46 protein-coding genes and 2 pseudogenes are annotated in these 54,425 nt (G+C 35.5%); 9 read left to right on the forward strand and 39 right to left on the reverse strand.

Features of this window, described 5'->3' with window-relative positions:
- Positions 1-184 precede the first annotated feature (184 nt).
- The 10 genes from arsC to JOD29_RS16335 form a co-directional block, all read right to left on the reverse strand.
- Positions 185-586: an arsenate reductase (thioredoxin) gene (gene arsC / locus JOD29_RS16290; protein WP_124766577.1), complete on the reverse strand. Its 402-nt coding sequence runs from the start codon at positions 584-586 to the stop codon at positions 185-187.
- Between the two features lie 13 nt (positions 587-599).
- Positions 600-1,895, reverse strand: coding sequence for an arsenic transporter (locus JOD29_RS16295; RefSeq protein WP_124766578.1), 1,296 nt, complete (start codon positions 1,893-1,895; stop codon positions 600-602).
- A gap of 37 nt (positions 1,896-1,932) precedes the next feature.
- Positions 1,933-2,370, reverse strand: a complete 438-nt coding sequence (locus tag JOD29_RS16300) for an ArsI/CadI family heavy metal resistance metalloenzyme (RefSeq protein WP_124766579.1) — start codon at positions 2,368-2,370, stop codon at positions 1,933-1,935.
- Between the two features lie 62 nt (positions 2,371-2,432).
- Complete coding sequence (gene arsR, locus JOD29_RS16305) at positions 2,433-2,738, reverse strand: arsenical resistance operon transcriptional regulator ArsR (RefSeq protein WP_124766617.1); 306 nt, start codon at positions 2,736-2,738, stop codon at positions 2,433-2,435.
- Between the two features lie 462 nt (positions 2,739-3,200).
- The gene (gene hutI, locus JOD29_RS16310; protein WP_124766580.1) at positions 3,201-4,427 is read right to left on the reverse strand and encodes an imidazolonepropionase; all 1,227 of its coding nucleotides are present in this window, start codon (positions 4,425-4,427) and stop codon (positions 3,201-3,203) included.
- 2 nt (positions 4,428-4,429) lie between these two features.
- Entirely contained in the window at positions 4,430-5,593 is a 1,164-nt protein-coding gene (locus JOD29_RS16315; protein ID WP_124766581.1) for a M20/M25/M40 family metallo-hydrolase, read from the reverse strand.
- Positions 5,571-6,134, reverse strand: a complete 564-nt coding sequence (locus JOD29_RS16320; protein WP_124766582.1) for an FAD synthetase family protein — start codon at positions 6,132-6,134, stop codon at positions 5,571-5,573. The genes JOD29_RS16315 and JOD29_RS16320 overlap by 23 nt, the downstream gene beginning before the upstream one ends.
- Positions 6,135-6,204: 70 nt before the next feature.
- Positions 6,205-7,665, reverse strand: coding sequence for a 4-hydroxyphenylacetate 3-hydroxylase family protein (locus tag JOD29_RS16325; RefSeq protein WP_124766583.1), 1,461 nt, complete (start codon positions 7,663-7,665; stop codon positions 6,205-6,207).
- Positions 7,666-7,678: 13 nt separating this feature from the next.
- A complete protein-coding gene (locus JOD29_RS16330; protein WP_124766584.1) occupies positions 7,679-8,194 on the reverse strand; it encodes a flavin reductase family protein in 516 nt (171 codons plus the stop codon).
- Between the two features lie 44 nt (positions 8,195-8,238).
- Positions 8,239-9,741: a sodium:solute symporter family protein gene (locus JOD29_RS16335; protein ID WP_124766585.1), complete on the reverse strand. Its 1,503-nt coding sequence runs from the start codon at positions 9,739-9,741 to the stop codon at positions 8,239-8,241.
- A 187-nt stretch (positions 9,742-9,928) separates the two neighbouring features.
- On the opposite strand from JOD29_RS16335, the gene JOD29_RS16340 reads away from it, so the two are divergent.
- The gene (locus tag JOD29_RS16340; RefSeq protein WP_124766586.1) at positions 9,929-11,587 is read left to right on the forward strand and encodes a sigma-54 interaction domain-containing protein; all 1,659 of its coding nucleotides are present in this window, start codon (positions 9,929-9,931) and stop codon (positions 11,585-11,587) included.
- A 187-nt stretch (positions 11,588-11,774) separates the two neighbouring features.
- Here JOD29_RS16340 and JOD29_RS16345 read toward each other — a convergent pair whose 3' ends face one another.
- The 10 genes from JOD29_RS16345 to JOD29_RS16390 form a co-directional block, all read right to left on the reverse strand.
- The gene (locus tag JOD29_RS16345; RefSeq protein ID WP_124766587.1) at positions 11,775-12,029 is read right to left on the reverse strand and encodes a PepSY domain-containing protein; all 255 of its coding nucleotides are present in this window, start codon (positions 12,027-12,029) and stop codon (positions 11,775-11,777) included.
- 387 nt (positions 12,030-12,416) lie between these two features.
- Positions 12,417-13,049 (reverse strand): PepSY domain-containing protein, encoded by a 633-nt coding sequence (locus JOD29_RS16350; protein WP_124766588.1) that lies wholly within the window; start codon positions 13,047-13,049, stop codon positions 12,417-12,419.
- Between the two features lie 360 nt (positions 13,050-13,409).
- Entirely contained in the window at positions 13,410-13,676 is a 267-nt protein-coding gene (locus JOD29_RS16355) for a hypothetical protein (protein WP_124766589.1), read from the reverse strand.
- A gap of 117 nt (positions 13,677-13,793) precedes the next feature.
- Complete coding sequence (locus JOD29_RS16360; protein ID WP_124766590.1) at positions 13,794-14,165, reverse strand: hypothetical protein; 372 nt, start codon at positions 14,163-14,165, stop codon at positions 13,794-13,796.
- Between the two features lie 220 nt (positions 14,166-14,385).
- Positions 14,386-15,135, reverse strand: a complete 750-nt coding sequence (locus JOD29_RS16365; RefSeq protein WP_124766591.1) for a LytR/AlgR family response regulator transcription factor — start codon at positions 15,133-15,135, stop codon at positions 14,386-14,388.
- Positions 15,135-16,430 (reverse strand): sensor histidine kinase, encoded by a 1,296-nt coding sequence (locus JOD29_RS16370; RefSeq protein WP_124766592.1) that lies wholly within the window; start codon positions 16,428-16,430, stop codon positions 15,135-15,137. Before JOD29_RS16370 ends, JOD29_RS16365 begins: the two co-directional genes overlap by 1 nt.
- 15 nt (positions 16,431-16,445) lie before the next feature.
- Complete coding sequence (locus JOD29_RS16375; RefSeq protein WP_158610600.1) at positions 16,446-16,625, reverse strand: AgrD family cyclic lactone autoinducer peptide; 180 nt, start codon at positions 16,623-16,625, stop codon at positions 16,446-16,448.
- Positions 16,618-17,199: an accessory gene regulator ArgB-like protein gene (locus JOD29_RS16380; RefSeq protein ID WP_158610601.1), complete on the reverse strand. Its 582-nt coding sequence runs from the start codon at positions 17,197-17,199 to the stop codon at positions 16,618-16,620. The genes JOD29_RS16375 and JOD29_RS16380 overlap by 8 nt, the downstream gene beginning before the upstream one ends.
- 470 nt (positions 17,200-17,669) lie before the next feature.
- Complete coding sequence (locus JOD29_RS16385; RefSeq protein ID WP_124766595.1) at positions 17,670-17,981, reverse strand: DUF3221 domain-containing protein; 312 nt, start codon at positions 17,979-17,981, stop codon at positions 17,670-17,672.
- 214 nt (positions 17,982-18,195) lie between these two features.
- Positions 18,196-18,831, reverse strand: a complete 636-nt coding sequence (locus JOD29_RS16390; protein ID WP_124766596.1) for a YdcF family protein — start codon at positions 18,829-18,831, stop codon at positions 18,196-18,198.
- Positions 18,832-19,159: 328 nt separating this feature from the next.
- Between JOD29_RS16390 and JOD29_RS16395 the strand changes: the two genes are divergently transcribed.
- From JOD29_RS16395 to JOD29_RS16415, 5 genes are all read left to right on the forward strand, one after another.
- Positions 19,160-20,407 (forward strand): flavin-dependent oxidoreductase, encoded by a 1,248-nt coding sequence (locus JOD29_RS16395; RefSeq protein WP_124766597.1) that lies wholly within the window; start codon positions 19,160-19,162, stop codon positions 20,405-20,407.
- A 68-nt stretch (positions 20,408-20,475) separates the two neighbouring features.
- On the forward strand, positions 20,476-20,769 hold the full coding sequence (locus tag JOD29_RS16400) for a Dabb family protein (protein WP_124766598.1): 294 nt from the start codon (positions 20,476-20,478) through the stop codon (positions 20,767-20,769).
- Positions 20,770-21,085: 316 nt separating this feature from the next.
- Positions 21,086-22,462, forward strand: coding sequence for an MFS transporter (locus JOD29_RS16405; protein WP_124766599.1), 1,377 nt, complete (start codon positions 21,086-21,088; stop codon positions 22,460-22,462).
- A 358-nt stretch (positions 22,463-22,820) separates the two neighbouring features.
- The gene (locus JOD29_RS16410) at positions 22,821-23,345 is read left to right on the forward strand and encodes a hypothetical protein (RefSeq protein ID WP_124766600.1); all 525 of its coding nucleotides are present in this window, start codon (positions 22,821-22,823) and stop codon (positions 23,343-23,345) included.
- A gap of 69 nt (positions 23,346-23,414) precedes the next feature.
- Positions 23,415-24,041 carry a hypothetical protein gene (locus JOD29_RS16415; RefSeq protein WP_205101715.1) on the forward strand — a complete coding sequence of 209 codons (627 nt, stop codon included), beginning with the start codon at positions 23,415-23,417 and terminating at the stop codon, positions 24,039-24,041.
- Between the two features lie 186 nt (positions 24,042-24,227).
- Here the strand turns inward: JOD29_RS16415 and JOD29_RS16420 are convergent, their stop codons facing one another.
- From JOD29_RS16420 to JOD29_RS16480, 13 genes are all read right to left on the reverse strand, one after another.
- On the reverse strand, positions 24,228-24,953 hold the full coding sequence (locus JOD29_RS16420) for a GDSL-type esterase/lipase family protein (protein ID WP_124766602.1): 726 nt from the start codon (positions 24,951-24,953) through the stop codon (positions 24,228-24,230).
- 176 nt (positions 24,954-25,129) lie between these two features.
- Positions 25,130-25,888, reverse strand: coding sequence for a transposase (locus JOD29_RS16425; RefSeq protein WP_124766603.1), 759 nt, complete (start codon positions 25,886-25,888; stop codon positions 25,130-25,132).
- A 352-nt stretch (positions 25,889-26,240) separates the two neighbouring features.
- A complete protein-coding gene (locus JOD29_RS16430) occupies positions 26,241-29,678 on the reverse strand; it encodes a right-handed parallel beta-helix repeat-containing protein (RefSeq protein ID WP_124766604.1) in 3,438 nt (1,145 codons plus the stop codon).
- Between the two features lie 151 nt (positions 29,679-29,829).
- Positions 29,830-31,221: an MDR family MFS transporter gene (locus JOD29_RS16435; protein WP_124766605.1), complete on the reverse strand. Its 1,392-nt coding sequence runs from the start codon at positions 31,219-31,221 to the stop codon at positions 29,830-29,832.
- Positions 31,222-31,489: 268 nt separating this feature from the next.
- Positions 31,490-32,962 (reverse strand): alpha-ketoglutaric semialdehyde dehydrogenase GucD, encoded by a 1,473-nt coding sequence (gene gucD / locus JOD29_RS16440; RefSeq protein WP_124766606.1) that lies wholly within the window; start codon positions 32,960-32,962, stop codon positions 31,490-31,492.
- Between the two features lie 91 nt (positions 32,963-33,053).
- The gene (locus tag JOD29_RS16445; protein WP_124766607.1) at positions 33,054-35,228 is read right to left on the reverse strand and encodes a dihydroxy-acid dehydratase domain-containing protein; all 2,175 of its coding nucleotides are present in this window, start codon (positions 35,226-35,228) and stop codon (positions 33,054-33,056) included.
- A 76-nt stretch (positions 35,229-35,304) separates the two neighbouring features.
- Positions 35,305-36,264 carry a 2-hydroxyacid dehydrogenase gene (locus JOD29_RS16450; protein ID WP_124766608.1) on the reverse strand — a complete coding sequence of 320 codons (960 nt, stop codon included), beginning with the start codon at positions 36,262-36,264 and terminating at the stop codon, positions 35,305-35,307.
- 84 nt (positions 36,265-36,348) lie between these two features.
- Entirely contained in the window at positions 36,349-37,218 is an 870-nt protein-coding gene (locus JOD29_RS16455) for a fumarylacetoacetate hydrolase family protein (RefSeq protein ID WP_192894259.1), read from the reverse strand.
- A 27-nt stretch (positions 37,219-37,245) separates the two neighbouring features.
- Positions 37,246-38,517 carry a TRAP transporter large permease gene (locus tag JOD29_RS16460; RefSeq protein WP_205101716.1) on the reverse strand — a complete coding sequence of 424 codons (1,272 nt, stop codon included), beginning with the start codon at positions 38,515-38,517 and terminating at the stop codon, positions 37,246-37,248.
- Positions 38,514-39,029 (reverse strand): TRAP transporter small permease, encoded by a 516-nt coding sequence (locus tag JOD29_RS16465; protein ID WP_158610603.1) that lies wholly within the window; start codon positions 39,027-39,029, stop codon positions 38,514-38,516. The genes JOD29_RS16460 and JOD29_RS16465 overlap by 4 nt, the downstream gene beginning before the upstream one ends.
- Before the next feature lie 52 nt (positions 39,030-39,081).
- Positions 39,082-40,107, reverse strand: coding sequence for a TRAP transporter substrate-binding protein (locus JOD29_RS16470; protein WP_205101718.1), 1,026 nt, complete (start codon positions 40,105-40,107; stop codon positions 39,082-39,084).
- Between the two features lie 20 nt (positions 40,108-40,127).
- Complete coding sequence (gene allD / locus JOD29_RS16475; protein ID WP_239585765.1) at positions 40,128-41,153, reverse strand: ureidoglycolate dehydrogenase; 1,026 nt, start codon at positions 41,151-41,153, stop codon at positions 40,128-40,130.
- A 20-nt stretch (positions 41,154-41,173) separates the two neighbouring features.
- On the reverse strand, positions 41,174-41,941 hold the full coding sequence (locus JOD29_RS16480) for an IclR family transcriptional regulator (protein WP_124766610.1): 768 nt from the start codon (positions 41,939-41,941) through the stop codon (positions 41,174-41,176).
- A 772-nt stretch (positions 41,942-42,713) separates the two neighbouring features.
- Here JOD29_RS16480 and JOD29_RS16485 point away from each other — a divergent pair.
- Positions 42,714-43,940: an iron-containing alcohol dehydrogenase gene (locus tag JOD29_RS16485; RefSeq protein WP_124766611.1), complete on the forward strand. Its 1,227-nt coding sequence runs from the start codon at positions 42,714-42,716 to the stop codon at positions 43,938-43,940.
- Between the two features lie 187 nt (positions 43,941-44,127).
- On the opposite strand, the gene JOD29_RS16490 is transcribed toward JOD29_RS16485, so the two are convergent.
- A complete protein-coding gene (locus JOD29_RS16490) occupies positions 44,128-45,396 on the reverse strand; it encodes an amidase (protein ID WP_124766612.1) in 1,269 nt (422 codons plus the stop codon).
- Positions 45,397-45,886: 490 nt separating this feature from the next.
- Here JOD29_RS16490 and JOD29_RS16495 point away from each other — a divergent pair, with 490 nt between their 5' ends.
- Positions 45,887-46,468, forward strand: coding sequence for a hypothetical protein (locus JOD29_RS16495; RefSeq protein WP_124766613.1), 582 nt, complete (start codon positions 45,887-45,889; stop codon positions 46,466-46,468).
- 151 nt (positions 46,469-46,619) lie between these two features.
- Here JOD29_RS16495 and JOD29_RS16500 read toward each other — a convergent pair whose 3' ends face one another.
- A complete protein-coding gene (locus JOD29_RS16500; protein WP_158610604.1) occupies positions 46,620-46,793 on the reverse strand; it encodes a hypothetical protein in 174 nt (57 codons plus the stop codon).
- Positions 46,794-47,226: 433 nt separating this feature from the next.
- On the opposite strand from JOD29_RS16500, the gene JOD29_RS16505 reads away from it, so the two are divergent.
- A complete protein-coding gene (locus JOD29_RS16505) occupies positions 47,227-48,183 on the forward strand; it encodes a 2-hydroxyacid dehydrogenase (RefSeq protein WP_124766614.1) in 957 nt (318 codons plus the stop codon).
- A 394-nt stretch (positions 48,184-48,577) separates the two neighbouring features.
- Here the strand turns inward: JOD29_RS16505 and JOD29_RS16510 are convergent, their stop codons facing one another.
- From JOD29_RS16510 to JOD29_RS16520, 4 genes and pseudogenes are all read right to left on the reverse strand, one after another.
- Positions 48,578-49,066 (reverse strand): hypothetical protein, encoded by a 489-nt coding sequence (locus tag JOD29_RS16510; RefSeq protein WP_124766615.1) that lies wholly within the window; start codon positions 49,064-49,066, stop codon positions 48,578-48,580.
- A 650-nt stretch (positions 49,067-49,716) separates the two neighbouring features.
- Positions 49,717-50,844, reverse strand: a pseudogene (locus JOD29_RS16515) (ATP-binding protein); the annotation flags it as partial.
- Between the two features lie 72 nt (positions 50,845-50,916).
- Positions 50,917-51,261 (reverse strand): annotated as a pseudogene (locus JOD29_RS20480) (response regulator); the annotation flags it as partial.
- The gene (locus JOD29_RS16520; RefSeq protein WP_124766616.1) at positions 51,248-54,001 is read right to left on the reverse strand and encodes an ATP-binding protein; all 2,754 of its coding nucleotides are present in this window, start codon (positions 53,999-54,001) and stop codon (positions 51,248-51,250) included. The gene JOD29_RS16520 and the pseudogene JOD29_RS20480, both read right to left, overlap by 14 nt.
- Between the last annotated feature and the right edge of the window lie 424 nt (positions 54,002-54,425).

The following is a 54,425-nucleotide window of genomic DNA, read 5'->3' on the forward strand; positions in this document are numbered from 1 at the left end:
AACAAAAATTGGCCGGCATGAGTCCAGTAAATTACCGAAAACATGCCAGCCAATTAGCTGCATAATAAAAACTCTAACTTTAAGGGGTCACTACCGAAATGCGCCCGATTATTGAAAAGCGAAATGGGTAATATTAAATAATTTCAGGAGATTTTCGTCTGTATTTATTTATACAAAGTTCTTCTTATTTCCCTGTTACACTAAATTGCTTAATTCGTTCACCAATTTCGTCACGAACACGCTGAAATTCGGACCAATCTTTTCCGGCTGGATCATCAAATCCCCAATGTTCACGTTTAACATGTGGTGGTGTGATTGGACATTTATCAGCAGCATCTCCACATAATGTAACTACCAAATCAGCATTATTTAAAGTTTCTAGATTAATAATATCTGATGTTTGACCGGAAATATCAATATCGGCTTCTTTCATGGCCTTTACAGCATTTGGGTTTAATCCATGTGCTTCTATACCAGCACTGTATACACTCCACTCATCACCTAGATATTTCTTTGCCCAACCTTCTGCCATTTGGCTTCTGCAAGAGTTTCCTGTACATAAGAAGTAAATTGATTGTTTTGACATAACATAATTCTCCTTAGTTATTTAATAATGATAGATATAATCCCAATAACGTAATAAATAAAATTGGGATTGTTAAAACAATACCTGTTTTGAAATATGTTCCCCATGAAATCTTAACTCCTTTTAAAGATAAGACATGAAGCCACACTAAAGTTGCTAACGAACCGATTGGTGTAATTTTCGGACCTAAATCAGAACCAATAACGTTAGCGTAAATAAGAGCCTCTCTTACTGTTCCAGAAGTATTTGTTTCTGCAATTGCTAATGCGTCTATCATTACAGTTGGCATATTATTCATCAAAGACGATAAGAAAGCTGCTATAAAGCCCATGCCTACTGTTGCAACAAATAAACCTTGTTCAGCAGTTGCTTGAATGACACTAGCTAATGATTCCGTTAGCCAAGCATTCCCTAAACCGTATACAACCACATACATACCAATCGAGAAAAATACAATATTCCACGGTGCACCTTTTACAACTACTTTTGTATTCACAACACTACTTCTTCTAGCCATGATTAAAAAGAAGATAGCGATGATTCCGGCTACAATAGATACTGGTGTGTTAATAAACTCACTCGTAAAGTAACCGATTAATAATAAGCCAAGCACATACCAAGAAAGATGGAACATTTTTAAATCCTTAATCGCTTCGTGTGGTTTTCTTAATTTGGATAACTCGTACTCTCTAGGAATACTTTTTCTAAAATAAACTAATAAGACCGTAATTGTTGCTACTAAAGAAAAAATATTTGGAAGAATCATTCTTGAGGCATACTCAACAAATCCGATATTAAAGAAATCTGCCGATACAATGTTAACTAAGTTACTTACTACAAAAGGTAGAGATGTCGTATCTGCAATAAATCCACTCGCCATTATGAATGGAAAAATCGTCTTTTCTTTAAATTCCAAGTTACGAACCATTGCTAAAACAATTGGTGTCAAAATTAAAGCTGCACCATCATTTGCGAATAGTGCTGCAACAATTGCACCTAAAATACTTACAAGGACAAACATTTTAATCCCATTACCATTTGCAACTCTTGCCATATGTAAAGCTGCCCACTCAAATAACCCTATTTCATCTAAAATTAATGAGATAAGAATAATTGCCACAAATGATAGTGTTGCATTCCAAGCAATGCCGATTACTTCATTCACATCGTTAAAATCGACTACCCCTAATAGTAAAGCTACAATAGCACCGCCACTTGCACTCCATCCTATATTTAATCCCTTTGGCTGCCAGATAACGAGAATAAGTGTTGCTAAAAAAATTATTGTTGCTAAAATTGTTGTAATCACAAAACTTAACCTCCATCACAAATACACTTTCTTTTTACTAGCAACAAGAACTACTTGTATTTCCATTAGGAACTACACAACAAGAAGTAGATTCAATTTTATGAATATCACTATCAGCCTTAGTAAAGAAAAACTCCCACTCATTACCGTCTGGATCTGTCACCCAAAATTTATCTTGTACGGCATAACAACATGTTGTATCCATCTCATCACGTGCAAAGAACCCTTCTTTTTCGAGTCTTTCCCTATGAACAGTAATTTCTTCGCTTGTTTCAACTTGAAAACCAAAATGATTTACTTGATTCCCCTTCACTTCATCACGAACATTTAGAGTAAAGTTTAACCCCGGATTTTCTAATAAAAACTTGGCATAATCATGTTTTACTTTTACTGGCGAAACACCAAATACCTTTTGATAAAACTCAATGGACTTCTCTAAATTCGTAACATTTATCCCAACATGAACGTATTTCATAATAAATTCCTCCCTATGTTATATGGTTAATCAAAAAAAATTGATTTAATAACTAAAAAAAATTAGCAGCAGCTACCTTTTCCAGTTTTTCTAAATACACAACAAAGTTCTTCAGATAATAAATTGTTTACTTCATCATCATTCAAATCATAATAACTCCAAGTTCCTTTAGTCTCCTTTGTTATCAAATTTGCATCCAATAAAATTTTAAGGTGATAAGAAAGTTTAGATTGGGTCATTCCAAAAGTTTCTGTTAAATCGCATACGCACGTTTGCCCTTTTTGACAAAGTACGTACATGATTTCTAATCGTTTCTGATCGGCTAAAGCCTTAAATTTCTTTTCATATTGTTCGAACTGATTTGTCATTACAGTCATATTCGCTTTTCCTTTCATCAAATCTTTTTGATATATAAAGTATAAATAAATTAATTCTGAATATGCAACTAATAAATCGAATTTTTTTGATCTATTATAATGACTCATAGGTATACGTAGAAAAAATCTATTTACAAAGTTGATGAAATTCAATGATATAAAGCTTAATTTCCCATTAAAGTTAGAAAATTAAGCTCATGGTATTCTTCCATTAAATGGCCCGCTTACGGAATAAGAAAACTGCATTCCATACAGTTTTTTATCAATCTTTATTAAAAGACCACAATAAAAAATACATCCATTATCTCAATAAAGATTTAATGGATGTATTTTTATATTGTATTATTTACCCTATATTAGAAGCATTCCGTCGACTTCTGCTATAATATTATTATTTAAAATACCAAATAGAAATACTTGCAAACAATCCTTTAGAACAGTGCAACTTATTTTTTAAAAGATCATCCTACCTCTTTTTACAACATGTTCTACTAGATTATCTCCTAAATAATAAGCTATATTGCGATAATCATTTGTATCCCAAATTAAAATATCCGCTAGCAATCCTTCTTTTAGCATACCTCTATCAGATAAATTTAAAGCACGCGCTCCACCGTATGTTGCTGCTTTAATCGCTTCTTCAATAGTAAACTGATATAAACGACATGCCAAATTAATAACAAATGGCATGGACATTGTATAGCTCGCTGGACATAAATCGGTTGCTAACGCTACCGTTACGCCACGATCCAATATTTCTCGTGCATTGAATGGTCTTTTATGAGCTACGGCAAAATCTAAAGAAGGCATTAATACGGCTGTTACATCTTTTTCTCTTAAATTATCTAATATTTCTTTAGGCGTATAATTTAAATGATCGATTGAAACCATTGCCATTTCAGCAGCTAAATCGGAACCTCCAATATCGGAATAAGCATCGGCATGAATTTTTGGAAGCATGTCGTATTTCAAACCAGCCTCTAAAATTTCTCGAGATTCCTCTTTCGTAAAGTATCCATCATCACACCACACATCGCAAAATACAGCTAAGTTCTTCTCTGCTACTTGTGGAATCATTTCTTCTATGATGACTTTGATATACTCAGCTTTTGTTAAATCATCAGGTATTCCATGCGCACCTAAAAAAGTATTAATAATGTCGGCATCGGTTACTTCATTCAACTGTTTGCTTACTTCTAATATTTTGATTTCACTTTCAACCGTTAAACCATAACCGCTTTTACTTTCAATCGTCGTAATGCCATATTTCACCATTTTTTCTACTCTTTTTTTGGACTGAGCTAGTAAACTTTCAAAGCTTTCTTTTTGCGTTTGCTTAATTGTTTCATGTGGTCCCATTAATAAACCTTGCTTACGCAATAAATCTAAGTCTTCTCCAGCAACCTTTGCTGCATATTCCGCAACCCTTGATCCTGAAAACACAAGGTGCGTGTGTGAATCAATAAATCCAGGACTCACGACTTTATCATTTGCTTCGATTATTTGTGCTGAATCGATATGATAATTAGTCGCAATCTCTTCAAAATCTGCAATGCAAAGGATTGTTTCTCCTTTGATCGCAATGCTTTTATTTTTTAATAAGCCAATATCATTGGAAGCTTTTCCTACACACGTTATAATTTCTTGAGCATCACGAATAATTAAATCAACTGACTGCATCTCTATTCTTCACTTTCTTCAATATGATTTTCACGCCATTTTATTATTAATTCAACGGCTGTTTTAACAGCGTTCACTAAGTTTTCTATGCTAATATGCTCTTGATACGTGTGCAAATTTTTAAATCCATTTCCTAGTGTGATGCAAACTAAACCATTTTCATTTAATGTATTTGTATCCGCACCACCTAATGTGTCGCATACATAGTACGATATGTTTTCATCTTTAAACGATTCAATGGCGTTTTCCACTAATAAATGATTTTTCTCAATTTCAAAGCCGATATATTTTTTCTCTACCGTAAAATTAACAGAAGCTGTATGACTTTGCGTTGCCTTTGATGCCGTTAAATAAATTGTATCTAGTGTATTATTTAAATCTTCTTGTGTGAAGGTGCGTACCTCTCCAATCATATTGACTGATCCAGGAATAATTGAAGATAAATCGCCACCATTAATGATCCCAATATTCACTAATACGTTTTCTTTAATTTCACCTTGTGGGACTGCCTTTAGTACATCTGCCGCCACAATAAATGCATTAATTCCTTCTTTTGGATTCAATCCAATATGAGACGCTTTTCCAATGACTTCAATATGAAACTTACTACTGAAAGGGCCCTTTGTAATGATTTGGCCAACATCTCCGTCGCTGTCAAAAATATAACCGTATTTACTTTGAACTTTACTGTAATCTAAATATCTTGCGCCTTTTAAACCTTGTTGTTCACTAACTGTTAAGATTAATTCAATTGGTCCACTTGGAATATTGTTTTGTTGAATATATTCAATCGCTTCGATATAAGCAGTTAGCGCTGCTCGATCATCTGCCCCTAAAATCGTAGTGCCATCAGAATAAATCACATCATCGCGAATAATCGGTTTTAACCCTTTCGTTGGTAATACCGTGTCCATATGGGTTGATAAAAATAGTGGGGGTAAATCTGGCATCGTACCTTCCCAATAAGCAATCATATTCCCGACTTCTCCATCAAAATGATGGTGGGCTTCATCATACTGAATCGTAAATCCTAACGATTGTAATTTCTTTTCTATTTGTTCTGCGATGAACCCTTCTTTCGTGCTAGGTGCATCGATTTTTGCCCACTCTAAAAAGTTTCGAACAACTTGATCTGTATCAATGTTAAGCTCTAATTTCGTAGTCATGTAATCCACCTTTCTCATATGTCCAACCTAATAAACTTTCAGCCATTAAAAATTGTTTTAAATTGATTAAATTTCGAATACGACTAGATGAAATTGCTTCACCATCTGCACTAACTTGAATTTCACTTACATTTACATCAAAAACACGTTGTAAGTCTAAAATCTCACCTTTACGCCCTGCACCGAAGCGAAAATTACTTCCGATATAGATGGTTAATGGTTGTAATTTTTTAAGTTCTTCAATAAACTCGTCTTTCGTTTTTTTCATATACGTTTCATTGAAGTGTGCAACAATAATCTGATCGACTCCTAGTTTTTTTAGCCGATTAATTTTTTCCTCCAAACTACATAGTTGAATCGTTTTTTGAAAATATACTTTAGGAGGAAGTGAAAACGTATAAACAACCAATGGTACATTTTGTTTCTTAGCCTTTTTTCTTGCTTCACTAATTAAATATTGATGTCCTTTATGAACGCCATCAAATGTACCGATGACTAAGATGCAGCTAGTCAAATTAGGTACTTGATTATGAAATATCATCTCATTCCTCCTTTTTTAAAAAAATATATTGGAGTAAAGTGATTACTTTACTCCGATACAGGTCAATTCATTAGCGAACTAATTCAGGTAATTTAATGTTCGCTGCTTTTTTCACCAATTCGCGTGCAGGATTTAAATCAAAGTTGTTAAATGTAGCAGCATATTGTGCAAACGGTGGCGCTTGTGCAAATAACTCGAAGGAAATTTGGTGTCCAGCATGTGAAGAATCTAATAAATCACGTGCAAAATAAAGAAGTTTTGTACGTTCTTCTGCATTCCAGTCACCAATTGTAAAGAATTGATCAATGTATGGTTTCACTTCTGGATGATTAATTGTTTCAATATCCGGAGTAATTGCGATTTGTCCTCCCACTAATTCACGAGTTAAATGCGCCATTGCTGGGAAATGTTTTAATGCAAAAATACGACCAGTGTATAGTAGTGATTGATTTGGCATCATTAATCCGCCAGGGCTTAATTCTGCACTCGCAACAGCCGCTGTTAAATGAGCATTGATTGTTTCGCGATAGCAAATAAGTTCTGTTAATTTTTCTTGAACAGCTGGTAAGCTTGTTAAACCTGTTTGTTCCACATTTAAAACCGCTGTACCAAGTAATAAGTCTGCACGACGTAATAAACGTATTACATAATTAAACGCTGAATAACGGTGTACGTTTTTACGGATGAATTGAACAGATTTTAAGTTATTATGGAATAGTACGTTTTCCCATGGGATTAATACGTTATCGAATACTAACAATGTATCGATTTCATCAAATTGAGTTGAAATCGGATAGTTTTCTTTCGATCTATTTTTTCCTAATGGTGAACGACAAATATGTTTTAACCCTGGTGCACCCATATCGCAAATAAATCCAGATGCATAAGGTAACATACTTTCATCTGTCCAGTTAGAAATTGTTGGTTTTACAAATGCTTGGTGAGCATATACCGCAGCAGTTTCAAATTTAGCACCGCTTACGACAATCCCTTTATCATTTTCTTCTACTACGCGAAGAAGGTTATTTTCAGCACCTGCTTTTCCAGAGAATAGTTTCGAGCGATCTCCTTTTGGGTCCGTATTTGCAGATACGTGGTAAATATCTTCTTTTGCAATACGTTCGATATGATTTTTAATGTTATCTGCATATGTTGGATCTATTTCATTTAAAGTTTCTTGTGCATCAAATAATGACCACATTTCACCAATTGTTTCATCACCAACACGATATACTACGCCACCAAGATCATCTAACACTGTTTCTACGTAAGTTCGAATACTTGTTAAATCTTCTTTCGTTTTTGGCATACTATAGCCTCGGCAAATCACATCGCCGTCTTCTGTTGTTACTGTACAACGATCTTTATACTTTTCTTCATGATTGATATCATACATTCTTGCTTTTACATCAATAATTGGTTTAAACGCTGGATGATCTGCAATATTACCTGTTACTTTTTCTCCATCAATATAGACTTCTCTTCCATCATTTAATGATTCCTTATACTGTTTACCTGTCATTAGTGCCATTTAGCATCTCTCCTTATTCTTGAATAAATTTTCCAAATTTCCCTCTGTAATAGGCAAGAGGTTTTGTTTGTTCGTGTATGATCACTTCAGTTGGTCGACCGATAAAAATTTTATGGGTCCCTCCAACATGTTCTTCTACTAATTCACATGCGATTGATACATGACAATCAGCTAATACGGGTAAGCCCGTTGCGGTTTTCCCAACCTCAATACCTTTAAACTTATCGTCGCTCGGTGTTGCGAATTGTTTCGCAATACTTCCTTGCTCCTCATGCAATATGTTCACGACAAACTGCTTCTTTTGTGAAATGGTATGGCTTGTTCCGGCATTTTGATTGATACAAACTATTAACATCGGTGGCTCTAAAGATAGAGACGTGACAGCACTGGCAGTTAAACCATATTGCTGACCGTCTAGCGATGTTGTAATTACGCTAACCCCTGACATAAAGTGCCCAATAATATGTCTAAAGTCTTGAGGCTCAATATCCGTATTATAAGTTGTAACGACATCTTGGAAGCTCTCCATGTTACAACTCCTTTCATCTAGTTTTTTATTCTCTAACTCTCTTTTTATACGCTAGCTTCGTTAATCGGTTTATTTAATTCTGTCTCTATTTCTTCTACTTCTCCTCCATGTGCCGCTTTAAGGAATTCATCTGCATTTTCATATTCTTGCTTCGTTAATAAACTTACAATAATGAACACACCTAAACTGATCATCATACCAATCAAAATTCGATTTGTTCCGATTGGCCAAAAATATGGTAATTTCACGCCTAAATCAATCATGAAATTGTATAATACAAAGGCACTCCCAATGGTAATTGCGGAAACTGCACCAGTAGATGTTGCTCTTCTCCATAAGAAACATCCTAATAATGGAACTAATACACCGACTGCTAAAATGTCACTGGAAAGCCATAAAACCCATAACGTATCTGGAATTCGAAGTGCTATAATCATCGCTACAATACTAATTGAAACTGTTGCGATTGCACCGATTTTCTTAATATCTTTCTCTCTCGCATTTGAGTTGATATAGCTTAAATAGAAATCACTTACATAAAGCGCCCCTGAATTAACTGCTGAACTCATTGTGGATAATATTGCAGAAGCAATTCCTAAAAATACAACCATACCTAAAACAGGTCCTAAGAAATCTAAAGTTAATGCTGCTACAATTCCTTCTTTAGGCATTTCTGTATAAATAACGCCTGCTGCCACTCCAATAATCGCTACAAATATATAAAGAGGAATAAAGATAAATAAACCTCCTAGTGGCATCATCTTCGCTTCTTTCGCATTTTTCGTAGCCGCAAGTCGTTGCCAAGCATCAGCACTAATAATCCAAGCTAAACCAAATGACAACATGTAGAAGAAATTCGTTTTAAAGTTAGCGAAGAAATCAAGATGATTTTCTCTTCCAGGCATGTCTTTAATGGCGAAAATATTTGAAAAACCATCCGCATGTGAAACGGCTACAACCATTAAAATAATCAAACCTAATACAAAACTATAAAACTGGATGTTATCAGTAATTACAACAGCTCTAAATCCACCAATTGATGAATAAATTGCTACAATTACAATCCCAATCAGAATAGCTGTAAAGTACGTCGTGCCAAACATAGATGAGAAAAACTTTCCTAATGATACAGTCTGAGATGCAGCAAATGTAATCATATACCAGATCACAATAACACTCACCAATACACCGGCTGTTTTCCCGTATCGCTTCTCCATAATATGACGTTGAGAAATTGATCCAACATTTCGGATTAATTTAGCAAACAACACTAATACAATTGCTGCTAATACCGATGGCGAACCAATAATCCACCATGCACTAATCCCTTGTTCGAATGCTTGGTCGATTGATACGACAGCTGAAGACCCACCAAACCACGAAGCAACAAATGTTATTGATAGCGCCCAGTGTGAAAAAGAGCGTCCTGCTAAAAAGAAATCTTCCTCAGATTCTTTATCTTTTTTGGGCTTTCGTAAACTTAATGCCAATAGAACTGAAAAATAAATAATTAAACAAACAATAGCCCAGATCTTATAACCAATCATTTTCCTCCCCCTATCTATTTATTGATGTGCTCACTTATTATTAAGCAATTTTCATGCCAACTTTATAAATATTAAAAAAAGTTTGATAATTAAGAATGTTATAGTTTAATATAGACCTAAATAAAAACAATTTTTCTATTTTTGCAGAAAAAATAGAAAAATTTTGCTGCAAAATCGGAGGGGAATTATGCACTTATATGAATTAGAGGAAGTTTTAAAAGAGCTCAATGAAGTTGTTCTGATCCTTTCAGAAAACAACTTGATACTCTCGCTTTTTGATCCACAAAAAGTCGTTAACCAACAAGTCAATGACTATTTCGATGAAACTACTATTGAACAACACATCTTCACTAGTAAGAATAAAAAATTCAACTGTAAGAAGACCTTTTACCATTTAAATCAGCGAACATTCCAAATCATTACAATGAATACCATCCATGTTGATGACCTATTATTAAAACGATTAGCTATATATGAACAAATAATGGAACATATAAATGATGGTGTTATGGCAAGTGATGAAGAAGGAAAAATATTCATCTATAATGCCGCTCAAGAAAAGCTCGAAAACATGAAAAAATCTGAAGTATTAGGAAAGTATTTATGGGATATTTATCGAATCGATTCTAAAAATTCAGAACATCGTAGAGTTTCTTCTACTAAAACACCTATCATAGGACGCTACCACGCCCATGCATTTTCAAACAATTTACCTCAGTATTTGAAATATAGTACATATCCGCTAATCAATGATTCTCAATCAATAGGTGCATTTTCTATTTGTATAAACGAAACTAAATTAAAAGAGCTATTATTCGAAACGCTAGAATTAAAACGAAAACTATATTCTTCACCATCAAATCAGATGTACGTTGATATAAATAAAAATGGCACTTCTTTTACATTTGAGGATATTAAAGGGGTTAGTAGCGAAATATCAAGCGTAATAAAGCAAGCGCAAAATGTAGCACTGTATAATCTAGATATACTATTAATTGGTGAAACTGGGACAGGAAAAGAACTTTTTGCCCAAAGCATTCATAATCATAGTTCTCGTTCGAATCACCCCTTTGTCGCGGTCAACTGCGCTGCTATTCCGGAGACATTATTAGAAATCACGTTATTCGGTTCCACAAAAGGAGCATTTACAGGGGCGAGCGATCAAATCGGATTATTTGAAAGCGCACAGGAAGGAACGATATTTTTAGATGAAATCAATTCGTTACCGTTATCTCTGCAATCCAAAATCATTCGTGTACTAGAAGAAAGAAAAATACGTAGACTTGGTTCCAATAAATTAATTCCGATTCATTGCAACATTATTACAGCATCCAATGAAGATCCTCAAAAACTAATTAATGAAAATAAATTGCGATTAGACTTATATTATCGAATTGCCAAGACGACAATCGAAATACCACCACTACGAAATCGTGAAGCCGACATTAAATATTACATTCAATATTTTTTAAATAAACTAAATGAAAAATATAACCGCTCGATTTTGAACGTTTCACCAGAGTTAGAGCAATTATTAATTAATTATCCTTGGCCGGGAAATATAAGGGAATTAAAACACCTAATGGAAAATATGTATATTCAAACAGATGAATATGAAACGATCATCTCTTCAAAAGTAGCACCAAAATCGTTAATTCAATCTCATTTACTAACAGAACCCATAAGGACAGACATTCCGATAAAAACCAGAAAAAGAATAACGAAAGAAGAAATTCAAAATATATTAGAATCAACGAACTACAACGTGACACGAACTGCGGAAATACTTTATATGTCCAGACAAAACTTGCAATATTATTTAAAAAAATTTAAATTAAATGAATAAATACTAAAAATATAAAAAAGGAAATTTCATATTTGAAATTTCCTTTTTTATGGCTTTTTTTCACGCTTAATAAGATCTAAAACCAAAGGCATATGATTTTTCTCATGCCCTTTTCATGAAGAAAAGACGCAATTCTTATCTTGAAATGCGCCCGATCCTAACGGAATAACTTCATTAGTTGGTTACTTTAATCATAAAAATCATGATCATTTTCTTGCTCTACTTTTACAATACGCCCTGATTTCGCATTGATTTCAACTTCATATACTCTATTTTGCGGCGTCATAATGTAAACTTCGTATACTAAAATACCGTTCTCCATATCCAAATCTACATGTAATATTTGCCCAGGTACTCTTCCAAGTGCAATTTGTTGTGCCTGTTGTGCAGAAATCCTTTGGGTATTTTGTAAATACATAGGATTATAATTCCCGTAATACATATCGAGTTTCCCCCTTAGTAATTTCAATCGTTTTCATATTATTCGGGGAAAATAGAAATGGTTACTTTATTCGATAAACTTAAGCACGATTAGTTTTTAGCAAATCGCTTCACAATTTCCAACATTTTCAGCATAAATATTTTAATTAATGGTCCTTAACTGATGAAAACAGACGCATTCCTAATTAATGAAATGAGCCTCCTGTAATTGAATAACTAAATCATGATCCACTCTTCTAAAGTATAGTGAAGATTTTAAATCAAAAGTTTTACGTTAAGTACATACAAGAAAACATATAAAGGGCATAATGAGTAGCTAAATCTACTCATCATGCCCTTTTGTGCGCAAATCTTCCAATTGTCCTCTAAAAGAACCATTCACCTGTTATTAGTCATCTATTTCTACTTTTAAGATTTTTCCGGTTGTAGCATTGATTTTAATTTCTATATCGGAGCCATTCTTTTCATATTCAATCGTATACGTTTGTTTTCCATGTTCTGCCTCAAGCGACCATCCTGTAGGAGAAAGTCCTTCTACTTCGGTTTTTTTAGAAGCATGTTCAATTGCTTCAGCTGGGTCAATTATAGCTGAAAAATCTAATGATTCATTAGTATCTCTTCTATCTGTTTCAACTTTATTTTCTTTTATTTCTTTTGTAGTTGCATCAATTTCTATTTCATATTCTTTTGATGAATCAAAACCCTCTATATCATAATGTAATCGACCAAACTCGGTATCTAAGTCAATGGATTCGATTTTTGCATCTGGATAAGCTTCTTTAAAGATGTTTACCGCCTCTGTCATAGAGACAGTTGGATTTGTTAGGTCACCATTTGTCGCCAAGTTTTGTGTATTACTAGAAACTCCCACAGCACTTGTTTTATTATTTATATTTGTCATGTTGACTTCACTTACAGTACTTGGTTGAGTGGTCGTACTTACATTTTCTTCTGTTGTGTCTGTACCACATGCTGTTAATAAAAGTAGGGCGAACGCTGTGATCGTTAATTTTTTGAACATTTCAATTCTCTCCTTATGTATCGATTGAATGAAATTTGATTTACTACTCTTTATTTTTAGACCTATTCTTTATTAACTATACCTGCTAAGTTAAAGAAAAAGTCCCTAAGTTCCATCTACTTTCATATAACCATTCCGATTTTCAACAATCTGGCCAGTTTGAGGAGCGAATCAAAAATTTCCCAAGTAAATACCACTCTGATTTAGACAAGAAGGAATCCCTTTCGAAATGATCAAAAGGGATCCTAGAATAATGCTGATTTATATAAAGATTTCTAAAAAGCTGGTAGCCTTGTTGGTTGTTCAGTAATTTTGTTCTTCTCTTTTAGTCGATCTTTCTTGCCATAAGTTTCCTAATGTCTAGATATCTTGAAGTTTGTCATAGTTACCTTTAATATAAACATTTTCAATGGTATCTAACGTAATCTTTTCATTCTTTTCTAGGCAAGATCCTATTAATTTAAGGAAAGTATCATGCTTTGCTTTTACGCGTGCTCTAATTTCGTCCAAGCATTCATTTGATATTTTATCTGGTGTCTCTAATCTTGATAATCGTGATTTTATTTCTTTTATTTTTTTAGATCTATCTTTTAAATATTCTTCATAAGATTTCTTTCTTAATTCCACTTTAACGGCTCCTTGTAAATAATATGTTTTCCCATGCTGTAAAATAGAAGAAGCCACTTAGTCTTATTAGCGATTTTATTATTATTCAATCAAGGAATAGCTTTTTACGTCCAGAGATTAAGTTGCTTTTTTCTGGCAATATAAAAGAGTGTACTGTTGGATTCTTCTTTCTAACAATTTAAAAACTCCTACATAACTTTCTGCTTCGATAATTGTAAGGGTTTCTGTATGTTCAAGTATTTGTAAATCAACTAAATATAATAATGCTTCGGATAGACAGTTGATCGAAGTGAATCTAAGTGGTCTATATAAAGTTAATGATTTCCCTTTGGCATATCCATTCTCTAACAGTTCGTATAATTCTTTATAATTGTCTTCCTTAATCATTTTATGGACGACAATTTTCTGCAGTTTCCCTACTTGTATAAGAAGATTTAATGCAAGGTCCAAGCACGTTTCCGCGTTGTACTCATTTGACTGATGATACATAATACATCTCCTTACCCTTTAATCATTTCGTAAAATGGTATCGTACTATTCAGTTCTTTTAACTTCCATACCTATTCTAACCGTAAATTCAGCCTTAAGGACGAATCTTTCATAAGCGTTCACTTATCAATCATTATCGTAATTTGTAATCCCCTTCTAAGACGAAAACCTTATCATCTCCATAAAAAAAAGACCCGTCATGACGAGTCTTTTTCTTCAATTATTCAATTTTAACTAAGGATTCATTTACTTTACTTATGATATTGCGCATCGCTCGGAAAGAGACAGTACATTTCGCTCCATTTACTAATTTGACATACTTATCTTTTTTATTGATTTCAATAATATGCTGGAGGTTTATGACACAACTTTTATGACATCGAAAGAAGGTAGAATCTATTTCTTCGATGTCTTTCAGTTTGCCATAAAAATCATATACCCCATTCTTCTCGTAAAGGCGTATTTTATGGAAATCCTCGGATGTTTCAAAGTAGTAAATATTTTCATAAGGGACATTCTTTATCAATTCCCCCATCTTAATTTGGAAAACGTTTGTCGTTTTTGTCTGTCCCAATTTTTCGTATCTTTCAACTGCACTTTCAAATGCTCCAATGATCTCTTCTGAGAAATTTTCGTAAGAACTTTTGATAATATAATCTAAGGCAGCTAACTTGTATTTAAACGTCAGTTTTAATGCTTCCGAATAATTCGTTACAAAAATAATACTAGCTAAGAGGTCGTTTTTTCTAATTGCATCCGCAAGTTGAATCCCATTACTGCCATCCCCAAGTTCGATATCTAGGAAATAACAATCAGCTTTATTATTTTCTAAATAACTTAAAACCTGCTCCGCATCAGAAGCAACAAGGGCTATTTCAACACTCGGATGATTCATCATGGCATAATTTTTTATAATGGTATGGAGCAATTTTCGTTGCTGTGGATGATCTTCACATATGACAACTTTCATTAACTTCCCTCACTTTTTGCCATTTCAATAATTTGACTAAATACACCGTTATTTACATTCGTACGCAACACCACATTAGGGTATGTATTAATAATACTTCTAACAGTGCTAAGTCCTTTTCCACGATTTTCTCCTTTTGTTGAGAAACCATCATTAAATATTTTATCGATCTTCACAGAATGATCATCCTCTATTGTGTTTTCGATAATAATCATAATGGAATTTGACCTACTTTTAAAAATGGCAATATCTATTTCCTTATCAGTATGATTTTGCATGTTTGCCTCTATTGCATTATCTAAGAAGATTCCTAGTATTCTAGCAATATCAATTATATTCATATTCAGCTCATCGATCACATCTGGAACTTCAATATTAACCGTTATCCCCTCTTTTTCGGCTTGCAGGGTTTTGGTTAAAATTAAACCTTTTATGCCCGTAATTTGTAACTTCGATAAATTAGCCAAACGCATATTTCTTTTGAGCGTATCTTCTTCTGCCGAGAAAATATGTTTTTTAAAATACTTTTTTAAGCCTTCAAAATCATTGACTTCTATATATCCCTGCATAGATGCTAAAATATTAGCGTGATCATGTCTGAACTTTTGCATATCATTATTGATTACTTCTAACGACCGCATATAATCTGTAAACTGAGCGGTTTCAATTTCAACTCTTCGAAAATGGTTCTCCTTCTTAATATTAACGATTGTTAAATATAGAACAAAGAGCATAATCGTAAAATATGTAATCTGTGTAATGATATTAAACTTCAACAAGTTATCCTCAGATAAGTATTCCGTCAGATAAAGGTTGATATAGAACGTACTCATAGTCACCAGCGCAATAATAAGAATAAGTATATACGCTGTTTTCATTTCCTCTAGCAACTTATATATTTTTCTAGTTGAGTGCTTATAAATGATGATACAAAGAATAAATAAAACCGTGAAAATACAGTAATGTTCTAACATCCCTGGAAGGGCGTCATATGGGAAAGCTTTCATTACAACTTGCGTTAGATTGTCCGTAAAAACACCAATAATTAATACAAAGCAGATATGTATAAGAGTCAGAAACGCTCGAGAAAGCCAAAAAAAGTATGTAAACGAACTCACTAATAAGAAAACAATTCCTTGCCATTGACCAATTAATTGAAAAATAAGGATAGAGGGGCACATGCTTAGCAAGATAAAAGCTAAGATGCGCTTAATACTCATTTTTATTTGTGTTGCGTAGCTTATTGCCCAAAATAGAATAATAAATTCAATGATGCTTAATATAAATAGTTCCATTACATGTCAATACCTTTATTCTTTATCATCTGCAAATGGGTTATTGTTAAGTAACTGTTCAGGAACTTTCTTCTCATGGAACCAGATCGTACAAGACATAACCGTAGCCGTTGATCCTACTGCTACAAGGGCTGCAGCTATTTTTGATGCATGAAATTTAACATTGAACCAATTCATTTTTTTCTCTTTATTCATTTGAAACATCTCCTTTTATTGTTGTTTGTAAAGTTAACATGATGACTTCTATTAAAACTCCATAAGAGATTAATAGCTTTATTTCCACTGAACTGAAAAAGAACACCCCAATTAATAGTAACATGCGAAAACACATTTTCTTTCTTAAAAAGCGGCAATGTTTTTCATTAATAATGGGCTGATTTACCGTCCCTTTTGGCGCAAGTAGATAAACCATTAGCAAGAAGATACAGAAAATTACATATAGAGTAGCACTTGAAAAGTTCAGATGATGATGAAGTTCCATTAAACATTTAACAGCCACTGGAAATGTAATAATACTCCATACAATACAAGTGAATAAACCATTGAAATGGTAACCCAAACAAACTTGCCTTAAAATTAAGAAGGCTAGGTGTGTTATGAAAGTTGGTAGCACACAATCTAATAAAATAGCAGCTAAATAAATAATAAGCAATTTTATTAATTCGGATAACACGATCTGGATACCAAACCTTAGTTTTTCTTTTTCAAGAGCTGAATAATTTTCTTGGACCAATAAGTTAAACAAAGTGTTTTCTAGTCTATATATCACACTTTCCTCCCTTTTTGCATTCATCAAAAGGAATAAATATTTAATAAATAAGTAACACTATGGAACCACTAATATTCTAGCATTATTTCATATTTATATCCTTTTTATATTCATCAACGTAAGATTTTTTGTCCTGAACGTCTCGAACCATGTCCTGTACAATTTCTCATAGTCCATGTTGGTATGATATATCACTTTTGTTGATATTTAAATAAACTTTTTGAAGAAACTTCATGAGTGCAATAAAAAGTTGGAGGGATTTTTCTTCCTGGGAACTTATCTCTATATTTTATTGAATTTTGGTATTTTACAGAAAAGTCTAGTAAGTTTGCCTTAATATGGCCTTAAAAGCAAAGCCAACGCCGATTCCTTAAGAATGTGCCCCTCAATATAAAGAAAAGCACAATCCTTAGAATCGAATTGCGCACTATTATTGAATATAAGATTAGTCTTTATTGGTAGTTTGTAGTTCATTCTACTTTTTCTACTGAAAGGGTTTTTATTTGGGCCGGAGCTGATTCCATAATCATTCCGTCATAACCTACTCTTACTCGATCACCTATTTGAAACGTTTCATTCGGATTTACGGCGAGATTAATGCTTATTTGCCCAAGCATTTTTCCGTCTTCTTCTGCTGCATCAATGATTGCACTATCCCCATTAATTTCTTGAATCGTTCCCACGAAAGTCGCTTTAACGTCTTTTTCAACATTCTCTGAACCACAAGCAAACAGTAGACTAGCAATTGCGATGAAACAGAATAGAATAATCTTATTACTCATATTGGCGGCAAGCCTCCTTTTATACTTAGACGAGTAGTTTTGAGGAAATGTTACATTTTCGATTTCGGAGAGAAAATGCCCTTATATTGAAAATAAAAATCATTACTACTTGCTTGTTTTTAATGTTTCTCTAGTAAAAACGGGTGCAAAACCTTTTTCAGTGACTGGTACCTCATCGACTGGGACAATGTACCTGTCCCCGCGTCCCACCACGTCAATCTTCCAAATCAATAAAACGATACATCCCTAAAGTATAACCAACCAATTTGATATATTCTTTGATTGCAGTTTGAATGGAGATTTCCCCGACTTCACCATGTAGCGGTGCCGCAACATAAGTTAACTCCATATCTGATCCTTTAAATACCCTCTCAAAGGAAAGTTTCGTTCTTCGCATATGATAGTCAGATGACACAACGATGCTTGAGTTGAATTGATGTTCTTCTAATAATAATTTGGCGTAGGTTGCATTTGTATAAGTACTCGTTGCTTCCTCTTCCAGTATGATTTGACTTTCTGGAATTCCAAAATTGATTGCCTCTTCTTTTGTAATAAACTCTTCATTCGCTTTTGTTAAAAGTACATAATCTGCGTAGCCTTCATTATAAAGTTGAGCACCCTTTGCTAACCGACCTTCGTCTCCACTTAGTACGATAATGACATCTGCCTGTTTTGGCGCTTCATCTACAACTAAATAGCCCCTGCTTATATAGAGCATGGCAAATATACAAATTATTAGTATGATCAACATTAATACATTTTTCTTAGATTTCATGGAGTGACGTCCATCCTTTTTATGTAATTGGGACATGAGGGACAGGTACACTGTCCCTACTATAAATTTTACCATTTTATTGAGTCGTATTTCATAAAAGTAGTTCGATTTTGTTTAACACTGGAGTCGGTGAATGTGGGACGGTGGGGACAGGTACACCGTCCCACTTTTCGCGAGCTGGAGGACCAATTTACGTTTAATGGAAATATTATCGGGCCACTTATATATTTTAGGTGAGCCTTGTGCTCTCCTATTATATATATCATTTCATCGGTGTACTGGGACAAGGGACCTGTCCCCTATGTCCCACTCAAAAATTATCAAAATCTTTAAACTTTAGTAGAATGAACAACGAACATGTGTAATAATGAAACATAACTAAATATTTTTTGGAGGGATTATTTTGCCGAATATTAAATCAGCAATTATCGTCGGCGGAGGAATCGGAGGGCTTGCGACTGCCCTTAAACTTCACCGCGTTGGTGTGCTAGTGAAAGTGTTTGAAAGTGTTGAAACGATTAAAGCGCTAGGGGTTGGAATTAATTTATTGCCCCATTCCGTTAAAGTATTAACTGAGCTAGGTTTATCGGAAGAGCTCGAAAAAACAGGCTTACCAACAGCTGAACTGATGTATGTGAATAAATTTGGGAAGAAAATCTGGCAAGAAGATCGCGGCTTGAATGCAGGCTATAAATGGCCACAATACTCTATTCACCGTGGTGAACTTCAAATGATACTCCTAAATGCAGTTAAGGAACAATTAGGTGAAGAAGCTGTGTTCACTGGACATCACCTCACTTCTTTTGAAAACGAAGCGGATGGCGTGGTTGCTCATTTTGAAAATAAAAAAACAGGTGAACATGTTGGTACATATCGTGCGGATATCCTAATCGCGGCAGATGGCATTCATTCAGTCGTGCGAAAACACTTTTATCCAAACGAAGGACTTCCAAAATACAGCGGCAGAATTTTATGGCGTGGTATTACGGAGTCAACTCCATACTTAACAGGGCGCTCGATGATTATGGCGGGTTACCAAGATCAGAAATTTGTTTCGTACCCAATTAGTCCAGAATTAGCAAAAGAAGGTCGTTCCCTTGTAAACTGGATTGCTGAGCTTTCAATCGATGAAATGCCAGACCGCGCAGACTGGAACAAAGAAATCGATAAAGAGAAATTTGCGCCTGCCTTTAAAAATTGGGACTTTGGTTGGCTAAATGTGCCGAAAATCATTGAAGAAGCAAAAGCAGTTTATGAATTCCCAATGGTTGACCGTGACCCACTTCCACAATGGACATTTGGACGCGTGACATTACTTGGTGATGCTGCACACCCAATGTATCCAATCGGTTCAAATGGTGCATCACAAGCCATTTTAGATGCGGATGCTCTTGGACGAGTAATTAAAGGCCAACCTGATGCTGAACTTGCCTTAAAAGAATATGAAGCATTACGCCTTGATGCAACAGCAAATATTGTATTAACGAATCGTCAAAACGGACCTGAACAAGTCATGCAAATCGTTGAAGATCGTGCACCAAACGGCTTTGACAACTTAGACGATGTAATTTCCTACGAGGAACTTTCAGAAATCGCCAATAAATATAAGCAAATTGCAGGGTTCGATAAAGAATCGTTGAATAGCAAATAGGGACATAGGGACAGGTTCATTGTCCCACTATATTTGACCGAGATTAACAAATAGGAGGATTACTCACCATGATTGAACATATCGTTTTAATTAAATTTTCTCCAGAAACAACGTTAGAACAAAAGCAAGAGCTAATCCGCCGTACGCTTGAGTTAAAGGAGAAAATCCCTGGTATCATTGATATTCGGCAGGGCATCAACTTTTCAGAGCGAAGCAAAGGCTACGATATGGGGTTAACAGCACGTCTAGAAGACCGTGTAGCTTTAGAAAACTATCTCCCTCACCCAGCCCATCAGGAAATCCTATCTTACCTTAAGGAAATTGGCGTAGAGGATACAATTATTGTAGACTTTGAGATTTAGGGACAAGGGGACAGGTTCATTGTCCCACGATTATATATTTTTTTACGCACTGCACTTTAGCGCATAAACGCGTCGAAGCGTTTATGTGGTGAAGTAATAAATTCCGGGACACTAGGGACAGGTCCACTGCCTCACAAAAAATATGAGGCGGAGAACTTTCCCCCCTGTTTTAGTAGTATATTTTTTTACAATTTTCACTTTAGCGCGTAAACGCGTTGAAGCTTTCAATCAATAAAGTTATTTGACAAGAGGGACAGGCGCACCGTCCCAGAAAAATGGGACGAGGTGCCTGTCCCTGTTAAAGGAGGAATAAACAATGAATGCTATACAAATAAATGAAACCATCGACCGCAGTCGCTTTCGTGGCTTCCATCTTTCCCTCATCGTTTGGTGCTTTTTTATAATCTTAATGGATGGATATGATGTTGTGATTTATGGTTCCATTGTGCCTTCCTTAATGGAAGAATGGTCCATCTCTCCGGTTACAGCAGGAGCCATAGGGAGCTATACAGCCGCTGGAACTGCAGTTGGCGCCGTAGTTTTTGGTTTAATGGCAGACAAAATCGGACGTAAAAAAGTCATTATGATTTGTACGATTATGTTTAGCTTGTTCACTGCACTTTCAACTTTCGCCGGAGGACCTGTACTATTCACAATAATGCGAGTGATCGCAGGACTTGGTCTAGGAGGCGTAATGCCAAATGTCATTGCCCTATCAACTGAATACGCACCGAAAAAAATTAGAGGGGCCATCGTGTCGTTCATTTTCTGTGGATATTCAATTGGCGCCATGGCGGCAGCGATGATTAGTAAATCCGTTTTACCTGAAATGGGTTGGAAACCGATTTTCTGGATTGCAGCAATTCCATTAGTATTCATCCCCTTCTTGATGAAACAGCTACCAGAATCAGCAAACTTCTTATTATCAAAAGGAAGAGACGAAGAAGTACGAAAAATCTATAGTAAGTTGGATCCTGAAGTGACACTTGCGCCAAATGCAGTCTTTGTAAAACCAGCTAGTAAGTCTGGCGGTTCACCACTCGCGAAACTGTTTGAAAACAAACTGGCACTAAGCACCATCATGTTCTGGATTTCATGTTTCTCAGCTTTCGTTCTTATTTACGCGATGAACGTTTGGTTACCAAAATTGATGATTGAAGCAGGTTACAGTTTAGGAAATAGTTTATTGTTTGTCGTTGCTTTAAATGCAGGAGCAATCGTGGGGACGATTATCTTTGGTCGACTAACGGATAAATGGGGCTTTAAAAGAATTATGGTACCTCTCTATTTATTAGGCTTCATCGCATTGTGTGCGATCGGATTAACAAACAACACAGCACTTGCCTATGTATTAGTCGGCATCATCGGCGCTGCATCAGTTGGTGTTCAAAACATCAGTAATGCTTTTGTGTCTCAATACTACCAACCAGAAGTTCGTTCAACAGGAGTAGGTGCAGCCATGGCATTTGGACGCGTTGGCGGCATATTCGCTCCAACATTTGTAGGGGTATTGTTAACAATGAACCTATCCGCGCAAATGAACTTCACCTTTATCGGCATGGCCGCATTACTCGGCGGAATCGCTATCCTCTTCGTTCAAGAAAAGTATGCCCATTACCGACAAGAGGAAGAAGTGGTGGCTGGAACAACAGCTGGGACAACAGGGACAGGTACATTGTCCCATGAAATCTAGTGGGACGATGGGGACAGGTTCACTGTCCCACGCTCTGCAAGTAAATTGCTAAGATGATACATTTACGTTTATTTAATAAGACTGTAAACAAATTTAAAGGCCCACTTTTCATTTGAAAAGTGGGCCTTGTATATTATTAGATGCATTTGAATGACTCATTACTTTTTATTTTCATTTCATTGTATCTGTCTGTATTGTCAAACTCCAAAATATCAAAATAGTCTCATCTTCCCCCTAGTCATTCACTGATTACCGTTTAAAGGTATTTTCTCCATTATCCTTAATCTGTCCACGTAACCTTATTTTATTTATAATATTTAATAGCTATTTACTAATCAGAAAGTTGGTTCAATATAGAATGAATGATTTAAGCTTTATATATATAGCTTTAGCCATTACTATTTTCATTATTTTCGCTGCTATTTTATTTTTTAAAAGGAAAAATACCTCTTCCGTAATAACTATACAATCAAATGTCGAAGTTTCACCTAAAAATACTCCATCTGTTCATTTTCAGGATCATCTGAACACCCCAATCACAATACAAAAGATTGATGAGTCCTTACTAACTTCTTTAAAACCTATAGAGACAAATGAAAAATTAACATCTTACTCAAATGAAATACTACAACTTGCAAAGACTAATATACCTTTTTTATCAAAAAAGAAAGGAGTCTATGAAGTAGTATTTTCAGAATCTGTTCAAAATGAAATAAAAAATGGCTCTTTAAGAATAATGGATTCCAAAAAAGATGGGTATAAACGTGCAACGGCAGTTAATAATCGTGGCACTATCGTTGAAAATGCTAATCTAAAACCACTAAAAAATAACCCTGCACAAATAAAAGCACTCGCTATGAATACACTTACAGTTGTAGTTTAGCAAGAGCATTTACAAGAGATTAGAAAAGAATTGGCATTAATTCAACAGTCTCTGAAACGCTTAATATCAATGGAAAAGAATAAATACTACGGCCGTGCAGAGGGATCATATGATTATTTAAAAAGAGCATATAATATGTATTTAAATGCTGATTTGAATGATCGAGTAATGAATGAATTAGAAAGAATTTTTAGAGAGAGTATTACTGATATTCGTTCTATAAAAAGAGACCAAATAGATATAACTACACAAGTTTCTGATTTAAAGAAAAAACCTTGGATTTGGCAAACTCGAGAACAATTATCCAATATCACAAAAATAATAGAAGAATATAATCAATATGAAGAACTATTAAAATTGCTATTTATGAATTTAAATGGATGTTTAAAATTAATGGAACTATATGGAGATTCACAAAATAGTATTGATTATTCAATATCTTCGATTAACAATTTATTTGATGAAATTAATAGAAACAAAGAACAATTCATCACTAATTTAAACTCTTATTCAGAGGTATTTAAAACAAGATTAAGTACAAATAAATACCATATTGAAAATCAACAAAATATTAAAATGGCGATAAAAAGTATCGATAATGAAAATATGTATCTTGAAAGTACCTCCTCTACCCCTCCAGAAAAAATCTACTTAACTGTAGAATACGGAAAAGTAGTGTCCGTACATAGAAATTAGGGGATTAGAGCGACGGCATCACTTTCCCACTTCTGAAAGTACAAAATCGCTGAGTAACAAACTAATGCTGAACTTAATATTGATTATGAAACATAAAAGGCCCACCTTTTGATTTAGATGGGCCTTAATGCATTCCTATTTTAAATATATAATTAAATCAATACACTGGGACGAGGGACCTGTCCCCTATGTCCCAGTGATCCCTTGATAAACCGCACTAGCGATTGCTTTTGCTCCATCAGGGTTAGGGTGAATTCCATCCTTTTCAAACCATTCGGGATGATTTTTGGTTACTTGATTAATATTAATGACCTCTAACCCTAGCTCCTTACCTAATTCTTGTACACCTTCCACCACTTCAGCGACCTTTTCTTTTTGTATATTAAATTTCATCGGACCACTTGTTTTCCCATCTATATAGTAAGGAGTTGCTGGTGTATTCAGGTAGACAGTAGGACTTGAATTCAAAGTCGTATAGGACAGTATTAAATCTCGATATTGCTTTTTAAATTCCTCTTTACTAATCCAATTTTGAACTTTTGAATCATTCGTCCCAAACATAATAACGACGATATTTGGTGAAAAAGTTAAACTCTCTTTATATATTTCTTCCTTAAAATAAGGATAATCTCCAGTTCTCATTGCGGTCCTGCCACTATAACCAAAATTTCGAACATCATAAGCGGTACCAAGGAGTCTCTGTAATTCTTCCGGATACCCATAGCCATATGTAATGCTATCGCCTACACATGCAACTTTAATTTTAAGGTCTTTTAGACTCGTCGGCTTCCCATTGCTCTCTGCTGAATAACGTTCACTATCTGTTAAACTCCTCAACAGAAAAGACATAGCAATTAGTGCTACAACTATTATAAAAGAAGAAAATCGTTTTTTCCGCTTATTCTTATTCATTTAAACGTGTCACCACCTTAAAAATTTGGGACAGTGGGGACAGGTTCATTGTCCCAAATGGAATGAGATTCTGTCCCATGTCACTTTATTTTGACCGACTTTGGAATTTACATACGGAGGGACAGCGGGACAGGTTCCTTGTCTCAAATGGGACGCGGTACATGTCCCTCCGTCCCCTATAATCGACCAATCACACTTTTCGAAATTCCTGTTATTCTTGATAATTGCCGAATAGAGACACCTTCTAGTGATTTTACCGCAGCTAATATTTTGTTTCTAGTTGGCTTGTCCAATTGCTGAAGATGACTTATATTTACTACACCTAATTTGTATAGATATTCCCTTACTTCCTGATCTGTTTTTTTCGCAATCAGGTCGACGTCTAAACATTGATCATCTGTCCAAATTTTCATGTGTTCGATATAAAAACTTCTAGCTTTTTTTCGGTTGGGAGAAAATAACTTCAGACCAATATCAATATCTACAATGTCCGATTTATGTATGTATTCATTTACACTTGTCCATTTACTTTCAAACACATTTTTCACTAGCCCTGCTCGCAATGGATTTTGATGGATATATCGAAGTACGGTAAGAAAGTAAGCTGCAGTTTCGACATTTTCACTTTTAAATCGTTCTTGAAATAAATGTCCACATCGTTCATATTTCATGTTGTACCAATAAACATAGCTTGAACATATTCGCTTAATGGCGGTAGAAAGTGCCTCGTCTGCCTCCCTCAATAATAAATGGATATGGTTGTCCATTAAACAATAACCAAATACTCGATATTTACCGGCCAATTTATACTTATTTAATATTTCTAAGAACCGTCCCTTATCCTCTTCATCTTCAAAGATTGTTTGTTTATTGATCCCTCTCATAATGACATGATAAATTCCTGTACTACTCTGTTTCCGCGCTTCTCTCGGCATGTCGAATCACCTCAATGTATTATTTTTCAAAGGAGCTCTTATACTCATCCTTTTTAAGCCAATACTTGAAATAACCGTTACCAACTCGATTCCCTTTCACATGAGTTTAGATTATTCAGTTAAATCGTAATTCATTCACGACCCCAAGTCAAAAGTGCATGAAGCAATTGACACGCCCAAAATTCACTTTTGAAGCATTTTTTCGTCCTAAATATGAATTTTGACGCAAAATTAGCTGTGAAAATAAAATTTTGATGGGACGGAGGGACAGGTCCTCTGTCCCAGTTTTCGGGACAAGGGACCTGTCCCCACGACCCAAAACAGAAGGGACAAGGTGCCTGTCCCCTTGTCCCTACTCGATTTCCTTCTTCAGTTGTTGATTCGATGCTGCGATTCGAATTTTTGCTAACAAATACGAACCCTTCATTTTGCTATACCATTTCGTGACGATAAATTGATTTTTCGCAAACAGAATGGCTTGTGGTTTCGCTAAATAGATTGGCAATTGCCCATTGTGTGCAAAGCGGTTATTTTCAATAATTCCTTTATTCGAACCAGAGATTGATAGGCCGTGTACATCGTTTTCTAGGTATTCATTATGATGTGAAACAAGTACAACTTTCCCGCTAATCAACATGCCGATTCGATTTTTCTTTATCGTATTATTTAAGAGTTTTACTTTTGAATCATCTTCTGCAAGAATACCCGCTTCCCCATTTTCTGAGAAGCTATTATTTTCGCCAATGAACGTTGCATTTGATTGAATTAAAATACCCTGGGATTCATTCGCTTCAAATACATTTTGTTCGAACTTGCCGTCGGTTTGATCGCTTAGCACAACACCATGACCTGTGTTTTCAATAAATTCATTATTATGGGCGATTACCTTCGCTAAATTATTCACGACTAATGCATCGCCTTCGTTTCTCTTGATGAGGTTTGCACGCATATTAGCTGTACTGTTGTTCACTAAATGGATGCCGAAAGTAGAATGTTGAAACACTTCATTTTCTACGAAGTCAATTTCAGATTGCCCTTGCGCTTTTAATCCAACCTTATTTTCTTTCATTACATTTTTTTCTATAGTTGGTTTCGCATGTTCGTAAACGGAAATGCCAAAGTGATTGGAAATAAATTGATTCCCTATAATTTTTGGCGATGTCGAATTTAAAACATTCAAACCGACTTCACCATTTTCAAAATGATTCCCCTCATATACACCTATTGAATGATCATCCGTTTCAATTGCACTGTGCAAATGATTTGTAAATCGATTGTTTAAAACATAAGGATTTGATTCACCCATCGCTAAGATTCCTCTATCGTTGGAATCAAAATGAGAGGACTCAATCAACAATTCATTTTTGGTCGTTAGATGAATTGCTGTCTCAGCGTTCGAAAACTCACACTTTTCAACAATGCCTTTCACATCACCAACAAAAGATAAAAACGGTGACCCTTTTGCATCAGCATTCGTTGTGAATGTCGAATTTTCTATCTTTGTATAATACCCATTTATCTCAATGCCACTTTGTTCTGAATCTAATAAAACTGAAACACCCTTCATGTAGAAAGAGTTATTCCCTTTAACAATCAATGAATCGCATAATTCTAGTTGTGTTTTCCCTTCCACCCCGACGATCCCAATGGAATGATGAATTTCAAGAGGTTCTCGCAAAGTAAAAGTGCCTTCTTCCAGGCAAAGCGTTGCCCCATTAGGCGCTTTACGAATTGCTCGCTCAAAATCATCTGCAACCTTTACTTCAAGGGTAATCGATTGAGTTTCTAAGTTGGTACGACCTACGATTTTTTGTAAGAATTCATCCATCAAATCGTATTCTTTTTGAAGATCATCAATTTCTTCCTCGATTAATTCCGCTTGCACATTCAAATGGATGATTTCACTTCTAATATGCTGAACTGACTCTTGAATACGGTCTTTTACAACTTGTATGATTCGTTGTGGAAAATCTACATATTTCAATTTCTTATAAATATCATTCAGTTTATTTCCCATTTCTGATAGTTCAATCGGTAACTCACGAATGGTATATTCGACAGCATTCGTTAATTGATAGGCAAAGCGGTCGATATAGTCCGTTTCCTTAAAGAAGATTAAATAGTTACGCGTCACTGCTTCGGCATAGGTTTCAACTTCAACATAAGATAAATACTGATCCAGATTTGCTAACTTATAAGGTTTTTCTATCATTTCAGGACTCGGAATATTTACGTGCTCATCAATGAACCGAATTCCTTTAAGATGGTTCGTAAATTCTACTAGTGTTTTATTTAGATGCTGAAGTGACATAGCTGCAAGTCGATTCATGTCGTGAAAAAAGTCATGTTCAGAACTTTTGGATTGGATTCTTACATGATAATGTTGATGTGCTTGTCGAAGAAATTGTTCAGTTTCCTCTAGGATCCATTTTTTCAGTTGTTGCTCTCCTGCTTCTATCGCGCTTTCCATCGTATCAAAGTTTATTACCCTCAAATTATATGGAAATGGCTCAATCTCTTTGGAGAATGGCGTAAGGTTTTCATTTGCCGCCCACTTTTTGATTTCACTTTTGAAAACATTCTGCAGCTCAATCTGGATATCGAAATGGTGCTCGATTAGCTGCTTCAATTTACCTTTTTCTGATTCAATATGTTGTATTTCCTTGTGTTTTTCATCCATCTTCTGTTGAAGTTGATTCATTTCCTCATTGACTTGATCTGAAACTTCCTCCACGCCCGTTTGAAGCGATGATTTCATGATCTCTTGATCTTTTTCTGAAATGTGATGAAATACTGGAGTAATAATATCTTTTTCTACTTGTAAAATCCCGCTATCTTTTAGTAACAAATCTGCTGCATCTTCTAGCGCTATCCGCCCCTTTACAAGCTTTCCTTCCACTTCTTCATCAACCTCTGGAAGAAACGGTTCAAGCGTTTGCGCATGAGAAGCCAATTGCGGAGATTGAGATTCGATTAACCGCGCACCCAATGCTTTAATCGCACTGATTGGATATAGCGTATGATCTGGAACACCCCAACTAATCAGAGCATTTGATACATCATTCAATTGGTCTGGAAGATGCCCATCCTCAGGCGTCATGCGATCGATTTGATTGACCACAACGGTAAGGTGATTCAATAAATCTGGGCGAACCTCGCGTATCGAATTTAATATTTCTAAATTTTTATCTGATTTATAATTTTGGAAATTAAGTATATAGACTAAAGAATCCGTTCTTTGAATGACATCGTTGAAAACCTTCAAGATGTCCTCTTTCTTAACATTGAGGCCTTCCATCTCATGAATATCGGGAGTGTCAACAAGGACAAAATCGCGCTCCTGATTGGTTTGATGATCTTGTAAAGAATATAGTTTACGAGTGAGTTGATAACGGAAATTGAGCTCGTCTTGTTGCTGAGATGCTTTCACTTCATGATGAAAGATTTCTGCTAAGCTTTCACCCTCCACCCATTGTTTCTGGCCGTTTTCATAGAGTTTTGCTAGTTGATTCGATTCATCGCCAAATACAATATCAGTTGTTGTTAGGGAACAGGCTAACTCTTCATTTGTTGGCAGTAAATCGTCACCCAACAAGGCATTAATAAATGTAGACTTTCCTGAATTCGAGGAGCCAACGACAGTTAGGACATATTGAGATTTTGTAAAATTTTTCTGAATTTCGTGAATTCGATGAGATTGTATAGTTTCTAATTTTGGTAGTTTCTTTTTATACTCCTCAAGTAGACCTTCTATTTCATTTGTGAAAGCTTTAATATTTTTCAAATTCATAACGCCTCACCTAATATAGTATTTTCCTACCATAATCAATGATACAAAACTCTAGCATATTATTCCATAGAGATTTTTTACGGAAATGGGGTGGGACAGAGGGGACAGGTCCCTCGTCCCACAAAAAAAGGACAAGGTTTTACCCCTGTCCCTAGTGTCCCTGTACTGTCGAAACTCGCTTAATAAAGAATGAAAGTACGAAAGCAGCTACTGATATGATTAATCCTAGCAATATTGAATTTTGTACCCCTTCAACTAAACCAGTTAACGGGTTATCATATCCATTTGCTGTAATCGACATGACCGTTACTGCGATGGCTGTACCTATTGCACCCGCTACTTGTTGTAATGTATTCATAATAGCAGTACCATCCGTATACAATTCACGTGGCAATTGATTTAAGCCGTTTGTTTGAGCTGGCATCATGATAAATGACAACCCAATTAGTAATAAAATATGCATAATAATGATAGTTAAATTTGACGTGTCTGTACCGATCATGCTTAAGAAAATTAAACTGATGATCGTTAATCCAAGTCCAACTGGTACCATCAATTTCGGACCATATTTATCGAATAAATTCCCTGCTACTACCGACAATAGGGCATTTATAACACCACCCGGTAACAGCAATAACCCTGCCATCATCGGCGCTAGTAATAACGCATTTTGTAAGTAAATCGGTAAAAGAACCATCACCGATAATAAGGTCATCATAACCGCTAAGATAATTAATAAGCCTAATGTATACATTGGATATTTAAATACCTTTAAATTCAGCATCGGTGTTTCGAGCTTGAATTGTCGAATCGCAAATAATAATAAAGCGACTAAGCCAATCCCGACTGCAACATAAACTTCGGTAGTCATAAATGTCCCTAAATCACCTGAAATACTGAAGCCATAAACGACGCCACCAAAACCAATTGTGGAGAGGATGAATGATAGCACATCTAATTTAGTCGGCTGTACTTCACTCACATTTACTATGAATTTAAGACCAACGAAAAGGGCTATTAATAAAAATGGGATCGTTACCCAAAAAATAAAATGCCATGTGAATGTTTCTAAAATGACCCCTGCTAGTGTTGGACCAATTGCAGGTGCAAATACGATAACAAGCCCAATTTTCCCCATCGCTGCTCCACGTTTTTCAACGGGATACACCATTAAAATAACGGTCATCATTAACGGTAAAATAATCGCCGTTCCTAAAGCCTGGAAAATACGAGCAATTAATAATACCGAAAAGCTTGGTGCGAATGCGGCAATTAACGTTCCGATAATCGATAAAGACAATGAAGCACCAAATAATTGTCTAGTTGTAAAACGTTGCATTAAAAATGACGAAACAGGTACAAAAACACCTAATATCAACAAGTAACCTGTCGTTAACCATTGTACCGTCGAAGGTTCAATACCAAATCCTTTTCCAATCTCCACAAACGCCATATTTAATGCCGTTTCGTTAAACAATCCAATAAAAGCAGAGATTAAAAAAGGAATGACGATTTTGTTTCTTTTTTCATATAAATTACTCATAAACCCTCCATTATGTACTTCCTTACAGATCAAAGAGAAAAAATATATTTTTATAGCTTTCTTCATTAATTGTTAGTGTACTTTTTCATACTACCTCACTAAAAGCAGCACTCTCTATCATACTTTTTTACAAACACAAATTCAACAATAATATTTGGGACAACAGGGACAGGTTCCTTGTCCCAGTTAAGTGGGACGAGGAACCTGTCCCCATGTCCCAAAAAAACCGCAATCTCACATAACATTGAGATTGCGGTTTATTATCTACTTATTTATTTTTAATTAATACTGTTTTAGTTTGTGTATAAAATTCTTTTGCGGCTTCACCTTGTTCGCGTGTTCCAGTACTTGAAGATTTCATGCCTCCAAAAGGTGCCTGTAATTCTACCCCTGCACTTTCTGCATTTACACGGACCAATCCAGCTTCTATATCATCAATGAAGGCAAGAGCAGAACTGATATTTGATGTATATAAAGAAGCACTTAAACCGAAGTCCGTATCATTTGCTACATCGATTGCTTCCTCAACACTACTTACTTTAATAAGAGCAATAACTGGTCCGAAGATTTCTTCTTGTGCAATACGCATACTAGACGTCACATCTTCAAAGATTGCCGGTTCTACATAGAAACCATTTGCATATTCATTGTCAGTTATACGTTTGCCACCGAATATAAGGTTTGCACCTTCTTCTTGACCAATCTTAATGTACTCTAAAACCGTATTTAATTGGTTTTCACTCGCACACGGACCCATCCAAATTTCAGTGTCAATACCATTACCTACTGTAATTTTCCCAACTTCTTTGAGAAGTAAGTTCTTAATTTCTTCATATATTCCTTCTTGAACAATGACACGACTAGTTGCTGTACATTTTTGTCCCGTTGATTTAAAGGCACCACTTAAAATTCCATCAACAGCACTCTTCGGATCAGCATCATTCAGAACAATTACAGGATTCTTTCCACCCATTTCGAGTTGATATTTTACCCCATTAGCACTCGCTGCTTTCGCGACAAGCTTCCCTGTATATTCAGAACCAGTGAATGTAATGCCATTTAATTTTGTACTATTAATAAGTGCATCTCCAACAACTGAACCTTTACCCGTAATAAAATTCAATACGCCTTTTGGAAGACCTGCTTGTTCAAAACATTGGACAACTTTTGCTGCTGTAACAGCGCTTTCGGTTGCCGGCTTAAATACAACTGTATTCCCGTACACTAAAGCCGGTGCAATTTTCCAAATGGGGATAGCCACTGGGAAGTTCCAAGGTGTAATGATGCCAACTACTCCTAGAGGTGTGCGTTTCGTGAACATGAGGGCATCTTGATCAGAGGATGGAATGACGTCACCATCTTTTCTCATACCTTCAGCTGCATAGTAGCGTAATATCGCTATACCACGTTGCGTTTCACCAATTGCTTCAGGTAATGTTTTTCCCATCTCTTTTGTTAACGTTTCTGCAATATCATTTAGGTTTTTCTCTAACTCATTCGCCACTTTATATAAAAGTTGACCGCGATTATATTGACCCAATTTACGCCAGTTTACTTTCGCTTCTGTTGCCGCTTGGATCGCGTCATCCACTTCTTCAATTGTGGAAGACTGTACTTGACCAACAATTTCGTTTTTATTTGCAGGATTAATACTGTTTGTGATTTGCCCGCTAATACTATCTTTCCATTCACCATTAATATAGTTTTTAAATACTTCTACTGTTTTTATCGCTTCAACCATTTACATACACTCCTGTTCTACCGTAGCGACAAAAACATCTGTCACTACGAAGTTATTATTAATTACTAAATATTTCACACCAAGCAGTTCTCTAACTAGTAACCGAATACTCTGTAAATTTCACATTTGCTTCTTCTAGTATTGTTTGAGGAACGACACCTCTTGCTGCATCGGAATGATAAGTTAATCTATTACTTGCCGCAATGAGCTTTTGCCTAACTTTCATTTTTTCAATTCGTTGATTAAATAAAATTTGACGGGACTCTTCGTTTAAAAATGAAGAATTTAATTCTATTTTCCCTTTCGTCAGGGCGCTAACGTCTATCAAATTTATTGCTTTTTCCCGGATTTGCAAGAGTAATAGATCGCCAGTTTTTATATACCCAATCCCTCCACCATTAAACGACTCCGGTGTTACGTGACCAATCGCAGCTCCGTAAGTCACTCCGGAATATCTTCCATCACTAATTAATGTACACATTCGTTTTAACACACGATTTGCATTAATATGTTGCATTGGTGTAAACATTTCTGGCATTCCAAATGCTGCAGGCCCTTGACCACCAATCATGACAGTGATTTTAAGAATTTGTTCAGAAATCATATATTCAAACAACTCATGATTTTCTAACTCACTCAAATGATGATTATATTTTTCTGGAGAATTATATTTAATGATCTCTAATAGTACCGACTTATTAGGGACAGCCCTTTCAATTTTCGAAAGTAGATGATCGCTTAGTAAATCTTGATTGGCTTCATCTTCATTATCAAAATAAAGAACAATCGAAAGTTTGTTATCAAATGTATTTAATTGTTGTGTAGGCATTCCACTGATTTTTACGATGGCACTTTCAAAAAAGTTACCTCGTAAAACATCAATTCCACTAAATGGTCTTCTAGGTTGATTTAAAATAATAGGATTATTTTTAACGTTAAGAGCGGAGAGATTTGTTTTATTTTCCAACCGTTCTGACCAAGTTTGACCAGTCACTGTATATGCATTCGTATCCATTGGTACATTGTTGTTCAATAGTTCGAAAAATAAAGATTCCATTCCTCTACTTTGACCACTGCAACATTGCATAGCCAGTGAGAAAATATCTCGATCTTCCGTCAAACTATAATTGAATAAATCAGGGACAGGATATTCATTTAAAATATCTTCAATATCGAAGAGAGAAAAATCAAAACCGGCGTAAATCATAGCAGATACGATATGTATCATTAAATTTGTTGACCCGCCTGAAGAACTATGAATTCTAATTGCATTTTTTATATTTTGTTGAACTAAGCTTGAAACGCCATATTCTTCTTTGTTCAGCATGATTGAAAATGCATCTACGACTTGATTAACTTGTTGCTGAGTTGGAGGTTGAGTTAGTAACTCTACTGAAGGATGGATAAGTCCCAGTCCTGCTACTATGTGTCGAGAACTATTCCCTGTTCCATTAAATGCACAGATCCCCCCACTAGAATCACATGTTGAAGCAGCTAACCTTAACTCTAATGATTTATGTTGTTTTTTATCAATCAGATTTGCTTTAACGGCTCGTTCCAATACACCTTGAAACGCAGTGTTGGATGAGCATTGTAAAATATAACTCATTGCATCTTCAATATCTTCTGCGATTTCAGATAGATTTTGTTTTCTCGCTTCATCACAAATGATTTTTAATTCATTCACAACATCTTCTGGGATAGTTCCCCCTTGTAACACATGAGCTGGAATAAATGAAGCAATAAACGGTGTTTCATTCCGTTCTTTTCGAAGTCGATCTAAGTGTGCTAGTCCACTAACAACTCCTAATGGTTGCTTATCACACCCTTGCAGTACGACAGCTGCGTGATAACTGTGAGATTCTAATTGATTGACAATCATTTGTGCAACAGCATTTCTACTTTGTAGCGAGTAACTCATCCCTTGATTACTCTGCGCTGTACCATCACACATTACAGGAGTCGAAAAATAGAAAGGGATACCTCCATTTTCCCAAATGCGTAATGCGACATGAGATACAGTCAGAAAGTCTAAAATATGTGCAGGATGATCTGCTGAACCGCCAATGATGGCAATGCGAGGTGCATTTTTTTCTAATCTAAGGCAAATTTCTTCTAGAGTCCAAGTCGGTGTTATCGTATTCCCGTTTCTCCCCAAATACTGTTTTGCTTGGTCTAGAAGTCCTGCGACGGTAATAGGTTCATTGGCTTTCCCTTGAACTTGATCTCTATAAGGATTTACCTCATTCGTGATAACAGGAAACATATATACCCTCCCTTTAATAAGAAGCAACAATAACTCGTTTTTGGTTTTACAATCTAGAAATCTACTATCTATTTACTTAATAAATTAAGTTTGGGATTGGTTCATTTTTTGCTAATGCAATTAAAGAATTTATATTTAGTTGCATCATTGCATTTCGAGTGTCAATTGTAGCACTGCCTATATGAGGGGTTGCGACAAAATTATCTAGTTGAAGGAGATGGTGAGCATTACTGATTGGCTCAGATTCAAATACATCAAAACCTGCAGCCCATATTAAATTTTCTTTAAGAGCGATATATAGATCATCTTCATTTACAATTCCACCACGAGCTGCGTTTATTAGAATTGCACTAGGTTTCATTAATTTAAGTTGCTCTAAAGTGATAAGATTTCTCGTTTCATTAGTAAGTGGCGTCAAAATGATAATAAAATCAGATTGACTCAAAAGTGTATTTAGATCACAGTAGGTCGCACCATATTTCTTTTCGGCCTCTTCATTGCGTTTGCGATTGTGATACAAAACATTCATATCAAAACCTATGGAACGCTTTGCCACGGTCTGACCGATCTTCCCCATTCCGATAATCCCTAAGGTTTTATTCGATAGATCTACCCCAGCACCTTGGTATGGTTCCCAGCCTGTCCACTGGTTTTGTTCGATGTATTTCATATTTTGAGGTATTCGACGTGCTGTTGATAACAGTAAAGTAAATGCTAAATCTGCTGTGGCATCATTCAAAACATTAGGTGTATTAGCTCCTAATATATTGAGTTTTTTCATAGAATCAATATCTAAGTTGTTGTATCCTACACCAAAGTTTGCGATTAGTTTTAATTGTTTTGCTTTTGAGAGTGTATCGATAGCGAAAGAATCGCCACCGACACACCAAACTGCATCAACATCTTTGATTACTTCTCCAATATATTGAGAAGGAGCAGGAGTTGAAACTTCATGCCATTGAATCATTTCATAATAGGGTGCTAATTGTTGAACCATTTGCTCGGGCATTTTTCGCGTAATAAATACTTTTTTCATTTCAATCACCCAAAAGTAAGACTTGTTTTAATTTTCCGTTAATTGCACACAGAGGAATGATCTCTTTTAACAATTAACCTCTTATTATTGAAAAGCACCAACATAGTTTTTCAGTGTTCCAATACGATTTGAGCTAATCTCAATCACATCACCTACAGCTAATGTGAATTCATTATGAGGAACAATACAAGTTCCTGTCAGCAAGACAGTACCAGGTAAAATATCATTATCACGTACTAAGAACTGTACTAATTCATCTAGTGTTCTTTTTAATTGATTAATACTAGCATTGCCCTCGAATACTACTTCTTGTTCTCTACTAATCTTGCAACTAATAGATAGTTCGTATGGATCTGCGATTGATTCTGGCAAAAGAATTGCCGGACCAATAGAACAAGATTTTTTCCAAACCTTAGCCTGCGGTAAATATAACGGGTTTTCCCCTTCGATATCTCGACAACTCATATCATTTCCTAATGTGTAACCGATAATTTCTTCCCCTTTTCCAATAACTAGTCCAAGTTCTGGTTCAGGGATTTGCCAGTTTGAATCACTACGGATATAAAGCTCTTTATTTGGTCCTTGTGTACGGCGCACAGTAGATTTTAGGAAAATTTCAGGTCTCTCTGCGTCATATACTTTATCGTAGAAAGTGGTTGCATCTAGTTTCCCAGAAGTAGCTTCATAGTTTCGAGCCTCTTTACTTTTCAGATATGTTACGCCGGAAGCCCACACTTCATCTGCTTCTATTGGTACATCCAGAGAATCTTCTTCGATTGAGATTGGTGTCAGGCCATTTTCCTTAATATAATTTTCTGCAGTTGTTTCGTTTTCTTTTAGATGATAGTAAAAATCTACATAACTTTCGAAAGGAACTATATACACTTCATTTAACGTAAGGCCAATAGCTGATTGAGTAACTTGATGTTGATCGACAAATCTAATGAATTTCATAATATCTCTCCCTTTTAATTCAATGTTTTATCTAAACCAATTTAAAGGTACTAACACAATATCTGGGAAAATAACCATCAAGAATAGAATGACAATTTCTGCAACTAAAAATGGCCAAATTCCTTTTACGATTTGTCCCATACTTATTTTTGCTATTCCGGCCCCGACGAACAATACGGTTCCGACTGGTGGCGTAATTAAACCAATTGATAAATTTATGACCATCATAATCCCAAAGTAAACTGGATCAATTCCTACACTTGTTGCAATAGGAAGTAATACTGGTGTAAAGATTAATACTGCAGGAGTCATATCCATTACAGCTCCTACAAATAGTAACAGTACCATCATAAGAAGCATCAAAATAATAGGTTCTGAAGAAATACCAGTTAATAAGTTAACTAACTGATTCGGAATTTGAGCAACTGTTATGGCATACCCAGTGACAGTCGCAGCAGCAGCTAAAAATAACACAACCCCTGTCGTTTTTGCAGTTGAAAGAAATACTTCAGGTAAATCTTTTAACTTAATTTCACGATATACAAAACTAACTAATAATGCATAGACGCTGGCAAAAACCCCTGCTTCAGTCGGTGTAAATACGCCACCTCTTAAACCGACAATTAGTAATACTGGTAACAATAAAGCTAGAAATGCTCTCTTAAATGCAACCCATTTTTCTTTCAATGTTGTTTTATTAAATTGATTTACTGATTCCTTATTTAGTAGCTTCCATAATACTACTAGCGTTAAAGCAATCAGAATCCCTGGTGCAATTCCTGCCATAAATAATTGTGAGATTGAAACCCCACTCGCTACTCCAAATAAAATTAATGGAATACTTGGCGGTAAAATTGTTCCTAAAATCCCTGTTGCTCCTAATAAACCTGTACCACGATTAATGTCATATCCATTGTTTTTCATCATGGGGATTAAAATTGCACCTAATGCAGCAGTATCTGCCACAGCAGATCCCGATAATCCTGCAAAAATCAACCCCGCTATGATCGTTACATAGCCTAATCCACCTTTAATATGACCTACAAATGCCATAGCAAAATCTACAATTCTTTTTGAAACCCCACCAACATTCATAATTTCACCAGTTAGAATGAAGAATGGAATCGCCATTAAGGCATAGTTGTTTGCTCCTTTGATAAAGTATTCTCCAATGATTTGAGCATCTAGAATACCCATAAAGTACATCATGACAATTCCACTAACTAACATGGCGAATGCAATTGGAACACCAATAAATAGTAGAACGAATAGAGCTAGTAAGAAAATTAAAGCCATCATGAGTTCTCATCCTCCTCCACTTCAGTTTTTTTAAACCATTGAGGAGTATAAGTTCCTTTGAAAAACTGATAGGTTTGAAGAATCGTGATCATCACAACCGCAATCGCACATACCAATCCTGCAAAGTAAAGTAAATTTACTGGTAAACCTGTAGCAGGACCTAAAATTCCAGCATTCATCTCGATTAGCAAAGTTAGACCATAGAGGAACATGATCATGGATATACAAACAATTACGTTAGAAAGAATATATAAGATCTTTTGTACTGGTTTTGGGACATTCAGTACTACAACATCGACAATAATATGTTCTTTATCGCGATATGCTAGTACTGCCCCTAAAAATACGAGCCAAACAAAAAGATAACGAGCCAATTCCTCAGACCAAACAATCCCCGAATTAAATAAATAACGAAGTAGTGCATTCCCAAATACAAGGAGAATTAAAAAAGATAAAATCACTCCAACAATTGTTTTCAGAGTTAGATTGATATATTTTGAGATTTGCTCCATCGATTCACCTCTTTTAAAGGAATTCAGCATAGTTAGACTATGCTGGATTAAATCATTTATATTTTTCTACAAGTTCAAAGTATTCTTTACCCCAATCCGTATTATTAATGACATTGTCATGAATTGGTTTTACAGCTTCAACCATCTCGGCCTTAAACGAATCTGATGGTACAACAATTTCAATTCCATGATCAGCTAAGAATTGTTTTGTTTCATCAACAGATTGAGTCAATAAATCCCACTCATAAGCAGCGGCTTCTTTAGCAGCATCACGAATAATTGTTTGCTGATCTTCTGGTAAACTATCAATAAACTTTTGATTAATAAGGTAAACATTTGGGCTAAACATATGGTTACTTTCTAATACATGGGATTGAACTTCATAGAATCCAGATTCTTTTAAAGTGGCATAAGGGTTTTCTTGCCCATCAATTACTTTTTGCTCCAGGGCTGTAAATACCTCAGATAATCCCATTGGTTGAATACTTACTTTCATAGCATCTCCAAACTTAAGATAAGTGTCCATATTAGGTAGACGTAAACGCAACCCTTTCAAATCATCCATAGAACTAACTTCTCTATTTGATGAAATGACACGGAATCCATTTGCAGTCACAGCCAATGTTTCAACTCCAAATTGTGAGAAGGCATCTCCAAGGAATGTCCCCACGTCTCCTTCAAATGCAGCTTTTGCATGATCGAAATCTTCAAAAATAAATGGTAATTCCATTGCTCCAATTTTAGGCTCTGCATTTTGCATACCCATTCCGGAAACAGACATTTCAATTGTTCCGTTACGAACCCCGTTTGTATATTGCTCTTCATCACCTAATTGAGACGAAGGATAGATCTCAACATCAATGGCTCCATTTGTTTTCTCTTCCACCGTTTTTTCGAACTTCTCAACTAAAGCAATATGTTGCGGATGTGTTTCAGCGTAATAATGGGCTACTTTTAATTTTAATTCACCAGATTCACCTGAAGTTGCAACACTTTCTGACGAGTTAGAATTTTGCGAACAACCAACAAGCAAGGATGCCATAACTGTACCTAATACAGCGAATTTTAACTTTTTCATTAGTTTTCCCCTCTCTCAAATTAGCTTTTTAAGTAGTTAATAATCGTTTCAGGTAATGGTATTCCGTCTTTAATTCGTTGTGTTGATTTATTATTTTCTGGTTCACCTGGTAAAAGAACATTAGAGAATCCCGGAGCCGGCTCTAAACTATGAATCTCTTTATAGAGTTGATCAATATTATTTAAAAAGTAATCCATTGATCCAAAGAATTTAGGATCTAACACAATGAAGATAATTCCTAATTCTCTATGTTTCGTTAAGTCTCCATACATTGGTTCAATATGCGGACCAAAAGCAGCACCAACCAGAATTCCCGATAAAATATCTACCATTAAGCTGATACCATAGCCTTTAGGTCCACCAAAAGGTAATAGAGCTTCAACTTTATTTGGATCGTCAGTCGGATTTCCGTCTACGTCTACTCCCCAATTAAGAGGTATTTTATTACCGCGCTCTTTTTCAACTAAAATTTTGCCCATTGCCACATTACTTGTAGCCATGTCTAAAATAATAGGAGGATTATTTTTAGCAGGAACACCAAAAGCAATCGGGTTCGTTCCTAAAAAAGCATCTTTTGCACCAAATGGAGCGACAAAACTATCCGTATGCGCCATCGCAATTCCGATTTTCCCAGCCTTTGTAGCAAGTTCCATATAGTAAGAAAGGGCACCGCAATGACTGCTGTTAAAGGCTACTCCTACCCCTACCCCTGTTTTTGAAGCGTTTTCAATTGCCTGTTCAATTGTTTTTTTGGCAATCACGTGGCCAAAACCATGGTCACCATCTATTTTTGAAACGGAGGAAGAAACGTTTTCTACCGTGATATTTGGATTCTTTTTAATTCCTCCATGTTTGATACGATTAACATAATGCTCAGTTCGAATAGCCCCATGTGAATGAACACCACGTAAATCAGCATGTACTAAAACGTCACTAACAATTTGTGCATGTTCGTCAGGAACGTTTTGTTCAAGCAATTTGTTTGCAATTAATGCGTGAAGCTCTTCTTTACTCACAATAACATCCTGGATTGTTGATTGATTCATTAAACATTTCTCCCTTTTTTTTAATCTTTTGGCCAATAACCTAGACGATGTGATATATTCATAGCTAGCTCTTTTACACCTTGAATGTAATTTTCAGCATCTAAATTAAACTTACTAACCGCAAGCGAAATACTAATGGCAGCTACCATTTTGTGTTCTAAGCCATAAATAGGTGCTGCTATACAAGTAAGTTCCTCGCTTACTTCCCCAACCTCTTGGAAATATGAGTGTTTCTGTGCAAATGCTAGTTGATTTTTTAAATCCTCTAAATTATCTACCGTATCTGCAGTAAGTTTTTCAAACTCATAGCCTTCATATAAGGTTTCTAGCTCTGATTCTGTTAATGAACTTAGTAGAACTTTTCCCATTGCTGTTGAATGAGCAGGGAGAATGGATCCAGGGTTTGTAGATAGCTGAATTGTATTTTTAGCTTCTACTTTAGATAAGTAAACGATATTTTTTTGTTGTAATACTGACAGTTGGAAAGTTTGAGATAACTCTTTGACTGCTTCAGAAGCCAACAATTTAAACTCATTCACAAGATCAGACTTTTGAACATATCTAGCGCCAAAGTAGCCGATTTTGTATCCAAGCTCAAACGTATTATCTTCATTCTTCTTTAATAGTCCAACATCAGTTAACGATAACAACAAAGAATATACCGTACTCTTATTTAACCCTGTTAATTTGATTATTTGAGCTAGAGTTAATGCTTCTGAACTTTCTGCGATTATTTCTAAAACACTATAAATCTTTTCTACTGCAGGTACTCGATAATTTGTACTCATTTAAATCACCTATTCACACTTTTTGTTCTCTATACAGAACTCGATTTCATACAGAGAACTTATCTCAAATATAAAAACTTTACAAATAAATGTCAATTGCATTTTTCAAAAAAAATAATCACGAAGTAGAATAAAATATTTATTTTGAAGAATTTTACTGATACTACTATAGTTTTTGAACGTATCTTTTTAATAGGAAGTCTTTTACTTAAAATTACATATACAAGTTATATAACGATACTTCTTTGTTTAGAAAAAAAATAATAGTCTGAATTTTTTAATTGATTAAAAGGGTTTTTTGGTTTAATTTATGGGTAATCAAATTAACCGTATAGTAAATCTGGAGGTGAGAGAAGATATAGTGAATTTTTAGTGCATAGGTTTATGTTTTTTTTAAAATGCGAGCCTATTAATTCATCATATTGAAATAGTATTTTTTCAAAATTGTTTAGTAGATAAAAATTTAAAAGTTCAAAATCTCAGTGGGGAAATTACCGTGGGATTGATCGTTACATTTGGGGAAGATACCTTGAAAACGAAGGTAATAATTACACACAATTGTCATTTATTGCAATGAAATTATTAATTTCCGGATCCCATTTGATTAGTGAATTGTATAGTAATTCTTTATGTCTACCACGACTCGGAAAATAATTTTCTTAATCGATTGAGGGAAAAATTTTATGTTATTAAAATACAAATCGGCTAATATAAATGACTAATATGTAAACTGCTTTGAGATAAATATTATTTATGAGAGGATGAAATTTACATGCAAACTTCTTATCAATTGTATATGCCTACTAAAGTAATATCGAAAATAGGAGCTTCAGAGGAAGTCGGTGAGATTTTACTAGCTCATGGATATAAAACGATTTTGCTCGTTACAGACAAGGGGATCGTGAACTCAGGGCTACTAGAAAACATCGTTCAATCTTTAAATAACGGGAATATTGAATACAAAATTTTCAGCGACGTAGAACCGAATCCCAAAAGTGCTACCATTACAAAAATTATAGACCAATATAAGGATTTCAATATCGATGCCGTTCTAGCAATTGGTGGAGGTAGTAGTATTGACACCGCCAAAGCCGTAGCGGTTATGTTGAAAAATGAAGGAAATATACTAGATTATGAAGGTGTAGAGAAAATCCCAAATGAGGGCGTCCCTCTAGTGGCAATCCCGACGACAGCAGGAACCGGGAGCGAAGTCACAGCATCAACGATTATTACAGACGAAAATTCTTTATTCAAAGTAGCGGTGATCAGTTCAAAAATATTCCCGAAACTAGCAATTCTAGATGCCCAATTAACGCTAAATTGCCCGAGACATATTACAAGTTCTACAGGGATGGATGCACTAACTCATGCAATCGAATCTTATTTATCAAAACAAAAAAACCCGGTAAGCAATGCGATCGCTCTGCATGCTATAAAGTTAATTGAGGAAAATATCAATAGAGCCTACTACTATGGATCAGATATCCACAGTCGAGAAAAAATGTTAGAAGCGTCGATGTTAGCAGGTTACGCATTCTCCCAAACAAGATTAGGAAATGTACATGCCATCTCTCAAGCTTTCGGTGGATTATTCGACATCCCCCATGGTGTAGCGAACGCAACCATTCTACCTTACATTATGGAATACAATTTACCAGCAGCGGTCGATGAATATGTAGAAATTTCAAAGGCATTAAATGTTTATGATCCACACCTTTCAGCTAAAGAAAATGCTGAAAAAGTCGTGAAAAAGATTAAGGAAATGAATAAAGAATTAGAAATACCAATGTACACAAAAGAACTTGGCGTTAATTTAGACCACATCGATCAAATTATTAAAGACTCCATGCGAAGTGGGAATATCTTGGTTAACCCACGATTAACTACAGCAAAAGACATCGAGTATTTAGTACGCCTTTCTTATGATGGCGAGGTACCGATCCCTCTTCCCGCAAGTAAAAATAATGCAGTGAAGACGGGTTCACTCGCGTTTAACTAAATTTAAGGGACAGTAGGGACAGGTACACTGTCCCGCTTTTCTGCAAGTAAAAATGGCTGTGTATTACCGGTTCGCGTTTAACTTAAAATAAATATTGAAACACAAGGCCCATCTATTAATTCAGATGGGCCTGTATTTGCTAAGTGGGACGAGGGACCTGTCCCCGTTGTCCCAAGATTTTGATCCATTACTTCCCCACTTTTTCCATCTCGTTTAGTAGCAAATTAGTAACTTCTATTAATTTTTTATCTGTATGGGGTTTCGTTGCAAACATGATACTGATAGGTAAATTATTCTCAGCACTTCCATATGGTATCGTCAGCAAAGGCCCTCCTAACACGGTCCAAGGCGTTGTGAAAAATGGACTTCCAGTTGTTTGTAAATCTTTAGGTGCAGTTGTGTCAGCTGGCATACTGATAAAACAATCGACATTGTTCGTTTTCCAAAACTCCTCTTTTGAACGATTTATTAAACTTAAAGTAGCTAAATATTTTTCTTCTGAAATTTCATGTCCCTCAAACACCAAATCTTTGAAATTTTTGCTTAATGAAGTTTGATTTTTATTGACAAATTCGTAATATTCTTGTGCCGCTTCATACGCGATGACCGTTCTATGCCATTCTATTAGTTGAGTAAAAGATACTTTAGGGGAAACCTTGATAATTTCACACCCGGCTTCCTCAAGTTCACGTTTTGCAACTTCAAATACGCTTTTTACTTCATCCTGAGCAGTTTCATATAAAGGATCTTCTATTAAGCCGATTTTATATGTTTGAACATCAGCCTTAGGTAATGTCTGTAATTCACCTAATGGCAAATAATCTTTTAAAAATAATAAATCATCTAAAGACTTCAGAAAAAACCCAACCGTATCAAATGCTGGTGATAAAGGAACGGCGTCTGTGTATGGCTCCATTTTTGTAGGTTTAAATGCAACGACACCGCAATAAGCTCCTGGTCTGCAAACAGAGGCTGCAGTTTGTGTGCCTAATGCTAACGGAATCATCTCTGCAGCTACAGATGCTGCGGAACCACTACTCGATCCCCCAGGTGTATGATGAAGATTCCTCGGGTTTTTCGTTGGAGCAGGATCCAACCAAGCATATTCGGTCATATGTGTTTTTCCAACGACGATAGCGCCCAATTCTTGTAAAAAATCTATGATACTAGAATTTCTATCTGCCCCTTCTCGGTTTTCCCAAACTCTACTTCCAACTCTAGTAGGCATTCCTTTAACATCCATATTATCTTTTACACCAATCGGAATCCCATGTAATGGTCCCCTAAATCTCTTCTCACTCGCCTCTACCGTGTATTCCTCAGCTAATTTGATTGCTAAAGATTGATCAAAATACGCCCAAGCTGAAACTTCCTTCTCCAACTTTTCGATGTTGTTTAAATAATAATCAAGCAACTCTTTTGGTGTGATCTGTTGATGTTGAATCGCTTCCGACATCTCTCTAAGTGACTTAAGTTGAATAGTAATCTCCTCCTAAAAGAAATAAAGGTGTCATTTTAAATACTAGTAATACACTATTCATAACTAGATTCGAATAGAATAATTAAAAAATACTCAATATCGATTGAATTGGATGATAATTTCGATACTATATTCACATGATTTAAAAGAAATTAAATAGAAAAACATGATTTATTGTAATAATGCGTGAATATTGGGATAGGCTCTTTTATTGGGACGAGGAACATGACCAAGTAATTTACAATTATGTAAATTATGATGGTAAGTTATTTGCAAATTTTATTAAACTAGTATAATTGAAAATGTAGGAGAAACCATGTATGTACATCACTTTTAATCAAAACCCACATCCCCAATTCCCTCAAAATGGAAAGATTATGTCTGACCAAGCTTTTCGTATTTATGATAAAATCAATAGAACGAATATACACAGCTAATCCTAATATTAATAAAAGGAGGCTAAATAATGTCTGATCGTGAATTATTAGATCAAATTCTTCAGAAAGTAAATATGATTGACCAAATATCTCTGAAAGTAAATGAGATTGACCAAATATCTCAAAAAGTAAATGAGATTGATCGAATAACTCAGAAAGTTAATATGATTGATGAAATATCTCAGAAGGTAAATGAGATTGACCAAATATCTCAGAAGGTAAATGAGATTGACCAAATATCTCAGAAGGTAAATGAGATTGATCAAATTTCTCAGAAGGTAAATGAGATTGATCAAATATCTCTGAAAGTAAATGAGATTGACCAAATATCTCTGAAAGTAAATGAGATTGATCAAATATCTCTGAAAGTAAATAAGATTGACCAAATATCTCTGAAAGTAAATAAAATCGAGGGAACACTGGAGACTGTGCTTCAAAAACTAGATGAAGTAACAGAACTAGTTGCAAAAAACAATGAACAACTATCGATAATTAAAGAACAAACTGCCTCGAATTCCGAATTAAAAGCCCCTTTAGATGCAGTAATTGCAAAAGTAGAAGACCTCGAAACAGATTTAAAAGTTGTAAAGAAAGCCATTACGTCTAAGTAAAAATAATTTTAAAATTAATAAATAGAGGCTCTACCAACCATTAATGTTTGGGGCAGCCTCTTTATTTTGGGACAAGGGACCTGCCCCCCTGTCCCAAAATAAAAAGACACGCACTCCACTATGCATGTCCTAATTGCGTATATTCAAAAAGCTAGTCCCTAGCATTAAGTGATGCGTACTCATCGACCTTCACTTGTCCATACACATTCCTTAGTAAATCCTTTAATTCTTGGAGTAACTCATCTGTCGTAATATTTTCGTTTCCACGACCGACGCCATACTCTAAGATCTTTTTATACTCTTCATATAAATCCACGGTAACCACTATCATTGCCTCCTACAATCTTACTATAATTTCATTAGCTAATTACATTTTACCAGATAATTGTAAAAATTACATTACATTGTAATTACGGTTTCAATTGAATATAACAAGCTTTCGACAAAAATAAAAAGAGCCTCCGAGAAAGAGACTCGAATGTAAAGAAATTGTTTGATTATGACCTTTTCTGTCATATTTTGATTTTCAACCCAAAGGCGTATCGAAGTACATGCCCTAGATAGTACACGCGAAAAAATAATAGCACCTTATCAAACCAACCTATTTTCCTTCACTAAAAAATGGTAAACTATGTGTAAAATAATAGTCTTTATATTCTCACAATTCATGTCGCACGACGTGGAGGAACCCCCCTCATTTATGACCAAAATGGGACAAGGAACCTGTCCCCGCGTCCCACTCAGAAAGGAGCTCCAAAATGAAACCAAAAGTGATTGTCTATAAAAAAGTAGATCAGAAGGTACTAGATTTTATAAAGACGACGTGTGATGTTGCATACTTTGAAAAACTAGATTCTAAAAACCACCCAAAATTTCTTCATGAGCTTAAAAATGCACATGGCCTATTGGGTTCAGGTTTAAAAATCGATAAAGAATTATTAGATCAAGCGCCACAGTTAAAAATAGTGTGTAATACTTCTGTCGGCTATGATAATTTGGATATTGAAGAGTTATCTGCTCGAGGGATTATGGCTACAAATACGCCGGAAGTTTTAAACGATACGGTGGCAGATACGCTTATCGGTTTATTATTAGCGACGGCGAGAAGGATCCCTGAAATGCATAATTTCGTGAAGAATGGCAAATGGAAATCCATGATTGGGGAGGAATTGTTTGGCGTTGATGTTCATCATAAAGTGTTAGGGATTATCGGGATGGGCGCAGTTGGAACGACAATTGCCAAACGAGCGCATTTAGGATTCGACATGCAAATTTTGTATCATAATCGCTCTAGAAATGAACAAGCGGAGAAACTTTATGGCGCAACTTACTGTTCACTCGATGAATTACTAAAACAATCAGACTATGTATGCTTAATGACTCCGTTAACACCGGCTACCGAAAACATGATCGGAAAAAGAGAATTTGAGTTAATGAAAGAAACAGCCATTTTTATCAATGGATCAAGAGGGAAAACGGTTGATGAAGAAGCTCTAGTCGATGCTTTGAATTCCGGTCAAATTCTGGCTGCAGGGCTCGATGTATTTGTTGAAGAGCCTGTCCAACCCGACCACCCATTACTATCACTAGAAAATGTCGTGACATTACCACACATCGGCTCCGCTACCTATGAAACTCGTTTGAAAATGGCCATGTTAGGCGCAACGAATCTAGTGGCTGGACTACAAGGACAAACACCACCAAACTTGATTTAGGGTGCAAGTTCTCTTTTGTTGTACAAACTAAAGAGCATGGCGATTTCTTTAAAGGAAATTTGCCATGCTCTTTCTATTTCTTTGTAAATGATAAGCGGAGAATTCAATCGATGTACATCTTGATAGTTTAAGAACCACAAATAACGGAACAATTTTCCCTTAATATATATTTTAGTGGCTTATGAAGCTCATATAAGGGAATAAATTTCCGTTATCTGCTCTAAAACAAAGAAAAACCAATCATTTGAACAAGATAAAGGAAAAACCTTCCCTTATTTCATCGAAAATTGATGCATTTTTCTATTTAAGGGAATTTTTTTCCCTTATTCTTCAAACAAGTAAGCTGAGTGGGACGAGGTACCTGTCCCCGCTGTCCCATCATGTTCCTCGGTCACTAAATGGATAGTTTCCTATTATGAAATTGATAATCCATCAAAGCTAATTCGGCAATATCGTCCTCAGTTAAGATTGGATGATTAGCAATCGAATACTCGAATTGTTTATTGACTACTATCGCGTCAAACGCTTCTTTTTCCGATAACTCTTTATTAATGAATGTAAATTCAAAGTAGAATTCTCCTATTAGTACTTCTTGTAGTTGATTTAAATAATGAATTCCCTCATCTAAGATTCGGTATTTACCTTTCTCCACTCGCTTAAGATAATTTTTTTCTGTAAGGGTAGATAAAGTTCCATCAATAAGAGCTCTTGTATCACTCACTTTACGCTGCTTCTTAAGGTTTTTCCAAAGCTTAAAATTCTTAACAAGCCTCTTTTCTAAATCGGCATTCGTCACTACAGCATAATCCATTTCATGTAGATACTTTATTTCCCTTAAAAACAAGTAATACTTTTGAGTATTAATAAAAGTTGTATTTTCCAATATTAATCGCCCCTTTAGAAAATATTGGCTTTTCCTTTCTATCATAAGATTTTGGTTTGATAAAAATGAAGGAAATCCAAAATAATCTTAAGAAAAACTAATAAAATTATTTAATTGATAACAATTCATTAATCGCTTTTTGGATCCCTTTGAAACAATTAAATAAGGGACGGTTGGTACACTGTCCAACCGTCCCTGTTTAGGAACATAAGCGAAGTATTTCCGTCTAATGTATATTTTGATAGTTTAAGAACCTCAAATAACGGAACAATTTTCCCTTATTATATATTTTAGTGGCTTAAGAAGCACAAATAAGGGAATAAATTTCCGTTATCTGCTCTAAACAAGGTAAAATCCAATCATTTTAACAAGATAAGGGAAAAAAATTCCCTTATTTCATTAAAAATCTATGCATTTTTCTATTTAAGGGAATTCTTTTCCCTTATTCTTCAAACAAGTGCGCTGAGTGGGACGAGGGACCTGTCCCCGTTGTCCCAAAACGAATTTTTCCCCTCATTTACCAAACAAGTGAGCAAGTGGGACGAGGGACCTGTCCCCGTTGTCCCAAAACGAATTTTTCCCCTCATTTACCAAACAAGTGCGCTGAGTGGGACAAGGGACCTGTCCCCTCTGTCCCACTCCAAACATCCCTACTCTCCCACCCCAAACCTCACATAAAACGTTGTGCCTTCGCTGCCTGTTTGGATGTCGATTTTGGCGTGGTGGCGGCTAGAGATGGCGTAGCATACGCCGAGTCCTAGGCCGGTGCCTTCATCTTTAGTAGAAAAGAAAGGCGTGCCCAGTTTTTCTAGTACGTCGGGTTCGATTCCTGCTCCTTGATCTTGCACTGCCAGGACTACCGCATCCTGTTCTGTATAGGTGCGGATGGTTAACAATTTTCCTTGATCCATCGCTTCCAAGCCGTTGCGATATAGGTTTAAGATTAATTGACGAATTTCATTTCTGTTTAATTTCAAATTAGGAATGTCAGTCGTTTCTAATTCAAACTCTTTATTTTGGTTTAACGCATTGGCCAACAGTAAGGGACTGAGGTCGTGTAAGATGGAATTTAAATTTAACTCCTCTAAATTAGTTGTTCTTGTGTTACCCATGGACAGAAATTCGGTAATAATGGCATTCGCACGATCAATTTCCTCGATCATTAAAGTAAAGTAGTCATGGAATTTGACACACTCATCATTTGTTCTTAATAGCTCCAAGAAACCGCGAACCGTCGTTAATGGATTGCGAATTTCATGACTAATCCCCGCTGCCATTTGGCCGATTAAATCGAGTCCCGACAAACGCTTCATTTCTTTCTCATATTGCTTCTTTTCCGTAATATCTTTAAAAAAACAACAGATTCCATCTTCAAATGGATAAACCCTTACTTCATACCATATGGATTCATTAAGAGATGAAGGCGTTTCGAAATGAACTGAAATCCTTTCTGACATAGCTCGATGAAACTCGTCATACAACTTTGTATGAACTGCATTCGGGAACACATCCCAAATGTTTTTACCTACCACATCAATTGCCTGTGCATAATCTGCAAAAACATGGTGATGATTCGCGTAAATATATCGCCAATTTTTATCCACTGCCGCAAAACCATCTGTAATACTATCGACAATACTATTTATTTTTTTGTTGGCAGCTGCCAGTTCTTTCGTTCGCGCATTGACCTTATCTTCAAGGAGTTGCTGGTGTTCAAGTAGCTGTATCGTTAATAAATCTTTTTCTGCCTCAAGTTTTTTTCTAGCTTGTATTTCATTTTCAAGCTCCCGATTCTTCTGTGTAAGTTCATCCCTAGATTGTTTTAAAGAAATATGGGTCTTTACTCTCGAAATCAGTTCCATTCGGTTAAATGGTTTCGTGATATAATCCACTGCGCCCAAATTGAACCCTTTGACAATATCCTCCGTCTCACTTTTGACTGTTAAAAAAATAATGGGGATATTTTGATATTCCGGTTTGGATTTAATCGTCGCACATACTTCATAACCATCAACCTCAGGCATTTCAATGTCTAGCAAGATTAACTGCGGGTGGTTTTCTTCAAGGAAGCGATACACCTCATGAGCATTCTGCGCAATCCCAAGCTCATAACCACATTCCGCCATGATTGTAGCCAAGACCTGAATATTATTCGGGTTATCATCAACTATTAATACTAAATTATTGTTTTCCATTTGAATTATCCTCTAATAGTAGTTTTTCAATAGATTTGATTTTGTACTTAATGTTAACAATTTGATAGGATTCTACATAACTCATTAATTCTTTGCCTTCGGAGATGAGTACCTGCGATTGATGTGCTTGTCCTAAGGTCATCATTTGCTCTGCTAATGTTTTTACAACGCTAATAATCACGCCAGATTTTAGTTTTTTTAAGATTGGATTCAGCTGATCCCTTACATCCATCAACACGATAGGATCTAACATTTCACTAAGTAATGAATCCTTCCGATGGGTGTTGGAATTCGACCCCGTTTTTGTTTGTAAGAACGATGATACTGTATCGAGTATCTGGCCAATATTGACGGGCTTCATTAGATAACTATCAAATTTACGAATTTCAGGAACATCCTGCGAAACCGTTGCACTCAAAGCGATTACGGGAATATGCGATATGACCGGGTTTTCTCTCAGTCTTGTAATCGCTTCAAATCCATTCATGACAGGCATAAACAAATCGGTGATGATTAAATCTGGCTTCTCCATTTCGCCAATTTGAAGTGCTTCCAATCCATTTTCAGCCACAAGGACACGACTTCCTGTTTTCGAAAGATATTCTTCTAATAAGGAGCGGTTCGTCTCGATATCATCTACGACTAGAATCGTAGTGCCCTCGAAATTGTATTTACACAAGAACGAGTTGTCCAAATGTTCAGGTAGTGGATCAAGGTCTGTGATTTCGACATCTGTAAATTCAACATGGAACGTACTGCCTTTGCCAACTTCACTTTCAACCGTGATTTTTCCATTCAGTATTTCTACTAATTTTTTCGTAATCGACAGCCCTAAGCCAGTCCCACCGTATTTTTTAATACTCTGTCCTGAGATTTGGGTAAACGCCTCAAAGATCTTTTCCTTTTCCACCTCAGGTATACCAATGCCTGTATCTTCAACAAAAAGGTGAAGGTTGATCAGGTTCCGATCGCCTGTATTCGAAGGCATTGCTTTAATTGATAATTTGATATGGCCCTTATCGGTAAACTTAACAGCATTGCCTACTAAATTCAGCAAAATCTGCCTCATTCTTACTTCGTCAAAAACGATACTTTTAGGGAAGTCATCTGGTATATCCACTTTCATTTCAATCTGTTTGCTGTGAATAGTTTGAATGAACATACTTTCTATCTCCTTGAAAATCGATTGAAGGTTGACTGGTTTATGGTGTGGTTCTATTTTTCCAGCTTCAATCTTAGAGAGATCGAGAATATCGTTAATAATTCGTAATAAACTATTCCCTGAGGTATTAATCGTTTTAATATAGTTTTGTTGTTTTTCATCCTCAATGGAGTTTTGTAACAATTCACTGAATCCAATAACTGCATTGAGAGGTGTGCGAATTTCATGACTCATATTCGCGAGAAATTCGCTTTTCGCCTCATTCGCTTTCTCTGCTTCAATTTTAGCATATTTTAACTCTTTATTTGCTTTTTCAATTTCAGTCGTTCGCTCTTTTACGTTTTCTTCCAAATGATGAATATGTTTATGTAATTGTTCAGCCATGTGATTAAAAACAAGGGATAGTTTCCCAATTTCATCATTTTTGTAGATGTTGGCCCTTTGTAGCAGTTCCCCTTTTGAAAATTTCTCAGCTGTCAGGCTTAAATGTTGAATCGGTTTTAAGATCACATCTGTCACTTTTTTATAAATCAGCATCGATAAAAGTAAGGCAATAATCGATAAAATAATCGCTGTATTGATCTCCTTATTAATTTCAGCTAAGAATGGTTGATCAGAAATGGCGGTAATGATGACCCAATCTACTCCATCTTTTTTGTAATCAGTTAATTTAATATGTAGATTCCCGTGATCTGTTTTTGCGATGGTTTTATTTTCTGCTGTTTTTTGATAATGTTGATAAGCTTCTAAAACGGTGTTGTTTTCAATGGAATTAATTGAAATTCTTTTTAACGTACCATCTGATTGTTTTTCAAACGATTGATTATTAAGTGAAGTCGCAACCAAATTACCTGTTTTTCTTTCTACGATATAAGCCGTTGCCATGCGATCTTTTAAGATTTCTTCCAAAAAATCATGTAGGCTGGACAGTGTAATCCGCGCTCCTAAAACACCTTGTAGCGTACCATCATCGTTAAAAAGTGGGTAAGTATGGGAAAGAGCTAAATCATCCCTTACAAAATGCTTATATAGGGGCGCATATAGGGGGTGACCGGCCTCTTTTGTTAAGAAATACCAAGACCTTGCACGCGGGTCGAACTTCCCATAATCCTCCACAAAATCGCCTTCTGTCATGTCCTCAGCCACTGAATAATATAAAGAATGTCCATGTGTTTCGTCATTGCTTCGATAGAGTTCAATTTCATTATGTTCATTTCTCCGTGCACCATAAAATGCGCCGTTTTCTAAACCATAACTCACACTGTAGATGTTCTTGTTACTAGATTGAATGGCATTGACTAAAAAAGCATCTCTTTCAGATGGATCTTCTATATCAACAATCCCATTCTCAATAAGGTTGTGATTAATTGTATTTAAATTATTTGGTAGATAAATAAGATGATCAATTTCTTTTAAGATTTCTTTATTCGTGGCTTTCTCCATTTTTAAAAAAATATTATCTACAGAAGTCTTCCAACTAGAAAAAACGATATAACCAATGATTAAGAGCGTACTCACCATTAACACAATGAATGAAATGATAATAATCCGCCTTATTGAACTGTCCCTTTTCCCCATGCAACTTTCCCCATTCGCTTAAATTCAATATCATAATTATGAATAAAATAACAGAGGATTGCAATACCCGGGACAGGGGGACAGGTACATTGTCCCTTTCTAAAGGAGAAACTAAATTTGTCTCTCCGCACCTTTTGTCACAAATAAAGGCCCACTTCCATTGATAAGTGAGCCTTTGTAAAATATGGAATTCTTTCAATCTAATATCGGGACAATGTACCTGTCACGCCCACCTTTTACCACAAACAAAGCTCAATTCTGGTGAAAAGTGGGCACCTTGGAAAATACCGAATTCTTTCAACCTGATATTGGGACGCGGTACCTGTCCCGAAGTCACTGAAAAAGTGCCTTTTTTTGAAAGAGTTTTTTTGATTCAAGCACATATTTTACGTAAATTATCAATTTCGTCGATGAATCTCGAAAA

The sequence above is a fragment of the Lysinibacillus composti genome (assembly GCF_016908465.1).
Taxonomy (GTDB): Bacteria; Bacillota; Bacilli; order Bacillales_A; family Planococcaceae; genus Ureibacillus; species Ureibacillus composti_A.

Coding starts and splice junctions, on each gene's coding strand:
- arsC (WP_124766577.1), bottom strand. CDS start 586: ATGTCAAAACAATCAATTTACTTCTTATGTACAGGAAACTCTTGCAGA.
- JOD29_RS16300 (WP_124766579.1), bottom strand. CDS start 2,370: ATGAAATACGTTCATGTTGGGATAAATGTTACGAATTTAGAGAAGTCC.
- arsR (WP_124766617.1), bottom strand. CDS start 2,738: ATGACAAATCAGTTCGAACAATATGAAAAGAAATTTAAGGCTTTAGCC.
- hutI (WP_124766580.1), bottom strand. CDS start 4,427: ATGCAGTCAGTTGATTTAATTATTCGTGATGCTCAAGAAATTATAACG.
- JOD29_RS16315 (WP_124766581.1), bottom strand. CDS start 5,593: ATGACTACGAAATTAGAGCTTAACATTGATACAGATCAAGTTGTTCGA.
- JOD29_RS16320 (WP_124766582.1), bottom strand. CDS start 6,134: ATGATATTTCATAATCAAGTACCTAATTTGACTAGCTGCATCTTAGTC.
- JOD29_RS16325 (WP_124766583.1), bottom strand. CDS start 7,665: ATGGCACTAATGACAGGTAAACAGTATAAGGAATCATTAAATGATGGA.
- JOD29_RS16330 (WP_124766584.1), bottom strand. CDS start 8,194: ATGGAGAGCTTCCAAGATGTCGTTACAACTTATAATACGGATATTGAG.
- JOD29_RS16335 (WP_124766585.1), bottom strand. CDS start 9,741: ATGATTGGTTATAAGATCTGGGCTATTGTTTGTTTAATTATTTATTTT.
- JOD29_RS16340 (WP_124766586.1), top strand. CDS start 9,929: ATGCACTTATATGAATTAGAGGAAGTTTTAAAAGAGCTCAATGAAGTT.
- JOD29_RS16345 (WP_124766587.1), bottom strand. CDS start 12,029: ATGTATTACGGGAATTATAATCCTATGTATTTACAAAATACCCAAAGG.
- JOD29_RS16350 (WP_124766588.1), bottom strand. CDS start 13,049: ATGTTCAAAAAATTAACGATCACAGCGTTCGCCCTACTTTTATTAACA.
- JOD29_RS16360 (WP_124766590.1), bottom strand. CDS start 14,165: ATGTATCATCAGTCAAATGAGTACAACGCGGAAACGTGCTTGGACCTT.
- JOD29_RS16365 (WP_124766591.1), bottom strand. CDS start 15,135: ATGAAAGTTGTCATATGTGAAGATCATCCACAGCAACGAAAATTGCTC.
- JOD29_RS16370 (WP_124766592.1), bottom strand. CDS start 16,430: ATGGAACTATTTATATTAAGCATCATTGAATTTATTATTCTATTTTGG.
- JOD29_RS16375 (WP_158610600.1), bottom strand. CDS start 16,625: ATGAATAAAGAGAAAAAAATGAATTGGTTCAATGTTAAATTTCATGCA.
- JOD29_RS16385 (WP_124766595.1), bottom strand. CDS start 17,981: ATGAGTAATAAGATTATTCTATTCTGTTTCATCGCAATTGCTAGTCTA.
- JOD29_RS16390 (WP_124766596.1), bottom strand. CDS start 18,831: ATGGTAAAATTTATAGTAGGGACAGTGTACCTGTCCCTCATGTCCCAA.
- JOD29_RS16400 (WP_124766598.1), top strand. CDS start 20,476: ATGATTGAACATATCGTTTTAATTAAATTTTCTCCAGAAACAACGTTA.
- JOD29_RS16405 (WP_124766599.1), top strand. CDS start 21,086: ATGAATGCTATACAAATAAATGAAACCATCGACCGCAGTCGCTTTCGT.
- JOD29_RS16410 (WP_124766600.1), top strand. CDS start 22,821: ATGAATGATTTAAGCTTTATATATATAGCTTTAGCCATTACTATTTTC.
- JOD29_RS16415 (WP_205101715.1), top strand. CDS start 23,415: ATGGAAAAGAATAAATACTACGGCCGTGCAGAGGGATCATATGATTAT.
- JOD29_RS16420 (WP_124766602.1), bottom strand. CDS start 24,953: ATGAATAAGAATAAGCGGAAAAAACGATTTTCTTCTTTTATAATAGTT.
- JOD29_RS16425 (WP_124766603.1), bottom strand. CDS start 25,888: ATGCCGAGAGAAGCGCGGAAACAGAGTAGTACAGGAATTTATCATGTC.
- JOD29_RS16430 (WP_124766604.1), bottom strand. CDS start 29,678: ATGAATTTGAAAAATATTAAAGCTTTCACAAATGAAATAGAAGGTCTA.
- JOD29_RS16435 (WP_124766605.1), bottom strand. CDS start 31,221: ATGAGTAATTTATATGAAAAAAGAAACAAAATCGTCATTCCTTTTTTA.
- gucD (WP_124766606.1), bottom strand. CDS start 32,962: ATGGTTGAAGCGATAAAAACAGTAGAAGTATTTAAAAACTATATTAAT.
- JOD29_RS16445 (WP_124766607.1), bottom strand. CDS start 35,228: ATGTTTCCTGTTATCACGAATGAGGTAAATCCTTATAGAGATCAAGTT.
- JOD29_RS16450 (WP_124766608.1), bottom strand. CDS start 36,264: ATGAAAAAAGTATTTATTACGCGAAAAATGCCCGAGCAAATGGTTCAA.
- JOD29_RS16455 (WP_192894259.1), bottom strand. CDS start 37,218: ATGAAATTCATTAGATTTGTCGATCAACATCAAGTTACTCAATCAGCT.
- JOD29_RS16460 (WP_205101716.1), bottom strand. CDS start 38,517: ATGATGGCTTTAATTTTCTTACTAGCTCTATTCGTTCTACTATTTATT.
- JOD29_RS16465 (WP_158610603.1), bottom strand. CDS start 39,029: ATGGAGCAAATCTCAAAATATATCAATCTAACTCTGAAAACAATTGTT.
- JOD29_RS16470 (WP_205101718.1), bottom strand. CDS start 40,107: ATGAAAAAGTTAAAATTCGCTGTATTAGGTACAGTTATGGCATCCTTG.
- allD (WP_239585765.1), bottom strand. CDS start 41,153: ATGAATCAATCAACAATCCAGGATGTTATTGTGAGTAAAGAAGAGCTT.
- JOD29_RS16480 (WP_124766610.1), bottom strand. CDS start 41,941: ATGAGTACAAATTATCGAGTACCTGCAGTAGAAAAGATTTATAGTGTT.
- JOD29_RS16485 (WP_124766611.1), top strand. CDS start 42,714: ATGCAAACTTCTTATCAATTGTATATGCCTACTAAAGTAATATCGAAA.
- JOD29_RS16490 (WP_124766612.1), bottom strand. CDS start 45,396: ATGTCGGAAGCGATTCAACATCAACAGATCACACCAAAAGAGTTGCTT.
- JOD29_RS16495 (WP_124766613.1), top strand. CDS start 45,887: ATGTCTGATCGTGAATTATTAGATCAAATTCTTCAGAAAGTAAATATG.
- JOD29_RS16505 (WP_124766614.1), top strand. CDS start 47,227: ATGAAACCAAAAGTGATTGTCTATAAAAAAGTAGATCAGAAGGTACTA.
- JOD29_RS16520 (WP_124766616.1), bottom strand. CDS start 54,001: ATGGGGAAAAGGGACAGTTCAATAAGGCGGATTATTATCATTTCATTC.